General features: G+C 65.5%; 48 protein-coding genes. 22 read left to right on the top strand and 26 right to left on the bottom strand.

The features are described 5' to 3' along the window. Nucleotides 1-63 precede the first annotated feature (63 nt). On the bottom strand, nucleotides 64-483 hold the full coding sequence (locus tag RX330_RS13480; RefSeq protein WP_317243308.1) for a CHRD domain-containing protein: 420 nt from the start codon (nucleotides 481-483) through the stop codon (nucleotides 64-66). A 148-nt stretch (nucleotides 484-631) separates the two neighbouring features. Here RX330_RS13480 and RX330_RS13485 point away from each other — a divergent pair, with 148 nt between their 5' ends. Beyond that, entirely contained in the window at nucleotides 632-1555 is a 924-nt protein-coding gene (locus RX330_RS13485) for a c-type cytochrome (protein WP_317243309.1), read from the top strand. Between the two features lie 119 nt (nucleotides 1556-1674). On the opposite strand, the gene RX330_RS13490 is transcribed toward RX330_RS13485, so the two are convergent. Together RX330_RS13490 and RX330_RS13495 are read right to left on the bottom strand one after the other, a co-directional pair. Next, a complete protein-coding gene (locus RX330_RS13490; RefSeq protein WP_018317369.1) occupies nucleotides 1675-1920 on the bottom strand; it encodes an Lrp/AsnC ligand binding domain-containing protein in 246 nt (81 codons plus the stop codon). Between the two features lie 95 nt (nucleotides 1921-2015). Further along, nucleotides 2016-3959: a PAS domain S-box protein gene (locus RX330_RS13495; RefSeq protein WP_317243310.1), complete on the bottom strand. Its 1944-nt coding sequence runs from the start codon at nucleotides 3957-3959 to the stop codon at nucleotides 2016-2018. Between the two features lie 344 nt (nucleotides 3960-4303). On the opposite strand from RX330_RS13495, the gene thiD reads away from it, so the two are divergent. The 4 genes from thiD to RX330_RS13515 all read left to right on the top strand — a co-directional run bounded on the left by thiD (nucleotide 4304) and on the right by RX330_RS13515 (nucleotide 8315). Beyond that, nucleotides 4304-5104, top strand: a complete 801-nt coding sequence (gene thiD, locus RX330_RS13500; RefSeq protein ID WP_317243311.1) for a bifunctional hydroxymethylpyrimidine kinase/phosphomethylpyrimidine kinase — start codon at nucleotides 4304-4306, stop codon at nucleotides 5102-5104. A 293-nt stretch (nucleotides 5105-5397) separates the two neighbouring features. Beyond that, complete coding sequence (locus RX330_RS13505; protein ID WP_212091505.1) at nucleotides 5398-6210, top strand: UDP-2,3-diacylglucosamine diphosphatase; 813 nt, start codon at nucleotides 5398-5400, stop codon at nucleotides 6208-6210. 13 nt (nucleotides 6211-6223) lie between these two features. Beyond that, the gene (locus tag RX330_RS13510; protein ID WP_317243312.1) at nucleotides 6224-7267 is read left to right on the top strand and encodes a glycosyltransferase family 4 protein; all 1044 of its coding nucleotides are present in this window, start codon (nucleotides 6224-6226) and stop codon (nucleotides 7265-7267) included. A gap of 64 nt (nucleotides 7268-7331) precedes the next feature. Beyond that, nucleotides 7332-8315, top strand: coding sequence for a threonine/serine dehydratase (locus RX330_RS13515; RefSeq protein WP_317243313.1), 984 nt, complete (start codon nucleotides 7332-7334; stop codon nucleotides 8313-8315). 182 nt (nucleotides 8316-8497) lie between these two features. On the opposite strand, the gene RX330_RS13520 is transcribed toward RX330_RS13515, so the two are convergent. Further along, nucleotides 8498-10285: a caspase family protein gene (locus tag RX330_RS13520; RefSeq protein ID WP_317243314.1), complete on the bottom strand. Its 1788-nt coding sequence runs from the start codon at nucleotides 10283-10285 to the stop codon at nucleotides 8498-8500. Between the two features lie 164 nt (nucleotides 10286-10449). Between RX330_RS13520 and RX330_RS13525 the strand changes: the two genes are divergently transcribed. After that, nucleotides 10450-10893 carry an RbsD/FucU family protein gene (locus tag RX330_RS13525; protein ID WP_317243315.1) on the top strand — a complete coding sequence of 148 codons (444 nt, stop codon included), beginning with the start codon at nucleotides 10450-10452 and terminating at the stop codon, nucleotides 10891-10893. Here the strand turns inward: RX330_RS13525 and RX330_RS13530 are convergent. After that, a complete protein-coding gene (locus RX330_RS13530; protein ID WP_317243316.1) occupies nucleotides 10890-11273 on the bottom strand; it encodes a VOC family protein in 384 nt (127 codons plus the stop codon). The genes RX330_RS13525 and RX330_RS13530 overlap by 4 nt on opposite strands. A 147-nt stretch (nucleotides 11274-11420) precedes the next feature. Between RX330_RS13530 and RX330_RS13535 the strand changes: the two genes are divergently transcribed. Continuing rightward, nucleotides 11421-11777 carry a hypothetical protein gene (locus RX330_RS13535; protein ID WP_317243317.1) on the top strand — a complete coding sequence of 119 codons (357 nt, stop codon included), beginning with the start codon at nucleotides 11421-11423 and terminating at the stop codon, nucleotides 11775-11777. A gap of 97 nt (nucleotides 11778-11874) precedes the next feature. Here RX330_RS13535 and RX330_RS13540 read toward each other — a convergent pair whose 3' ends face one another. Further along, complete coding sequence (locus RX330_RS13540) at nucleotides 11875-13326, bottom strand: hypothetical protein (RefSeq protein ID WP_317243318.1); 1452 nt, start codon at nucleotides 13324-13326, stop codon at nucleotides 11875-11877. 75 nt (nucleotides 13327-13401) lie between these two features. Here RX330_RS13540 and RX330_RS13545 point away from each other — a divergent pair, with 75 nt between their 5' ends. Next, on the top strand, nucleotides 13402-14598 hold the full coding sequence (locus RX330_RS13545; RefSeq protein WP_317243319.1) for an MFS transporter: 1197 nt from the start codon (nucleotides 13402-13404) through the stop codon (nucleotides 14596-14598). On the opposite strand, the gene dgcA is transcribed toward RX330_RS13545, so the two are convergent. Next, nucleotides 14568-15563 (bottom strand): N-acetyl-D-Glu racemase DgcA, encoded by a 996-nt coding sequence (dgcA, locus tag RX330_RS13550; RefSeq protein WP_317243320.1) that lies wholly within the window; start codon nucleotides 15561-15563, stop codon nucleotides 14568-14570. The two genes, RX330_RS13545 and dgcA, sit on opposite strands and share 31 nt — an antisense overlap. 134 nt (nucleotides 15564-15697) lie before the next feature. Here dgcA and RX330_RS13555 point away from each other — a divergent pair, with 134 nt between their 5' ends. Genes RX330_RS13555 through RX330_RS13565 form a run of 3 tightly spaced genes read left to right on the top strand, consistent with a single transcriptional unit; the run spans nucleotide 15698 to nucleotide 18532 of the window. Next, nucleotides 15698-16831, top strand: coding sequence for an MlaE family ABC transporter permease (locus RX330_RS13555; RefSeq protein WP_317243321.1), 1134 nt, complete (start codon nucleotides 15698-15700; stop codon nucleotides 16829-16831). A 2-nt stretch (nucleotides 16832-16833) separates the two neighbouring features. Further along, on the top strand, nucleotides 16834-17616 hold the full coding sequence (locus RX330_RS13560; protein WP_317243322.1) for an ABC transporter ATP-binding protein: 783 nt from the start codon (nucleotides 16834-16836) through the stop codon (nucleotides 17614-17616). A 40-nt stretch (nucleotides 17617-17656) separates the two neighbouring features. Then, nucleotides 17657-18532 carry an MlaD family protein gene (locus RX330_RS13565; protein WP_317243323.1) on the top strand — a complete coding sequence of 292 codons (876 nt, stop codon included), beginning with the start codon at nucleotides 17657-17659 and terminating at the stop codon, nucleotides 18530-18532. A 237-nt stretch (nucleotides 18533-18769) separates the two neighbouring features. Here RX330_RS13565 and RX330_RS13570 read toward each other — a convergent pair whose 3' ends face one another. Next, the gene (locus tag RX330_RS13570) at nucleotides 18770-24595 is read right to left on the bottom strand and encodes a negative regulator of septation ring formation (protein ID WP_317243324.1); all 5826 of its coding nucleotides are present in this window, start codon (nucleotides 24593-24595) and stop codon (nucleotides 18770-18772) included. Nucleotides 24596-24993: 398 nt separating this feature from the next. Between RX330_RS13570 and RX330_RS13575 the strand changes: the two genes are divergently transcribed. Together RX330_RS13575 and RX330_RS13580 are read left to right on the top strand one after the other, a co-directional pair. After that, entirely contained in the window at nucleotides 24994-25368 is a 375-nt protein-coding gene (locus RX330_RS13575) for an Hpt domain-containing protein (protein WP_317243325.1), read from the top strand. A gap of 162 nt (nucleotides 25369-25530) precedes the next feature. After that, nucleotides 25531-25851, top strand: a complete 321-nt coding sequence (locus RX330_RS13580; RefSeq protein ID WP_018317347.1) for a 2Fe-2S iron-sulfur cluster-binding protein — start codon at nucleotides 25531-25533, stop codon at nucleotides 25849-25851. 8 nt (nucleotides 25852-25859) lie between these two features. Here RX330_RS13580 and RX330_RS13585 read toward each other — a convergent pair whose 3' ends face one another. After that, nucleotides 25860-26336, bottom strand: a complete 477-nt coding sequence (locus RX330_RS13585) for an acyl-CoA thioesterase (protein ID WP_212091565.1) — start codon at nucleotides 26334-26336, stop codon at nucleotides 25860-25862. Nucleotides 26337-26517: 181 nt separating this feature from the next. Between RX330_RS13585 and RX330_RS13590 the strand changes: the two genes are divergently transcribed. Together RX330_RS13590 and RX330_RS13595 are read left to right on the top strand one after the other, a co-directional pair. Next, nucleotides 26518-27546, top strand: coding sequence for an NAD(P)/FAD-dependent oxidoreductase (locus tag RX330_RS13590; RefSeq protein WP_212091567.1), 1029 nt, complete (start codon nucleotides 26518-26520; stop codon nucleotides 27544-27546). Between the two features lie 107 nt (nucleotides 27547-27653). Continuing rightward, nucleotides 27654-28247, top strand: a complete 594-nt coding sequence (locus RX330_RS13595) for a DUF2147 domain-containing protein (protein WP_317243326.1) — start codon at nucleotides 27654-27656, stop codon at nucleotides 28245-28247. Nucleotides 28248-28520: 273 nt separating this feature from the next. Here the strand turns inward: RX330_RS13595 and RX330_RS13600 are convergent, their stop codons facing one another. The 3 genes from RX330_RS13600 to RX330_RS13610 all read right to left on the bottom strand — a co-directional run bounded on the left by RX330_RS13600 (nucleotide 28521) and on the right by RX330_RS13610 (nucleotide 31018). Further along, entirely contained in the window at nucleotides 28521-28790 is a 270-nt protein-coding gene (locus RX330_RS13600; protein ID WP_317243327.1) for a hypothetical protein, read from the bottom strand. Between the two features lie 186 nt (nucleotides 28791-28976). Beyond that, complete coding sequence (locus RX330_RS13605) at nucleotides 28977-30341, bottom strand: sensor histidine kinase (RefSeq protein WP_317243328.1); 1365 nt, start codon at nucleotides 30339-30341, stop codon at nucleotides 28977-28979. Next, nucleotides 30338-31018, bottom strand: a complete 681-nt coding sequence (locus RX330_RS13610; RefSeq protein WP_212091575.1) for a response regulator transcription factor — start codon at nucleotides 31016-31018, stop codon at nucleotides 30338-30340. The genes RX330_RS13605 and RX330_RS13610 overlap by 4 nt, the downstream gene beginning before the upstream one ends. 348 nt (nucleotides 31019-31366) lie before the next feature. Between RX330_RS13610 and RX330_RS13615 the strand changes: the two genes are divergently transcribed. Together RX330_RS13615 and RX330_RS13620 are read left to right on the top strand one after the other, a co-directional pair. Continuing rightward, complete coding sequence (locus RX330_RS13615; RefSeq protein WP_317243329.1) at nucleotides 31367-32254, top strand: MipA/OmpV family protein; 888 nt, start codon at nucleotides 31367-31369, stop codon at nucleotides 32252-32254. A gap of 6 nt (nucleotides 32255-32260) precedes the next feature. Beyond that, the gene (locus tag RX330_RS13620) at nucleotides 32261-33001 is read left to right on the top strand and encodes a hypothetical protein (protein WP_317243330.1); all 741 of its coding nucleotides are present in this window, start codon (nucleotides 32261-32263) and stop codon (nucleotides 32999-33001) included. 19 nt (nucleotides 33002-33020) lie between these two features. Here the strand turns inward: RX330_RS13620 and garD are convergent, their stop codons facing one another. From garD to RX330_RS13660, 8 genes are all read right to left on the bottom strand, one after another. After that, on the bottom strand, nucleotides 33021-34562 hold the full coding sequence (garD, locus tag RX330_RS13625) for a galactarate dehydratase (protein WP_212091581.1): 1542 nt from the start codon (nucleotides 34560-34562) through the stop codon (nucleotides 33021-33023). Nucleotides 34563-34683: 121 nt separating this feature from the next. Continuing rightward, the gene (locus RX330_RS13630) at nucleotides 34684-36132 is read right to left on the bottom strand and encodes an aldehyde dehydrogenase family protein (RefSeq protein ID WP_317243331.1); all 1449 of its coding nucleotides are present in this window, start codon (nucleotides 36130-36132) and stop codon (nucleotides 34684-34686) included. Nucleotides 36133-36149: 17 nt separating this feature from the next. After that, nucleotides 36150-37493: a glucarate dehydratase gene (gene gudD / locus RX330_RS13635; protein WP_317243332.1), complete on the bottom strand. Its 1344-nt coding sequence runs from the start codon at nucleotides 37491-37493 to the stop codon at nucleotides 36150-36152. 24 nt (nucleotides 37494-37517) lie between these two features. Continuing rightward, on the bottom strand, nucleotides 37518-38462 hold the full coding sequence (gene kdgD / locus RX330_RS13640) for a 5-dehydro-4-deoxyglucarate dehydratase (protein WP_317243333.1): 945 nt from the start codon (nucleotides 38460-38462) through the stop codon (nucleotides 37518-37520). Between the two features lie 131 nt (nucleotides 38463-38593). Beyond that, a complete protein-coding gene (locus RX330_RS13645; protein WP_212091598.1) occupies nucleotides 38594-39499 on the bottom strand; it encodes a LysR substrate-binding domain-containing protein in 906 nt (301 codons plus the stop codon). A gap of 124 nt (nucleotides 39500-39623) precedes the next feature. Next, the gene (locus RX330_RS13650) at nucleotides 39624-40976 is read right to left on the bottom strand and encodes an MFS transporter (protein ID WP_317243334.1); all 1353 of its coding nucleotides are present in this window, start codon (nucleotides 40974-40976) and stop codon (nucleotides 39624-39626) included. A 408-nt stretch (nucleotides 40977-41384) separates the two neighbouring features. Next, entirely contained in the window at nucleotides 41385-43337 is a 1953-nt protein-coding gene (locus tag RX330_RS13655; RefSeq protein WP_317243335.1) for a hypothetical protein, read from the bottom strand. A gap of 91 nt (nucleotides 43338-43428) precedes the next feature. Continuing rightward, nucleotides 43429-44511, bottom strand: coding sequence for a YbhN family protein (locus tag RX330_RS13660; protein ID WP_212091611.1), 1083 nt, complete (start codon nucleotides 44509-44511; stop codon nucleotides 43429-43431). A gap of 426 nt (nucleotides 44512-44937) precedes the next feature. On the opposite strand from RX330_RS13660, the gene RX330_RS13665 reads away from it, so the two are divergent. Then, a complete protein-coding gene (locus RX330_RS13665; RefSeq protein WP_317243336.1) occupies nucleotides 44938-45444 on the top strand; it encodes a ferritin-like domain-containing protein in 507 nt (168 codons plus the stop codon). Nucleotides 45445-45687: 243 nt separating this feature from the next. After that, nucleotides 45688-48087, top strand: coding sequence for an EAL domain-containing protein (locus RX330_RS13670; RefSeq protein ID WP_317243337.1), 2400 nt, complete (start codon nucleotides 45688-45690; stop codon nucleotides 48085-48087). Between the two features lie 3 nt (nucleotides 48088-48090). Here RX330_RS13670 and RX330_RS13675 read toward each other — a convergent pair whose 3' ends face one another. Continuing rightward, nucleotides 48091-48525, bottom strand: coding sequence for a hypothetical protein (locus tag RX330_RS13675; RefSeq protein WP_317243338.1), 435 nt, complete (start codon nucleotides 48523-48525; stop codon nucleotides 48091-48093). A 73-nt stretch (nucleotides 48526-48598) separates the two neighbouring features. Between RX330_RS13675 and RX330_RS13680 the strand changes: the two genes are divergently transcribed. Together RX330_RS13680 and RX330_RS13685 are read left to right on the top strand one after the other, a co-directional pair. Further along, a complete protein-coding gene (locus RX330_RS13680; protein WP_317243339.1) occupies nucleotides 48599-49186 on the top strand; it encodes a hypothetical protein in 588 nt (195 codons plus the stop codon). Between the two features lie 62 nt (nucleotides 49187-49248). Further along, complete coding sequence (locus RX330_RS13685) at nucleotides 49249-49848, top strand: YdcF family protein (RefSeq protein ID WP_317243340.1); 600 nt, start codon at nucleotides 49249-49251, stop codon at nucleotides 49846-49848. 1 nt (nucleotide 49849) lies between these two features. Here RX330_RS13685 and RX330_RS13690 read toward each other — a convergent pair whose 3' ends face one another. Continuing rightward, on the bottom strand, nucleotides 49850-51193 hold the full coding sequence (locus tag RX330_RS13690) for a PLP-dependent aminotransferase family protein (RefSeq protein WP_212091624.1): 1344 nt from the start codon (nucleotides 51191-51193) through the stop codon (nucleotides 49850-49852). A 184-nt stretch (nucleotides 51194-51377) separates the two neighbouring features. Between RX330_RS13690 and RX330_RS13695 the strand changes: the two genes are divergently transcribed. Then, nucleotides 51378-51614 (top strand): DUF1127 domain-containing protein, encoded by a 237-nt coding sequence (locus tag RX330_RS13695; RefSeq protein WP_317243341.1) that lies wholly within the window; start codon nucleotides 51378-51380, stop codon nucleotides 51612-51614. Between the two features lie 1065 nt (nucleotides 51615-52679). Here the strand turns inward: RX330_RS13695 and RX330_RS13700 are convergent. The 4 genes from RX330_RS13700 to RX330_RS13715 all read right to left on the bottom strand — a co-directional run bounded on the left by RX330_RS13700 (nucleotide 52680) and on the right by RX330_RS13715 (nucleotide 56266). Then, a complete protein-coding gene (locus RX330_RS13700) occupies nucleotides 52680-52832 on the bottom strand; it encodes a hypothetical protein (protein ID WP_249153617.1) in 153 nt (50 codons plus the stop codon). Between the two features lie 1342 nt (nucleotides 52833-54174). Next, complete coding sequence (locus RX330_RS13705; RefSeq protein WP_212091630.1) at nucleotides 54175-54981, bottom strand: transglutaminase-like domain-containing protein; 807 nt, start codon at nucleotides 54979-54981, stop codon at nucleotides 54175-54177. A gap of 272 nt (nucleotides 54982-55253) precedes the next feature. Further along, nucleotides 55254-55679 carry a universal stress protein gene (locus tag RX330_RS13710; RefSeq protein WP_212091632.1) on the bottom strand — a complete coding sequence of 142 codons (426 nt, stop codon included), beginning with the start codon at nucleotides 55677-55679 and terminating at the stop codon, nucleotides 55254-55256. Between the two features lie 50 nt (nucleotides 55680-55729). Further along, complete coding sequence (locus RX330_RS13715; protein ID WP_212091634.1) at nucleotides 55730-56266, bottom strand: SixA phosphatase family protein; 537 nt, start codon at nucleotides 56264-56266, stop codon at nucleotides 55730-55732. Nucleotides 56267-56319: the final 53 nt, after the last annotated feature.

Here is a 56319-nt window from a genome sequence, read left to right on the forward strand (position 1 = left end):
GAATCGAAAAGGCCGGACACCCCTCCGGCGTCCGGCCTTCGCGCGACGCAGCAGCGTTGAGGCCTACTTCATGACCTGACCGCGGATCTCGCCGCCCGGATTGGCCGCGGTGTGGATGTTGATGTAGAGCTTGCCGCCGAGCAGATCTGCGGCTTGCGCGTCGGTGAGCGTCGCTTCGCCCTTGACGGGGCTCGAAGCCGCGTTGGGGATGGGGACGGCAACGCCGGCGTTCTTGCCGGCTTCGGCGGGCCCATGGAAATGCGCGGCCGTGGCGGGGCCGGACAGTCCTGAATAGGTGACGGTCCAGGACAACTTCTTGCTGGCGGCGTCATAGTCCAGATCGGCGGTTCCGGTGGCGCTAGTGGTCGTTGCCGGCACCTCGGACTTGCCGTCGAGCGTTGCCTTCAGTTTCTCCGCGCTGGCCGGGACGGCGAACGCAACGGCAGCTCCAAGTGCCAGTGTGGCAAAAAAGGCTTTGGTCATGGGTCTCTCCCTGTTGAGGCCTGATTGCTCTTCAAACAGTGCGGCATGCGGTTTATTCCGGCATTACAGCCGGACCGCCTAAAATATTCGTGGTTGGATCGGGCGTGGCATGACCCTTAAGTTCGCGCTTTCACGATGGAATGATCGAATGCTGCGACGAACGCTTCTTGCCGCCCTGATCGCCGCTGCCGCGGCGTTCGCCCTCTATTGGTGGGCGACCGCCCCGGCCGCGCTGGCCTTGCCGGCGCCGACCCGTAGCCCCGATCTCGCCAACGGGCAGGAACTGTTCAACGCCGGCGGCTGCTCGTCCTGTCATGCCACCCCCAATCAGCCCGATCGCCTGCGGCTCGGCGGCGGGCTGGCGCTGGGTTCGCCGTTCGGAACGTTCTACGCCCCCAACATTTCCCCCGATCCGGCCGACGGAATCGGCCGCTGGAGCGAGGCCAATTTCGTCAACGCCGTGATGCGCGGCATCTCGCCCGCGGGCACGCACTATTTCCCCGCATTTCCCTACACGTCCTATCATCTCGCCAGCACCGACGACGTCCGCGATCTCTTTGCCTACCTGAAGACGCTTCCATCGGTGTCCGGCAGAGTTCACGACCACGCGCTGCCGTTTCCGTTCAACATCCGCCGCAATGTCGGCATCTGGAAGTTGCTGTTCATGGACACCGCGCCGTTCGTGGCCGACGCCGCGCGCTCGCCGCAATGGAATCGTGGCGCCTATCTGGTGAACGCTTTCGGCCATTGCGCCGAATGCCATAGCCCCCGCAATGCGCTCGGCGGAATCATCGCCGGCCAGCGCTTTGCCGGTGGTCCCAATCCGGAAGGGCAGGGCTGGGTGCCTAACATCACGCAGCAGGGCATCGGCAGCTGGAGCGAGAAGGATATCGCGGATTTTCTCGAGACCGGCGACATGCCCGAGGGCGACAGCGCTTCGGGTGCGATGCGGCCGGTGATCAAGAATCTGGCGCAACTGACCGCGGAAGACCGCGCCGCGATGGCCGCGTATCTGAAGTCGCTGCCGCCAGTGCAGGGACCGACACCGCCCAAGCGCAAGGAAGGCGGCTAAAGCATGATCCGGAAAAGTGCGAAGCGGTTTTCCGGAAAGATCATGCGTCAACAACAACCTCAAGCGCGATGAGATTTGGATTGATCGTCAACGCGCTTCGGCCGTCGTTCGGCGCATGATCAGCTGGCGCCGAACGCCTTGAAGGTGATGATGGTGAGGGTGTCCTGGATGCCCGGGAGCACCTGCACCTTCTCGTTCACGAAATGGCCGATGTCGGTATCCTTGTCGACGTAGAACTTCACGAGGAGGTCGTATTGGCCGGCCGTGGAGTAGATCTCGGACGCGATCTCGGCTTCGGCAAGCGCATTGGCGACCGTATAGGACTGGCCGAGCTTGCATTTGATCTGGACGAAAAAAGGAACCATCGCGGGCACTCCGAAAGCGTATCTGGCGGCTAATAGGCCAAAACCGGCATGATTTAGCAAGCGAACTTGCCGGCCGCCAGATTCCGCTCGGGCGTTCAGGGCGTCATGGCCGCCGCGGCGAACGCGTCCCTGAGCCGCTGGGCGAGCTCGATCTTGCGATAGGGCTTGGTCAGCACGATCGCCTGTGCGGGCGCGCGGCCCTGCTCCACCAGGGTCTCCAATGCGTAGCCCGAGGTGAACAGGACCGGCAGACCGGGACGAATCCGCCGCGCCTGATCGGAGAGCTCCCAGCCGTTCATGCCGCCCGGCATCACGATATCAGTGAACAGCATGTCGATGCTGGGATCGGTGTGCAACTGCTGCAAGGCCTCCTTGCCGTTGACTGCGGCAACGACACGATATCCGAGAGCTTCCACCCTGCGAACGACGGAGGAGCGGACGAACGGATCGTCTTCGGCGATCAGGATCGTCTCGTATCCTCGCGGCGCCGCGTCCTCGCCATCGGACGGGTCGGCCTGCGATTGTCCGGTGTCCGCGCGCGGCAGATAGATTCGGACCGTGGTCCCGAGGCCGATCTCGCTGTAGATCGAGATGTGGCCGCCCGATTGCTTGGCGAAGCCATAGACCATGCTGAGGCCGAGACCCGAGCCCTTGCCCACTTCCTTGGTGGTGAAGAACGGCTCGAAGGCGCGTGCCATGACGTCAGGGGTCATGCCTTCGCCGTCGTCGGTGACCGAGATCAACGCGTAAGCGCCGGCTGCGACTTCGGGGTGAAGGGCGCTATAGTCGTCGTCGATCTCGGTCAGCTCCGTGCTCAGCGTCAAATGTCCTCCTGCCGGCATGGCGTCCTGCGCGTTGAGCGCGAGGTTGAGCACGGCGGATTCGAGCTGGGCGCGATCGGCAAACGCCACGATCGTGCCGGGGCCGGTGCTCGTCCTGATCTCGATGTCTTCGCGCAAGGTGCGCTTGAGCAGCTTGAACATGGAATCGAGCAGGCCGCGGCAATCGATCAGCTGAGGCTGCAGCAACTGGCGGCGGCTGAATGCGAGCAGCCGCTGCGTCAGCTCGGCGCCCCGTTCGCCCGACTGGCAGATGTCGTCGGCAAAGCGCCGCAGATCCGGCCGAGCCTTGAGCTGCTCGCTCAAGTGCTCGGCATTGCCGATGATGACGGTGAGCAGATTGTTGAAGTCGTGCGCGATGCCTCCGGAGAGCTGGCCGACCGTCTCCATCTTCTGCGCCTGCTGGAGCTGCTGCTCGGTCAGCTTGCGCGCAGTCAGGTCGTGGACGATGCCGACGAAGATCAATTCGCCGTCCTGCTGCGCCTGACCCACCGACAGGTCCATCGGGAAGGTCGATCCATCCTTGCGCAGGCCGACAGATTCGCCGCCGGTGGCGAAATGCCGCGTGGCATTGTCGGACGACGCGTCCGCCTCGGGCATCAGCATGCTGACGTTCCAGCCCATCACCTCCTCGGCAGAGTAGCCGAACAGGCGCTCGCAGGCCGGATTGAACAGCAGGATGCGATCCTGCGCGTCGAAAAGGATGACGCCGTCGACTGCAGTCTCGACGATCGCGGTGAGTCGCGCCACGCTGTCGCGCATCGCGCGTTGGGCATCGCTGACCTGCTGCAGCAGAAGCGTCGCGTCCCGGCTCTTGATCTCCTCTTCCTCGAGCGCGGCCTGGACTTGCCGCAGTTCGAATGGAGAGGGAATTGTCAGGATCTTCGGAAGCAGCGGCCAAAGCGCGGCGGCGGTGAAGACGGACGCGACCGCCGTGGCCGCCTTGACGATGCCCTCGATGCCGTAGATCGGAACCCAGAGCGTGTAAATCGACAGCACATGGGTCAGGCCGCAGGCCATGATGAAGACCGCGAATGCCCAGTAGACCCAGCCGAATTTGAGGTCGCGCCGCTTGGTGACGAGAATCGCGAGGGCAAACGGGATCGAGAAATAGGCGGCGGCAATGCAGGCGTCGGCAACGACGTGGAGCCAGATCAGCTGAGGCTCCCATAACAGGCAGATGCCGTGCGGCGAAAGCATGGACGAGTCGAGGAGACGTTCGAAAAAGGCCCACATCGTTCCACCCCAAGATTCCGTTCCAGGCAGCTGCGGGCCGGGCCGGCCCGCAGCATCGGTGAATGGTTCCACCACCTGACGTCTCACTCATCGGCGAAGCAGGTTCGCGACTATACCAAGGGTCCGGCGCGGTTGCATTTTCAAGCCCGCGCCATTGCGGGGCGTGGCCCGCAACATCCGCCTGATTCGGCGTGCGTGCCACGATATCGCGAATCACGGTCGGCCGCGGCCCGGCGCGCTTGCCGGTACTCCGCGGTCGCGCTAGGACAGGCCATGGCGGTGTTCGTATCCAGCAGACGTGTCCGGCGATGACGACCCCGGTCGCACTCACCATCGCCGGCTCCGATTCGAGCGGCGGCGCCGGCATCCAGGCCGACCTGAAGACCTTTGCCGCCCTCGGTGTCTATGGCGCTTCCGCCATCACGGCACTGACGGCGCAGAACACGCGCGGCGTCACCGGCATTCACGCCGTGCCTGCCGACTTCGTCACCGCGCAGATCGACGCGGTGTTCGCCGATCTCGAGGTCGGTGCGGTGAAGATCGGCATGGTGGCCCAGGTCGCCAGCATCGATGCGATCGCGGCGGCGCTTTCGCGCTGGAAGCCGCGGCATGTGGTGCTCGACCCCGTGATGGTGGCGACATCGGGGGACCGCCTGCTCGCGTCCGAAGCCGTCGACGCTCTGCGCACCGGGCTGATGCCGCTGGCGTCCGTGATCACGCCCAATCTGCCGGAGGCCGCGGCTCTGCTCGATGAGCCGATCGCGGCCAGCGAGGCTGAGATCGAAAAGCAGGGGCGACGCCTGCTGGCGCTCGGCTCCCGTGCGGTCCTGATCAAGGGCGGGCACGGCGAGGGCGCGGAGAGCACCGACTATCTCATCGATGCCGACACCACGATCGCGCTCGCCGCGCCCCGCGTTGCGACCCGCAACACGCATGGCACCGGCTGCTCGCTGTCGTCGGCGGTCGCGGCGGGCCTTGCCAAGGGCGAAGATCTGGAAAGCGCGGTGCGCAACGCCAAGGCCTGGATCAGCGCCGCGATCGGCGCAGCCGACCGCTTCAGCGTCGGCCACGGCCACGGCCCGATCCATCATTTCCACAAGTTCTACTGACGCAGGGCAACGCGTGAGCGCACGCCTCGTCCTTCGAGACGACCGCTTCGCTGTCTCCTCAGGATGAGGCTAGCAGCGCCGCGCCCATCGAAACTGCTGCCGCGCATTCGGTCCTCGTCCTGAGGACCCCGCCCGCGCTCAAGGGCACCCCGCCTGCCGCGCCATGTCGCCAGATTGTCGCATGCGACTGATATTCGCGGGGAGGGCGAGGCAAGGCGTGATTCGTATTTGAAGGTGCCTCAAGGGTTCAATCAGTCATCCCCCTGTCACGGGACATTGTTACAGGCTGGCGCATGGGAAGTTACGATGTGAGTGACGAGAGCCCGGAGCGGCGCTTTCGCACGTTGTTCATCTCCGACGTTCATCTCGGAGCCCGCGGTTCTCAAGCCGATCTTCTGCTCGACTTCCTGCGCTACCACGATGCCGATACCATCTATCTCGTCGGCGACATCGTCGACGGTTGGGCGCTGAAATCGAGCTGGCACTGGCCGCAATCGCACAATGACCTCGTCCAGAAGCTGCTGCGCAAGGCGCGCAAGGGCGCCAAGGTCGTCTACATCCCCGGCAATCACGACGAGTTCCTGCGCAATTACTACGGCACGCATTTCGGCGGCATCGACGTGGTCGAGAACACCGTCCACACCGGCGCGGACGGCAAGCGTTATCTCGTCATCCACGGCGACATCTTCGATCTCGTGGTGCAGAACGCGCGCTGGCTCGCTCATCTGGGCGACAAGGCCTACGACTTCGCGATCCAGATGAATCGCTTCGTCAACTTCTTCCGCCGCCTGTTCGGCGTGCGCTATTGGTCGCTGTCGCAATGGGCCAAGCAGAAGGTCAAGAACGCCGTCAACTATATCGGGGCGTTCGAGCAGGCGCTGGCCGCAGAGGCGCGGCGTCACGACGCCGACGGCGTGATCTGCGGCCACATCCACTACGCCGTGATCCGCGACGAGGCCGGCATCCGCTACATGAACTGCGGCGACTGGGTCGAGAGCTGCACCGCGCTGGTCGAGCACGACGACGGCCATTTCGAGATCATCACCTGGGCGGATCATTTGCAGAAGCCGGCAGCCGTGCCGCAGGTCGCGGCAAGAGCCGCATGATAAGGGCAGCCTGATGCGCATCCTGGTCGCGACCGACGCCTGGCACCCGCAAGTCAACGGTGTGGTTCGGACGCTGACCAAGCTCGCCGACGCCGGCAAAAGCCTCGGCGTCGAGTTCGCGTTCCTGACGCCGCAATCCTTCCGCACCTTTGCGATGCCGAGCTATCGCGACGTGCGGCTGGCGATGCCGCGCCCGGCGCGGATCGCGGAGCTGATCGAGGAAGCGCGGCCCGACAGCATCCACATCGCGACGGAAGGGCCGATCGGCCTGATGGTCCGCCGCTATTGCCGCCAGCGCAGGCTGCCGTTCACGACCAGCTTCCACACCCGCTTTCCCGAATATGTCCGCGCCCGCGTGCCAGTTCCGGGCTCGCTGATCTGGCGAGCGCTGCGCCGTTTCCACAGCGCCAGCCGCGCCGTGATGGCAGCCACGCCTGCGCTCGCCCGCGAACTGACGGAGCGCGGCTTCGACAATGTCGTGCTTTGGCCCCGCGGGGTCGACACCGATGTGTTCCATCCCCGCGCCATCGACCTCTGCCTGCCGGCGCCGGTGTTCCTGTCGGTCGGGCGCGTGGCGGTGGAGAAGAATCTCGAGGCCTTTCTCGGGCTCGATCTGCCCGGCACCAAGGTGATCGTCGGCGACGGGCCGGCGCGCGTGGCCTTGGAAGAGGCCTATCCCGATGCGATCTTCCTCGGCGAGAAGCATGGCGAGGCGTTGGCGGAAATCTATGCTGCGGCTGACGTCTTCGTGTTTCCGAGCAAGACCGACACGTTCGGCCTGGTCCTGCTGGAGGCGCTGGCAAGCGGCCTGCCGGTTGCGGCCTTCCCGGTGAAGGGCCCGCGCGACGTGATCGGCGATGCCCCGGTCGGGGCCCTGGATCACGACCTGCGCAACGCCTGTTTCGCGGCGCTCGATGTCTCCCGGCAGGACTGTGTCGCGTTCGCTGCCAATTACACCTGGGAAGCCTCGGCGAGGGTTTTCGTCGACGGCATCAGGGCGGTGGGAGCCGTGCTGCCCGGCCGGAATGGTGCGGAACAGCCCCGCTTCGTCGCCTGACCGCTCAAAATCCTCTCGCGGAGGTGTCTTGCCCGGGCCTCATTGGCCGCGATAACATTCCGCCATGACCGAACAGCTGCTCCCGATCGGCCCCGCCGACATCGATGCCGCGGCGCGCGTGATCGCACCCTATGCCATCCGCACTCCGCTGTTGTCCTTTCCCGTGCTCAACGAGCGCGTCGGTGCGAAGGTGTTCCTGAAGCCGGAGATGCTCCAGCGCACCGGCTCCTTCAAGTTCCGCGGCGCCTTCAACAAGGTGTTCTCGATTCCGCAAGAGAAGCGCGCCGGCGGCGTCGTCGCGTTCTCCTCCGGCAACCACGCCCAGGGCGTGGCGGCGGCGGCCAAGATCCTCGATATGCAGGCGACCATCGTGATGCCTGCGGATGCCCCGTTGTCCAAGCGCGAGCGCACCAAATCCTATGGCGCCGAGGTCGTGCTGTACGACCGCGACCGCGACGACCGCGAAGCCATCTCGCGCGGTATCGCCGAGAAGCGCGGCGCGACGCTGGTCAGGCCTTACGACGATCCCTTCGTGATCGCGGGGCAGGGCACCGCGGGTCGCGAGATCGCGGAAGACATGGCAACGCTCGGTCTTAGTCCCGACATCGTGGTGGCGCCGGCCTCCGGCGGGGGCCTGATCGCGGGCGTTGCGACCGCGATCAAGGCGCGTTATCCGCTCGCGGAAATCGTGGTGGCCGAGCCTGAAGCCTTCGACGACCACGGCCTGTCATTGACCGCCGGCCATCGTGAGCCGCACGCGCCCGCGGGCCGCACCATCTGCGATGCGCTGATGGCGCTGATCCCCGGCGAGATGACCTTTGCGATCAACAGCAGGCTGCTCGCGCGCGGCGTCACTGCGTCGGACAAGGAAGTCGGTGCGGCCGTGGCGTTCGCCTATCGCGAGCTGAAGCTCGTGGTCGAGCCCGGCGGCGCGGTCGGTCTTGCCGCGCTGCTTGCGGGACGTCTCGACGTCGCCGGCAAGAACGTCGTCATCGTGCTCTCCGGCGGCAATGTCGATGCGGATTTGTTCGCGGAGCTGGTGGCTTAGCCGTCATTCCGGGGCTCGCGAAGCGAGAGCCCGGAATCCCTTTTTCGACCGACTCTGCCGCGCAATGGATTCCGGGCCTGCGCCTTTCGGCGCATCCCGGAATGACGACGTTGGGATCTGAGATCAAGAAGGGGGCAGAGCGTCGCTGCTCTGCCCCTCTGTTGTGTGCGCCGTTCGCACGATCAGCGCATGAAGCCGCCGCGACGGTTGCCGCCGCCCATGCTCGGCGCCTGGTTCATCGACTGCCGGAAGTTGTTGTTGCTGCTGCTGACCATGCGGCTCGGCATCGTGTTGATCTGCGGACGGTGGTTCTGCACGTTGTTCTGCCCCTGCACCTTGCTCACCGGATTGTTGGTGATCTTCACGCCATCGTTGATGCGGATCGGGCGGTTCTGCGTCTGAACGTTGACCGGCTTCGACTCGATGTTCGGGCCAGGCTTGCCGACGTTCACCGGCATTGTCACGATCTTGCCGGGCCTGCCGTTATTACCATTGGGCGTGGTGTTGGTCGCAGGCAAGGTCACGATCTTGCCGCCGTCCTTGGTGCTGGTCGTGTTGGCCGGCGCGGGCAGGGTGACGATCTTGCCCGGGGTCTGCGACGGTGTGCCGTTCGGCTGGTTCTGCTGGTTGTTGTTGCCCGCCGGCAAATTGACGATCGGGCCGCCATTGCCGAGTTTGCCGTCGATAGGCTTCTGCACGAGAGGCAGGTTGCCGCCCATTTGCGGTCCACCATTACCCTGCTGCATCGGCATGTATTTCGGCTGACCGAGATTGCCGATCTTGAAGGTCGGGGCAATGTTCTGCGGCGCCAGGAACTTGGTCGCCTGCATCAAGGGGATCTGCTTCGGCTGCGCCTGCAGCTTCAGCGCGATTTGCGCATAGGGGCTGTTGCCGTAGCTGTCGTAGAAGCTCTTGTACGCCACGGGCGAGTTCACGAGAACCGCCTTGTGCCAGGCCTGCGAGAGCAGGATGTTGTTGAGCAGCCAGCGGACGTGGTCACACAGCGGGTCGTGCGGATACATCCGGATGAACTCCTGATAGTATTCCGGCCGGCCCTCGGACACGACGTAGTCATAGGCCTGGCGCGTCGAGCGGCTCGGCAGGTTTGCCGCCATCTGCACCACGGGCGCTTTCACCGGCGCGCGGTTGGCGGCGACGGCGGTGTCACCGAAGAAAGTGAAGTCGCTCGTGAGCGAGGAGCTCTCCCACGGGATCTGCGCGCCGCTGGTGGTCTGGTTCACCTGCAGGCGTACGCGCTTGAACAGCTGCTCGATCGGCACGTTGGGCTCGCGCGCGACGTTCAGAAAGGCCTGCGTGTAGGGGCTGTGGCTGCCAGTGCCGTCGAGCGCCTCGGCGCCGGGCGCGGTCGAGTAGCCGACGATCGAGCCGTTCGGCGCATCGACGATGGCCAGGCCGCGGCCGGCGTCGTTGACCTCGGGGAACGGATTGTTGCGGCAGGCATCGAGGATGACGATGCGCATGCGGCTCGGGATCGTCTCGAGCGTCGACATCACGTCGACAAGGCGCACCGAGTTGTTGACCAGCTCGGTCGGGCTGGACACTTTCGCGTCGACCGGAACCAGGTAGTTCTCACCGGCAAGCTGCACACCGTGGCCGGCATAATAGACCATCGCCACCGTGTTCGGACCGCGCGAAGCGACTTTCGCGGAGAAGTCCTGGACGACGCGGAGCATGTCGTTCTGGGTCAAATCGGTTGCCGAGACCACCTCGAAGCCGGCAGAGTTCAGGAACTGCGCCATCGATTGCGCGTCATCGTCGGGGTTGGCAAGCTGCGGCGCGTTCTTGTAGTTCGCATTGCCGATCACCAGCGCCACCCGCTGCTCGGGGCCTTGCAGCGCGGTGGGGGCAGGCTGGACCGGGGCGACCTGCGCGGAAACGGGCCCGCAGCTGAAGCCAAACAGGCTTCCCAGCAGGCTGGCCGTCATCAAAAAAGGCTTTAGGCGGAACATGGCGTGCTCCTCTGGCACTGATCTCGATGCGAGATTGGTGGCGAGGAAGCTTGGCCCCGTTCGAGCATATGCTCCGTGATCCCTGTCACCATGACGGTGGACGTGATCTGAATCACGCTTGGAACCTGCTATGGTTAGCGATCGATAACAGGAACCGCCGTCACATGCTGAAATCGATCGATCCGATCCTGACGCCCGACCTGCTCTGGCTGCTGGCCGCCATGGGCCACGGCGACGACCTCGTGGTCGTCGACGCCAACCACCCGGCCACGCACATCGCCAGCAGCACATCGTCGCAGCGCCTGATCCAGTTGCCTGGCCTGCGCATGGAGACGGTCGTCCGCGCCATCATGACGCTCTATCCGCTCGACGATTTCGATCCTGATCCGGTGCGGGTGATGATGCCGGTCGACGATCCCGACCGCGTGCCCGACGTGCAGCGCGCGGTGCTGACCGAGATTGAACGCGCCAGCGGCAGCGCCATTGCTCCCGGCAGGCTCTCACGGGCGGATTTCTATCGGGCCGCAGCGGCGGGTTTCGGCGTCGTGCAGGTCGGCGACAGCCGAGGCTATGGTTGCTTCCTGATCAGGAAGGGTGTGATCGGTTAGCTGGACCGGCGCATCAACGCCGACGGCCAGCCGATCCGGACGAGGAGACCGTCAGGACCGTTGATGCCCACTTCATACATGCCCCATTCGCGGTGACGCAACACGCCGCCGGGGCGGATGATCAGATCGTCCACGCGCGCGGCGATGGCTTCGACCTCGGGCGTGCGAATGAAGATACCAAAGGGATTGTGCTCCGGCACACGCCAAGGACCATCGCCGGCTTGCGTGAGATGAACCTCGCATCCCCAACCGCTCATGATGACATAGCCGTCATCGCCGCCCGTGCGTGTAAATCCGAGACGTTCCCAGAACGGCGTGGCGGCGGGAAGATCGTTGCTCGGAATGATCGCGAAGGCGCCGACGCGCGGGGGCTCAGACATGGGTCCATTCCGGAACTTGCAAGACATCCGCAGCACTCATGCTGCACTTTGCAACCTATCGAGAGAAGCGGATGAGCAGAAGCGGCGAAACGCCTCGCACTCGAATTTGAGTGGTCTTCTCGCATCCGCCTGTCTATTGTTCGAACCATGTCCCGCCTTGTGTGTCTATCTGTTGCCATCATCCTGTCGCTGCTGCCCGCCACAGCGCCCGCTGCGTCAAACAAGCCGCCTAAGCCGGTCTGGAAAGGCTACGGCTTCCTGCCGGGTTATCGGCAGCCGCTGAGCAACAGCATTCCGCTCTACAAGCAGAAGGACGCGATGCGCCGAATGTCGCGCGCCGACCGGCGCCATTGGTACATCGACCCGGTTCCGCAATATTACCGATGGGACGGCGAGTGGCGCTATTTCGGCCGTCCCGGCTTCAACGGCGGCCGCTACAATGGCGGCAGCTTTGGCCCGTGCTGGACGCGGACCCCGATCGGGGCGGTGTGGAATTGCGGGTGATCGAGTTAGCGAACGGTAGTTAGTTCGTCATTGCGAGGAGAGAAGCGACGAAGCAATCCAGAGCCTTTCCGCGGAGGGATTCTGGATTGCTTCGCTGTTACGAGAAGAACGCGATCTTCTCGGCCTGTGTCATGCGGCGGATCGGCGCGAGCGGGTCATTTGCCGGCGCGCGGGGCTTTTGCAGGATGCCGCTGGCGAGGATGGTGGCGCCGAGCGAGGGCTCGGACGAGGACAGAGGCGAGGGCGCGGTCATCGTCGTGGCCGGCGCCGCGGCGAAGGTGGCACTGGCTGCCATCGCCGGGGCCTGCTGCTCCATCACTTCGGCGGCGGCCTCCGCAATGGCGTCGGTGAGGCGCGCAAGCGAGTCCATTGCGATCGGTGCGTCCGCCGGGTGCTCTTCCACGACTGGGGTGGCAACCGGCTCGGATGCGATCGGCTCGGCATGCTCGGCGGCGACGGGCGCTATGGCCTCCGCTGGCATCGGCTCCGGAACGGCCGCGTCCATCTCGATCGGCGCGATGATCTCGTCGAACTCCGGATCGGGCGCGGCCATCTCGAGCGCGATGGCATCGAGCACGGCGTCGTCCTCGGCCTGCGCCGCAGCGTCGAGCGCTGGTGCGTCAGCGGCATTGGAGTCGGCCTCTTCGGCGAAGGCTGCAGTGTCCGCGACCGGCTCTTCAAACGCGACGGCTTCAGGCGCGGTATCTTCCGGCGCGACATGATCGAGCGCGGCGTTTTCGACGGGGGTCTCGCTTTCAGCCGCAATCTCCGACGCGACGGCCGCTTCCATTGCCTGCTCGGCGGCGGCGAACGCTTCGGTGGCGATGGCCGCTTCAACGGCGGCCTCGGGCTCGGCCGCGACGTCCTGTGGGAGCTCCGTGAAAGCCACGGGGGCTTCGCTGGCCATCGCTGCGGCTGCGGTCGCGGCAGGCGCGGTCTCGGCAGGCGGAGCTTCAGCGGCGGATGAGGGCGCCTCCTGCACCGGAGCCGGGGCAGCCGCCTGTTTCGTTGCGCCGCCCTCGGTCTGGTCGACCCGATCCTTCAGCAGATCGAAGGCAATCCTGAGCTCGACACGGGGATCGATCGCCTGGACCTGTCCGCAGGCGGCCTCGATCGAGGCGAGCTGCGAATCAATGAGGTCGCAGATTCGGCCGTCGGCGCCGATCTCGCGCCAGCGCCAGGAGATCTCCTTGATGATGCGCACCCCGCGCGGGATCGCCGCAAGGCTGGCCTCGATCGCCGTGGGGTCGAACGCGGCGATCGCGATCGTCTCGGCTTCGCGGATCGCGCGGCGGATCTCGACCAACGCTTCCGGCAGGCGGTCTTCGACGACGGGTTGTCGCTGCGCCGCAAGGGTTTCCTCGATTCTGGCGACTGCGTCCAACACCATGCTCGTGTCGGCATTGCGGTTGCGCTTGGCGTATTCGCCGAGGAACCAGCGGCCGCGCGCGGTCTCCATGAAGGCTTCGCGGATCGCGTCGTAATCCTGCTCGTTCGGCTCGGCCGCGCGGGCAGACATGGGCGAGAGGGCGAATGCTTCGTTGGCCATGACAATCTCGTCGCGCAAATCAGTACGCGTTACTGTAACGATCACCACGATATCGGCCGAATCGCAATTGGTTTGATGGCAGGCGAATCACAAATCCCCATCGCAGCGGCACAAAAACGGCGATTCGCCGTGGGTCTTGCGGTGTTCTATTCGGCCGTCTTCGCGGTCTCGGGCACGCATCTGCCGTTCTTTCCGGTGTGGCTGAAGGCTATCGGCATCGACGCGGCCTGGATCGGCCTCATCAACGCGCTGCCGGCGATCACGCGCTTCACCACGCTGCCGCAAGTGACCGCCTTTGCCGAAAAGCGGCATGCCATCCGCGCCGCGATGATGGTGTCGGTGCTGGCGACGGCGATCGGATTTGCGGCCGTCGGCCTGCAGCAGCACCCGCTGGCGCTGTTCCTGATCTATGCGCTGACCTGCATGATGTGGACCCCGACGATGCCGCTGACCGATGCCTATGCACTGCGCGGCGTCGCCCATTACGGGCTCGATTACGGACCCCTGCGGCTGTGGGGCTCGGCGGCCTTCGCCGCCGGCTCGCTCGCCTGCGGCTATCTGATCGACAGCATCGCGGCGCGCGATCTGATCTGGATCATCGTTGCATGGGCGGTCGTTGCGGTCGCAGCCAGCCTGCTGCTTCAGCCGCTCGACGACATCAGGCGGAAGACCGCCGCGGCGCGTGCCGACACGGCATTGCTGCGCGATGCCGGCTTCTGGGCGATCATCGCCTCGGCCGCGCTGATCCAGGGCAGCCACGTCGCCTACTACACCTTCTCGGCCATCAACTGGCAGATCCATGGGATCAGCGGGCTGACGATCGCGGGGCTGTGGACGCTGGGCGTGATCGCCGAGATCGTCGTATTCGCGCTGTCGCCGCGCTTCTCGCTGCATCCGTCCACGATGATCGTGATCGGTGGTGTGAGCGCGGTGATGCGCTGGATCGTGACGGCGAACGAGCCGCCGCTGGCGCTGCTTGCGATCGTGCAACTCGGCCACGGCCTCACCTTCGGCATGACCATTCTCGGCACCATGAACCTCCTGGTGCAGCGTGTGCCCCCGCATCAGATCGCGCGGGGGCAGGGCTATTACGCCGCGTGCAACGGTCTGCTCGGCGCTGCGACCTCGATCGCGTCAGGCGTGATCTACGCCCGCATCGGCGACAGCCTGTATTACGTCATGGCCGCGATGGCCGCGGCGGGCGCGCTGGTGATCTGGTCGGCGCGGCACCGGCTCATGGCTCAGCCCCAGAGCGAGGCGTCCGGCGGATAGACCAGGCTGCCGTCATAACGCAGGGCGTGATCGCGGTCGCGCGCCAGCAGCAGCGGGCCGTCGAGATCGACGAAGCGCGCCTGCGGCGTCACCAGCATCGCCGGCGCCATCGACAACGAGGTCGCGACCATGCAGCCGACCATGATCTCGAAGCCGAGCGCCTGTGCCGCGTCGGCCATGGCGAGCGCCTCGGTGAGGCCGCCGGTCTTGTCGAGCTTGATGTTCACGGCGTCGTAGCGATCGCGCAAGGGCGCAAGCGAGGTGCGGTCATGCACGCTCTCGTCGGCGCAGACCACGAGCGGCCGCTTGATCCGCGCCAGCGCCTCGTCCTTCCCCGCCGGCAGCGGCTGCTCGACCAGCGTGACGCCGGTCGCCGCGCAGGCGGCGAGGTTGGCTTCCAGATTGGCCTCGGTCCAGGCCTCGTTGGCATCGACGATCAGCTCGGATTCGGGGGCGGCCTTGCGCACCGCTGCGATGCGCTCGGGATCGCCGTCGCCGCCGAGCTTGATCTTGAGAAGCGGCCGGTGCGCGGCCCTGGCGGTCGCCACGGCCATCGCCTCGGGCGTTCCTAACGAGATCGTGTAGGCCGTGATGCGCTCGCCCGGGACCGGGCGGTCGAGCAGGTTCCAGGCCCGCACGACTGCCGCCTTGGCCTCGAGGTCGATCAGGGCGCAGTCCAGCGCGTTACGGGCCGCGCCGGGCGCCATGGAGGCCTGGAGGGCCTGCCGCGTGAGCCCGTCGGCGACGGCCTGCTGCATGGCCTGGATGGCCGCGAGCGTCGCCTCGGGCGTCTCGCCATAGCGGGGATAGGGCACGCACTCGCCGCGGCCGGTCAGCCCGTCCCGGCTGACCTCCGCCACGACAGTCACGGCCTCGGTTTTGGCCCCCCGGCTGATGGTAAAGCTGCCCGCGATCGGGAAGCGCTCGATTCGCGCCGCCAGGGAAGCAAATTTCATGGAAGTCATTTTGAACTCTGGCGAAATCTGAACCTGCTAGTTACCTCTAGCAACTAACATTAACCACTTGGGGATACCTTCTCTGGGTAAGGGCGCGTGCGCAACTCTCTGATCTTCTCCGCCCCGGCACGGGAGCGGACATCTTGAACAGCGATCCGAAGCTGGAACGGATTGCCAAGGGCAACGCGCTGGCACTTTGCGCTACCGGGACCTGGACCGCGAGCTTCGCGCCGGTCCTGGAGCGGATGGTGGCCGACGCCGAAAAGCTCGCCGGCGGCCCCCAGAGCATCTTCATCGACGTCTCCGAGGTCGCCAAGCTCGATACCTTCGGCGCCTGGCTGATCGAGCGACTACGCCGCAGTCTGACCAGCGGCGCGGTCGAACCGCAGATCGCGGGGCTCTCCGCCAATTATTCGAGCCTCGTGGACGAGGTGCGGCGGGTGCGGGCGGCCCCCGTAACCGACCGCAGCCCGATCACCATCACCGGCATGCTGGAGCAGATCGGCCGGACCGTCGCCGGCGTTGCCGGCACGGTCGCAGGCCTCGTCGACATGCTCGGCGCGGTGCTCGCGGCGGGCTTTCGCGTCCTGATCCATCCGCGCTCGCTCCGCCTGACCTCGACCGTGCACCACATGGAGCAGGTCTGCTGGCGCGCGGTGCCGATCATCGTGCTGATCACCTTCCTGATCGGCTGCATCATCGCACAGCAGGGCATTTTTCATTTCCGCAGGTTCGGCGCCGACATCTTCGTCGTCGACATGCTGGGCGTGCTGGTGCTGCGCGAGATCGGCGTGCTCCTGGTCGCGATCATGGTCGCGGGCCGGTCGGGCAGCGCCTACACCGCCGAGCTCGGCTCGATGAAGATGCGCGAGGAGATCGACGCGCTGCGCACCATGGGCTTCGATCCCATCGAGGTCCTGGTGCTGCCGCGCATGCTGGCCCTCGTGCTCGCGCTGCCGATCCTCGCCTTTCTCGGCGCGATGGCCGCGCTCTATGGCGGCGGTCTCGTCGCCTTTCTCTATGGCGGCGTCCAGCCGGAGGCCTTTCTGTTGCGCCTGCGCGACGCCATCTCGATCGACCATTTCATCGTCGGCATCGTGAAGGCGCCGGTCATGGCCGCCGTGATCGGCATCGTCGCCTGCGTCGAGGGGCTCGCCGTGCAGGGCAGCGCGGAATCGCTCGGACAGCACACCACGGCCTCGGTGGTGAAGGGCATCTTCTTCGTCATCGTCATGGACGGCGTGTTCGCGATCTTCTTCGCCTCGATCGGGATGTGACGATGGCAGGATTAGCTCAAGGCGAGATGCAAAATCCCATCATCCGCGTCCGCGGCATCACGGTGCAGTTCGGCGCAACCCGCGTGCTCGACGGCCTCAACCTCGACGTCAAGCGCGGCGAGATTTTGGGATTCGTCGGCCCCTCAGGCGCGGGCAAGTCGGTGCTCACGCGCACCATCATCGGCCTGGTGCCGAAGGTCGCAGGCTCGATCGAGGTGTTCGGCGTCGATCTGGATTCCTCCAACATTTCGCAGCGGCGCAACGTCGAGCGGCGCTGGGGCGTTTTGTTCCAGCAGGGCGCGCTGTTCTCCTCGCTCACGGTGCGGCAGAACATCCAGTTTCCGATGCGCGAATACTTGCGGGTCTCGCAGCGGCTGATGGACGAGATCACCATGGCCAAGCTCACCATGGTCGGCCTCAAGCCCGAAGTCGCCGAGCGCTTCCCGTCCGAACTCTCGGGCGGCATGATCAAGCGCGTGGCGCTGGCGCGCGCGCTCTCGCTCGATCCGGACCTCGTCTTCCTGGACGAGCCGACCTCGGGCCTCGATCCGATCGGCGCCGGCGACTTCGACGAGCTGGTCCGGACGCTCCAGCGCACTTTGGGGCTGACGGTTTTCATGGTAACCCACGACCTCGACAGCCTTTACACAGCATGTGACCGCATCGCCGTTTTAGGGAACGGTAAGATCATTGCTGCAGGGTCGATCGCCGACATGCAGGCCTCGCAGCATCCCTGGCTGAGGCAGTATTTCCATGGCAAGCGCGCCCGCGCGGTCATGGGTTGAGAGCTGGTTGAGTAGCTGGGATGGGTAGCCGGAGCACCTGATGGAAACGCGGGCGAACTACGTCTTGATCGGGTCGTTCACGCTGGCGGTGATCGCCGCCGCGATCGGCTTCGTGCTGTGGTTTCAGTCGCTGCACACCACCAAGCAGCGCAGCCCCCTCCGCGTCGTGTTCGAGGGCCCGGCGGCAGGCCTGCGCAACGGCGGCAGCGTCAATTTCAACGGTATCAGGGTGGGCGAGGTGGTCTCGGTGAAGCTCGATAACCCGCGGCGGGTTGTCGCACTGGCCATGATCGAGAACAACGCCCCGATCCGCAAGGACACCCTGGTCGGCCTCGAATTCCAGGGCCTCACGGGCGTCGCCGCGATCTCGCTCAAGGGTGGCGACGAGGCCGCCCCTTCGGCGCCGCTCGACCAGGACGGCATCCCAACGCTCACCGCCGACCCCAACAAGCTCCAGGACGTCACCGAGGCGATCCGCGGCACGCTGCAGAACATCAACAAGATCGTCGCGGACAATCAGGAATCGGTGAAGAACTCGCTGAAGAATCTGGAGACCTTCACCAACTCGCTCGCGCGCAATTCGGAGAAGATCGACGGGGTGATGGCCAAGGTCGACGGCGTCATGCTCAAGGCCGACAATCTCATGCTCGGCCTCAACACGCTCGCCGGCGGCAAGGACGGGGGCGAGCTGTTCCAGGCGGTGAAGTCGATCCGCGAACTCGCCGACGATTTCGACAAGCGCTCCGGTGCGCTGATAGCCGACGGCCGCCGCACCCTCGGCGACATCAGCCGCGCCGTGAACAATTTCGACCGCAACCCGACGCGCGTCCTGTTCGGCGCCAGCAACAGCGCGCCGGCCGCCCCGCCGCCGCCGCCCGAGCCGCCGAGGCAGGCGCCTGCGCCGAGGCGGCAGTAGCGAGTGAGTTCGTGTCCCGGACAAGCGGCAACGCATAGCGTTGCCGCGCAGAGCCGGGACCTAGCAGGCAACACGGAACACGTTGCGAGATGGCCCCGGCTCTGCAGCGCACCGCTGAAGAAGCGCTGCATAGCGTCCGGCGCACGAGAGCGCGGATGACGCCCCCAAACAAAAACGGAGCCCGTGAGGGCTCCGTTTTCATTCGCTATTCGCCGCTCGCCACTCGCGAGCTTCGTCTCACCCCAGCCGTCCCGCCGCATGCGCCAGCAGCGTGTACACCAGGCCCGTCTCCGAGGTCAGGTGGGTGCGCAGCTCCTGCGGGCCGCGGCCGTCGCGGGCGACTTCGTCCAGCAGGCGCTCGAACTCGGCGACGTAGCGGTCGACCGTGCCCTTGAAGTTGCGGTCGGCGCGATACTTGCGGGCGACCTCGTCAAAGGCCTTCTGACCGGCGGGCGTGTAGAGGCGCTTGGTGAAGGCCTTGTTCTCGCCGCGCTGGTAGCGGTCCCACATCTCGGCGGCCAGGTTGCGGTCCATCAGCCGGCCGATGTCGAGCGACAGCGACTCCAGCGGATTGCTGCTGGCCTGCGGCTGCGGGCCGGGTGCGGCGCGGCCACGGGAAGCCTGACCCGTCGGGGCGCCCTGATTGGCGTCGGTCCGGTTGAGCAGGTCCGACAGCCAGCCGTCACGGCCCTGGTCGTTACCTGCGGGGGCAACCGGCGGCGCTTCGGTGCGGCGCGCTGCCGGCATGCCCAGGTCCGGCGGCGGCAGCGTCGAGGCGCTGCCGGTGTCCCGCATCCGGGTCTCGGTGGCGCGGACGCCGACCGCTGCCAGCACCGGCTCCTCCTGGCGCTGCACGCTGGCGCGGCTCGTCGTGGTGACGTCGAGGCCGCGGCCATGCTGGGCCACGATGCGGTTGAGCTCGGCGAGAGCCTCGATCTGGTCGACGATCACCTTGCGCATCTGCGCCGTGCTCTCGGCGGCTTCCTGCGGCATCTCGAGCACGCCGCGGCGCAGCTCGTTGCGGGTGGCTTCGAGCTCGTTGTGCATCTCGAGCGCCATCTGCTTCATGCTGGAGACGAGGTTGGTGAACTTCTCCGTCGACTGCTTGAACATCGCATCCGCCTCGTCCGTGGTCTGGCGGTAGATGTCGTGCATCGCCTCGATGGTCTGGCGGTGCTCTTCCTCGGACGCGACGCGCACCGCCTCGAACTGGCGGGTGATCGCGGCGGAGCCGGCGCCGGCGGTCTCGGCGACCACGCGGGCGATGTCGCGGGCGCGCTCCTCGGCCGCTGCCAGCGATTCATCGAGCAGGCCGGTGAAGCGCGACAGCCGCTGGTCGAGATCGGCCGTGCGCAGGTCGATCGTGGTGACGAGCGATTCCAGCGCCTGCTTGCGCTCGGCGAGCGAGGCGGTGGTGTTCTTGTTGCTCTGCTCGACGACCTGCGCGGCGTCGACCAGCGCCTTGCCGTGCGCGTCGAACTGGGTCGACAGCTCGCCGAGATCCTGGAGCGCCTTCGTGGTCTTGCTGTTGAAGACGTTGAGCTGCTCTTCCAGGTTCTGCGTCGCCGCACCGTTGCGCGAGGTGACGTCGTTCATCGCCGAGACGAAGTCGGCGACGCGCGTCACCAGCGCCCGCTCGAGCGAGTTGAGGTTGTCGTGCGCACCGGTCAGCACCTCCTGGAGCAGGATGTTGCCTTCGCGCAGACGTTCGAACAGCGCCACCGTGTCGGTGCGCAGGATCTTGCTGGTTTCCTGCATCTCGGTGACGGCCGCGATCGAGACCTGGCGGGACTGGTCGATCGCGGAACGCGAGGCCTGCTCGAGGTCCTTGAGCGACTTGCCCACCGCGCTGGTGGCGATCTCGCTCGCAGCGTTGATGGTGCGGGCGACTTCCGAGCCGTTGCCCATCATGGTCTGCGAGAAGGCCTGACCGCGCGTCTCGATCGACTTCAGCGCATCCGAGGTGACGCGGTCGATGTCGAGCGTGAGCTGGCTGGTCTTCGAGCCGATCGCGTCGACGAGGGCGCCGCGCTTGGCGTCGATCATGTTCGACAGGCGGTCGGCCTGCTGCGCGACATAGGTGACGATCTCGTCGGTCTTGCCGGTCATGGCCTGGCCGAAGCTGGAGCTGGCGGCGAGCACCGAACGCTCGACGTCGGACGAGCTCGACTTGACCCGCGAGCTCGCCTCGTTGGAGGCCGTGATCAACGCGTTCTGGGCATTGAGCGCGCTGGTCTGGATGTCGTTGGTCGCATTCGCGGTGGCCGCACTCAGCGTGCGCTCGATCTCGGTCGAGATCGTGCGGATCTGGCTCGCGGCGTCCGCCGAGGTCGAGGTCAGCGACGTCTGGGCCTCGCGTGCGCTGTTGAGGATGGTCGAGGCGGTGTCGGCGCCGACCGCGGTCAGCGTACGCTCGATGTCCGTGGTCAGCGACTTGATCTGGCTGGCCGCGTCGGTCGAGGCGGAGATCAGCGAGCCCTGGGCCTCGCGCACGCCGCTGGTGAGCGCCTCGATGGTGGCGCCGCCGGCGGTTGCCAGCGCGCGCTGCATCTCGGCCGCGAGTGAACGGACCTGGCTGGTCTGCTCGGCCGAGACCGTGAGCAGGGTGCTCTGGGCGTCGCGGGCGCTGGTGGTGATGGTCTCGGCGGTCGACTGGCCGACCTGCGAGAGCGAACGGTGAACTTCGGCCGCGAGCGACTTGACCTGGCTCGCCGCCTCGGAGGACGCCGTCACCAGCATGTTCTGCGCCTCGCGAGCGCCGGCGGTGATGGTTTCGGCGGTCGAGGTGCCGGCCATCGTGAGCGAGCGCTGCACGTCGGCCGTGAGCGACTTGACCTGCGCCGCCGCATCCGAGGATCCGGCAACGAGGGTGTTCTGGGCTTCGCGGGCGCCGCTGGTGAGGATCTCGGCGGTCGAGGTGCCGGCCATCGTCAACGAACGCTGTACGTCCGAGGACAGCGCCTTGATCTGGTTGGCGGTCTCGGTCGAAGCCGCGATCAGCGCGCTCTGCGCATCGCGGGCGCCGGCGGTGATCGATTCCGCCGTGGTGGAGCCGGCCAGCGACAGCGAGCGCTGCACGTCGGCGGTGAGCGTCTTGACGTGGTTGGCCGCATCCGAGGACGCGGTGACGAGGGTGGTCTGGACCTCGCGGGCGCCGGCCAGGATCGAGGCCGCGGTGGCCGAGCCTGCCGCCGAGAGCGTGCGTTCGACGTCGGCCGCGAGCCCCTTGATCTGGTTGGACGCATCGCCCGATGCCGCGACCAGCGTCGACTGCGCCTCGCGGGCGCTGCTCAGGATCGAGTTCGCAGCACCGGTGCCGACCGCGGTCAGCGCGCGCTCGACCTCGGCCGAGGTCATCGCGAGCTGGGCGTTGACGTCGGAGGAGACCGTCATCAGCGACTGCTGGGCGGTACGCGCACCGGTCTGGATCGTCTCGCTGGTGTTGACGACGAGGTTGGTGAGCGAGCGCTCGGCATCCTCGACATGCGAGCGGATCGCGGTCGAGATCATCTCGGCGCGGGACATCATGTCCTCGCTGGCCTGGCGGCCGCTGCTTTCGATGCGGCCGGCGACGGCCTCGACGCGCGAGCCGAGCAGGTCCTCGAACTGCGCCACGCGCACGTCGATGTCGCTCGCGACCGAGCCGACCTTGGTCTCGATGACTTGATGGATCTCCTGGAAGCGCGCCGTGACCGTGTCGGTGAGGTGCGTGCTGCGGCCGTCGATGATCTCGGTGACGCCGGTGATGCGGCGGTCGACCGCCTCGATCGCCTGCGCGGTCCCGTCCGTGAGGGTCGAGGTCAGGAGGGTCAGGCGCGTGTCGATCGACTGCACGGCCTGCGATGCGCCGTTGGTCACCGCGGTGGTGAGGTAGGTGAGGCGGGAGTCGATGGACTCGAGCGCCTGCGTCGCCCCGCCGGTGAGCGTCGTCGTGAGGTGGGTCAGCCTCGTGTCGATCGACTGGATGGTCTGGGACGCGCCATCGGTCAGTGAGGTCGTGAGGTGGTTGAGGCGCGCATCGATGGTTTCGATGGCCTGCGATGCGCCGCCGGTCAGCGACGTGGCGAGGTGGGTGAGGCGGGAGTCGACCGACTGGATCGCCTGCGCGGCACCGTCGGTGAGCGACGAGGCGAGCGTGTTGAGGCGTTGGTCGATGGTGTCGGTGACGGACTTGGCGCGGGTGTCGAACGACTGTTCGAGCGCGCTGACGCGGCCGCCGAGCTGCTCGTCGAAGGTCTTGATGTGGCCTTCGATCGTCGAGTCGAGGCTGGAGATCTTGCCGTTCAGCGAGAGGTCGAGATTGCTGACGCGTTCGCCGATCGTGGTTTCGAACTGCACCAGGCGCTTGTCGAGCACGGCCGTGATCTCGCCGCCGTTGGCGGTGAAGCGGGTGTCGAAATTGTCGACATAGGTCTTGAGCGACTCGTGGATGTCCTGCGTGCGCTGGCCCATGCGCTCGACGATCTCGCCGCCGAAGGTCTTCACGGTACGGTCGAACTCGGAGATGTGGCGTGTGATCAGGGCGCCCAGCGTGCCGGAGTCGCGGGCGAATTTCTCGACCAGCTCGGTGCCCTGGTTCCGCACCAGCTCGTCGAATGCGCTCATCTGCAGCGACAGCGAATCGTGCGCGGTCTCGGTCTGGCTGACGACCTTGGCGACGAGCGTGTTGACGGTGGCGTCGAGCGCCTCGCTCGCCTTGTCGCCGCTCGTCAGGATCTGGCCGGCGAGGCGGTTGCCGGCGTCGTCGATCTTGGCGGAGAGGTCGTTGGAGCGGAGCTCGAGCTCGAGCAGCAGCGAATCCGAGGAATTCTTCAGGCTGTCGTGCACCTGCTCGGTGCGCTCGGAGATGCCGTCGACGATCGCGGCGGAGCGCTGCTCGAATTCGCCTGTGATGCGGTCGATGCGCTCGTTCAGCATCTCGTGGACGCGGTCGGCGAGGTCGACGAACTCGTCGTGGACGTGGCCGGTCTTGAAGTTGAGGCTGGTGGTCAGCCGCTCGCTGGCGTCGAGCACGGCGCGCGTGGTCTCGTTGCTGGCCTCCTCGAGGCGGTCGAGCAGGTCGCCGCCGCGCTCGCCGAGCGCCAGGATCATGTTGTCGCCGGCATTGCTCAGCGCGCTGGTGATGTGGGCGCCGCGCTCTTCCAGAGCGCCGGTGATGGACTTGGCGACTTCGTCGACGCGCGAGGCGATCGCGTCCGAGATCAGCGCGATGTCGTGGCGCAGATCGATCTGCACGCCGGAGATGGCGCTGCGGACCTGCTCGGCCTGGCCGACCAGATTGTCGCGCTGATGCGCGATGTCCTGCAGCAGGGCGCGGATACGCACTTCGTTGTCGGAATAGGCGCGTTCGAGCGCCGCGACCTCGTTGGCGACCAGCGTCTCGAGCTCGCCGGCGCGCGCGATCGCGCGCTCGATGCCGTCGCCCATCGCCGCGACTTCGCGGCGGATGGCCTGGCCGACGGTGACCATGGAATCGGAGGCCGAGCCTTCCGGCTCGGAGAAGCGGATCGCGACCTGCGCCATCGCCTGCGCGATCATGCGCATTTCCTGGCCGCGCCAGACGAGGCTGGCGAGGAAGTAGAACAGCATGATCGGCGCGAAGAACATCGCGATCAGGCCGGCGATGACGAGCACGCCGCCGCTCTGGCCCATGGCGGCCTGGATCGAGGGCAGGAAGCCGAACGTCAGCGCGGCGCAGGCGGCGAGCCAGACGCCGGCGAAGATGGTGGCGAAGGTGTAGACGCTGCGGGCGGGGCGGCCCTTCTGCAGCGCCTGGAGCAGCTGGCCGATGGTCTCGCGGTCGTCGTTGGCGGCGCGGCGCGCGGTGCGCGGCTCCTCGATCGGGTCGAACACGTTCGCCCGCTCGTTGGCGGCGGGGCGCGGCTCGAAGCTCGGCTCATCGAAGATCGGAGGGGGCGGCGGCGCCGCCGAGGACGTCGTCTCGTTGCGCATCGCGGCGTTGCGGCTGGTGTCCGCAGCGGTGTCGCTGATGTTGAGGGCTTCCTGGATCGCAGAAAGCGCAACTTCTGTGGGGTCTTTGACCTTTTTCGGAGTGTTCGCCATGTTCAGTCCGAGCCCTCGTTACTTGTACGCGTCCCCCCGCGAGCCCTGCGCGCTGCGCAAGCCCACAGACCGGATCATGCCGCTTGCGCGGATCTCCGAGCCGTCCCCACCCGGACGGCTTGTCCGCCAATTTCTGCAACATCCTATTGGCAGAGCGTCGCGAATGAAATGCCCGCGATTAAGACATTCTTAATCATCGTTAACAGGATCGCCCCGTAACGCCTTAGCAACAAATGCAATTCTCCACCGGTCTCGGCGGATTGCGGCAACTTTTCGTCAATAAACGGGCAGATCTGCGTCAAACGGGCCAAACATTTCGTTAACCATTTCCATGCTTGGGTGAGGTGAAATCCACCGCCGGACCGGCGGAACCGTCGCGCGATGCCGGGGCCTGCGCCATGACGCCTGAACTGCAACGGATGGACTGGATGCCCTCGCCCCCGCTTGCACCCATCGACAGCCCTCTCGACCTCGACCATCTCTCCCGGATGACGCTCGGCGATGCGGAGCTGGAACAGGAAGTGCTGGCCATGTTCGCCGAGCAGACGGTCCGCCTGATGGCGGCGATGACGGCGCAGCCGGCGGAGGCCGGTGCACTTGCCCACAAGCTCAAGGGCTCGGCCTGCGGGATCGGCGCTTTCGCGGTGGCTGATGCCGCAGCGAGCCTGGAGACCGCGATTCAGACCGGCCATAGCCAGCACCACGCCTTCGCCGCGCTGAAGGAGGCCGTGATCGAGGCCCGTGCTGCCATCGAGGCGATCCTGAAGCCCTAGGGCCAGCCGGCCGAGCCGGCTCTAGTCGCTTGTTTTGATGCATTTTCTTGCCGCAAAGCGGGATTCACTTCGCGTCAAAACCCTATGGCGCCGGGCTGGTCGACCCGTTATAGGACAGCCCGGACCCTCCTTCATTCCAGCACCGCGGCAGCACGAGCACACATGGCCAAGATTCACTTTGTCGACCACAAGGGCGAAACCCGCACGGTGGAAATCGAGAACGGCGCAACCGTGATGGAAGCCGCGATCCGCAACAGCATTCCCGGCGTCGAGGCCGAATGCGGTGGCGCCTGCGCGTGCGCAACCTGCCATGTGTATGTCGACGAAGCCTGGCGCGAGAAGGTCGGCAGCCCGACTCCGATGGAGGAGGACATGCTCGATTTCGGTTTCGACGTGCGCCCGAATTCACGTCTGTCCTGCCAGATCAAGGTCTCCGACGACCTCGATGGTCTCGTCGTGACGACGCCGGAACGGCAAGCCTGATCGATCCCTCAAACAGACTGACTGCTCGGCGGCACGACCTCGATGCCGCGCTTGTGCCAGGGTCTGAGCTTCTCGACGATCTCCGCGCTGAGCGGCGCAGGCCGCCGCGTCGCCTCGTCGAGCATGACGCCGACCGACATCGCCGAGGCAATGCACTTTCCTTCCGAGAACACGACCTGCTCGAAGGTCACTGACGTTCGCCCTAACTTCACCACGCCAAGGCCGAGCTCGATCGTGCCCGGCCAGTGCAGTTCGGCGCGAAAATGCATGTCGAGCCGCACCATGATCCAGGCGAGGCCCGGCGGGGTCAGGCCGTACTGAGGCAGCTTCATCAGCGTGACACGGCCGGTCTCGAAATAGGTGGCGTAGACCGCGTTGTTGACGTGCTGGTTGGGATCGAGATCGCCGAAGCGGACATTGTCGCTGAGGCGGAAGGGGAAGTCCTCCAGGCGCGGCGTGGTGTCGAGGCGGCTTGGTGCGTTCACCGATTGATCTCCGTCATATCCTTGCTCGTTACAGCCCACTTATCCTGTCCCGGCAAGTGGGCGCGGCGGCGGGGCCTCCCGCTTTTATGCCTTCCCTGATCCATCCCCGTTGGCTAGACAGGCAGGGTCACTTCGGCCCGAAGGGCGCCGTCCAACCGATAACGATCGATAAAGAGACGACATGAGCGACGTGATCAAAACCGACGTGCTGATTATTGGCGCCGGCCCCTGCGGTCTGTTCGCCGCCTTCGAGCTCGGCCTTCTCGACATGAAGGCGCATTTCGTCGACATCCTCGACAAGGTCGGCGGCCAATGCGCCGAGCTCTATCCGGAAAAGCCGATCTACGACATTCCCGGCATTCCGCAGGTTTCGGGGCAGGGCCTTACCGACGCGCTGATGGAGCAGATCAAGCCGTTCCATCCAACCTTCCATCTCGGCGAGATGGTAGAGACCGTGGAGAAGATCGGCGATCCCCTGTTTCGCTGCACCACGGATGCGGGCAAGGTGTTCGAATGCAAGGTGCTGGTGATCGCGGCCGGTGGCGGCTCGTTCCAGCCCAAGCGTCCGCCGGTGCCGGGCATCGAGGCCTATGAAGGCACGTCAGTCCATTACGCCGTGCGCAAGATGGAAACGTTCCGCGACAAGAACGTGCTGATCGTCGGCGGCGGCGATTCCGCGCTCGACTGGACGCTCAATCTGCATCCGATCGCCAAGCGCATCACGCTGTTGCATCGACGCGACGAGTTTCGCGCCGCGCCCCACAGCGTCGAGCAGATGCGCGCGCTGGTTGCCGCCGGCAAGATGGATCTGCGGCTCGGCCAGGTCACGGCGCTCTCGGGCGCCGAGGGCAAGCTCGCCGGCGCCACCATCAAGGGCAACGACAACAATGTGAGCGACATTTCCTGCGACACCATGCTGCCGTTCTTCGGACTGACCATGAAGCTCGGCCCGGTCGCGAACTGGGGCATCGCGCTGGAGAACAATCTGGTGCCGGTCGAGACCTCCGCGTTCGAGACCAACGTGCCGGGCATCTTCGCGATCGGCGACATCAACACCTATCCCGGCAAGATCAAGCTGATCCTGTGCGGCTTCCACGAGGGTGCGCTGATGTCGCAAAAAGCCCATCGCTACGTCTTTCCGGATAAGCGGCTCGTGTTCCAGTACACGACGTCATCCTCCAGCCTGCAAAAGAAGCTGGGTGTCAACTGACGGCAGCGGAGCGGGGGAGGCGATGCCCCATGTTTCTGGTGCTGGAGCTGTTCGCGAAATCGCCGTAGTCTGCGGCCATTCCGGTCATGGAATAGTAAGGTGAACTAATGCGGAATTCTCCCAGCTTTCGGCTGCCCTTCCTCGCGCTGGCATTGTCGCTCGCGGCGGTGACGCCGTCTGCGGCGCAGACCGCCGAGCCCACGGCGGCGGGCCTCTGGCAGAAGGTCGAAGACGGCAAGACGGTCGGATGGTTCCTGTTCGTCGACCGCAGCGGCGTCTTCGAAGGCGTGATCGCGAAGACCTTCCCGCGGCCCGGCGACGATCCGAACGAGGTGTGCTCCAAGTGCACGGACGACCGCAAGAACGCGCCGGTGCTCGGCATCTCCTTCGTCCGCAACATGAAGCGCGAAGGCCTGAAGTACGAAGGCGGCAACGTGCTCAATCCGCGTGACGGCCAGATCTGGAAGGCCAACATGAAGGTCAGTCCCGATGGCCAGACCCTGACGTTGCGCGGCTATCTCGGATTCTCGCTGCTCGGCAAGGACGAGACCTGGACGCGCCTGCCTGACGCCAACATCGCCCAGGTCGATCCCGCCATCGTGGCAAAATATCTGCCCGCGCAGGCTGCGGCCACCAAGCCGCCGGCACCCGCGCCGAAGAAGAGCGGCGGCGGGATGATGGCGCCGGCGCCCAAGCAATAGAGGCGTCTGCCCGCGCGTCCTGCCCCGACCGGCTGTCGCGCCACGCGTCGCCGTCGCCCCTTGCGAGGAATTCGACGGCGTTTGCGGATGCGCTGTTTCGTTCGGGCAGCATCTGAACGCGCGTGCCATTCCGATTGGTGCGGGGAGAGGCCGTCACGCCGGGCGTGCCCCGTGCATCCACATCGGCGGAGCAAGACGTGGATGGGCCGGGACAAGCCCGGCCATGACGTTTCAGCACAAAAAGAGTGATTGTTGTTGGATGACGAGAAAGGCTTAGCGCGCCTGGCTCTCCGAACCCGCGCTCGCAAGCTGCTTGACGCGCGGCGACAGCACCGAGACCTGCGCGGGCGAGGCCGGCATGCCGGCGACGATCATCGCGGGCGCAGCCGACTGCTCCTCGACGCCGCCGCCGCCGAGCACCTGCACTTGCGTCGCCGAGATCGGAAACGACGTCACTTCGTAAGAGGGAAGCTCGCTGCCGAAGGCACTGGTCGAGCTCGCAATCACAGCGGCGGCGACGGCAATCATTGTGAAAACACGCATTGGAAATCTCCGTTGAAGATGTCAATCGGAGGTTTGGTCGTGACGGTGCAGGAACAGGTTCGCGCGTGTGCGAACATTCGATTGGCCTTGGGCGCAATATTGGTTGCCTGATGCGAAAGGACGAAACGATGAAGAAGCTTTTCGCGCCAGTGTTTCCGGACGGTTTCGCGGATCGGTACGCCTCGCTTAGTGCTCTTGCAGATCGGGCTGCGGGGCTTTGACCGGCGCGATGGCCGCGGGAAAGCGTAGGCTCATGGTCGTGCCGCGGCCGGGCGTGGAAGCAATGACCAGCTCGCCGCCATGAGCGGCCATGATCTCGCGGACGATCGACAGGCCGAGGCCCGCGCCGTCGCCGGCCGCGTTGCCGGTCTGAAACGGCTCGGTCAGCCCGAGTTCGGCGCCATCGGGCAGGCCCGCGCCGTCGTCGTGAATGGAGATGCCATCGCGGCTGAGCGTGGCGACGATGCGTTGCGCGCCATGGGCGTGGATGAGCGCGTTTCCGACGAGATTGGCGAGCGCGCTGCGAATCGCGGCGTCCACGCCTTGCACCAGGAGCGGACCTTTCCCGTCCTGCTCCAGCGCGAGCTCGATGCCGGCGTCCAGTGCCGAGGGACCGAAATCGGCCAGCACGTCGAGTGTGATCTGGGCGAGATCGATCGGCCGCTTCTCGATCGCATGATTTTGCAGCCGGGCCAGGTCGAGCATGGCGGAGACCAGTGACGTCAGGCGCCTGACGTCGCGCACCAATTCGGCCTTCAGCGCCGGCTCGGGCACGTCCTCGATCTTCGCACGCAGCAGCGTGAGCGGCGTGCGGAGTTGATGGGCAGCGTTGCCGAGAAAGCGGCGTTGCATCCTGATGTAGGCGTCGATCTCGCCGAAGGCACGGTTCAACGCCTCGACCAGCGGCTTCAGCTCGTAAGGAACCTCCGACAAGGATATCGAGCCTTGCGGCGCCGACGGATCGATCGCGAGGGCGCGCTTCGCGACCCGTTCGATTCCCCGTGAGACGAAACGAGCGGCCAGGGCCGAACCGATCGCGACGGTCGCAGCAAAGGCCAGTGCCACCAGGATGATCGAATAGATCCTGCGGAGGAGAAAAGTCCTTGCAATCCGGCCAAAGCGGACCTGAGGCTCGCCGACCATCATCGCGAGCCGCAACGAGCCCCGTTGCACGGCGGAGAGACAGAAGGTGCTGTTCTGGTCGAGCGTGCTGAAGACGGACGAGCCGACTGGCCCGTGGTAGGGAAACACGAAGGGAAGGGCGGGTCGATGTTCGCTGCCGTACTCGCTGAGCAGGTCGCCCGAGGATACGACGTACCAGAGGTTTGGACTGTCCGCCTTCAGTTCCTCGAGGGCAGGAGTCGAACGTACCGTCAGCTTTTGCCCTTCGATCACCGTCGCGCGATCGAGAATGGCGGCCACGACCTGGCAGGACCTGAATTCGCGTTCCTCGGTCGGGTAGCGCCAGATGAAGATGCTGAGCATGATCAGGAAGATCGCCGTGGCGGCGATGCCGAGCGACAGTGCAAACGTCCGGGCGATCGACCTCATCGAGGTGTTGCCAGCCGCAGGATATATCCGATGCCCCGCATGCTGCGGATTTCGACGTCGCCGCCGAGTTCAGCCAGTTTCTTGCGCAGGCGTGAGACCTGCGATTCGAGTGTGTTGGACTCGATCTCGTCGTCGAAGCCGTAGATCTCCTCGATCAGGGCGGCGCGGGTGATGACGCGGTCGCGCCGCATCAGCAGCGCTCCCAGGATCAGGGCCTCACGCCGCCGCAGCAGAATTTTGGTGTCGGCGACGACGGCCTCGTTGCTGCCGAGATGCAGCTCGACATTGCCGAGCGACAGCACCGAGGGCGCGAGCAGCCGGGGCCGCCGCAGCACCGCGCGTACCCGCGCGAGCAGCTCCTGCGGCTCGAACGGCTTGCCGAGATAATCGTCAGCGCCGCCGTTGAGACCATCGACGACATCCTCCGTGGCGTCCCTGGACGTCAGCATGATGATCGCGGGGCGGTCGGGCGATTGGCTCAGCGCCGTGACCACCTGGAGCGCATCGCCGTCGGGCAGCATCCGGTCGATGATCGCGAGATCATATTTGAAGTTGCTCAGCGCCTGGCGGGCATCGGCAATCGAGCTGACGAGATCGACGATCCCGTGCAATTGCCCGAGCAGGCGGCTGACATAAGCGCCGATCTGCGGTTCGTCTTCGATCACAAGGGAGCGCACGCGGGTCGTCCTTGACTGTGCTGGCAACAGAACCCGAGCGTGACGCTCCCTGGCCGAAGTCTGGCGTTTCGGCTCGTGCGCAGGGTTCCCATAAAGGCAGCGAGCTTGGCGAATAAAAGGCAGACGCAAGCGGGCTGATCGGCACTGCCGGCCAAAGTTTGGGCGCATGGGCGCCTCTCGGCAATGTTCGGGCAATATTGGTTCGGCGAGCCATGCGCAGCACACGCCGGGAGCGGATTGTCTCAGCGGCTCTCGCCTTGCAATCTTGGGGCAATTTTGCCGGACCACATGCTGAGGCTCCGAACCACATCAGTCGACCAGGCCAGCAAGGCCGGTCCGGGGCCCGTAATGAAGCATCTTGACGAAGCCGCCTTCCGCCTCACGGTGAATGCGCGGCTGACCATCGCCCTCCTTGCCGCACTCGGTGCGATCGTGACCATTCCACAACCGGCATCGGCGCAGACCCCGGTCACGCTGCCCGCGCCGCCGTTCGAGCTGCCGATGCTGCCTTCGCCCTCGGGCAACTGGACCGTCATGGTCGGCATCGGCGGACAGTACATGCCCAATTTCGTCGGGTCGAACGACGGGAAATTCCTCCCGATTCCGATCTTCACCATCCGTCGTGCCGGATCAGTCGACCAGTTTCGCGGGCCGCGCGACAGCGCCAGCATCGCGCTTCTCGACGTCGGCAATTTTCGCGCCGGCCCTGCGTTCAAATACATCGCCTCGCGCAAGGCTGACAAATATGCGGAGCTGACAGGTCTCGGCAATGTCGACGCCGCCTACGAGCTCGGCGGCTTCGTCGAATACTATCCCGTGGACTGGCTGCGCCTGCGCAGCGAATTGCGCCAGGGTATCGGCGGCCACACCGGCACGGTCGCCGACGTCTCCGCCGACGTCATCGTTCCGCTGATTCAAAGGCTCACGATCTCGGCCGGTCCGCGCTTCACCTGGAAGAGCACCAAGGCGACCGCGCCCTATTTCGGCGTGGATGCCGCGCAGGCGCTGGCGTCGGGGTTGGCGAGATACGATGCCAGGGGCGGCGCACACTCGGTCGGCTTCGGCAGCCAGATCTCCTACCGCATCAATCCGCAGTGGGAGGTCCACGCCTATGTCGAGTACGAGAAGCTGCTCGGCGACGCCGCGGACAGCCCGCTGGTCAAGCTGCGGGGATCGTCGAACCAGACCACCGTTGGACTCGGCGCGTCCTATTCGTTCGACTTCAGGATTCGGTAGCTCGCCATGCGCCGCACTGCTTTCCTATGGATCGGCCTCGCGGCCGCTTGCGTCGCTCTCGGCGCGGCCGCGGCCTTCGAGACGCGCGCGAGCCGTCTCCAGGCAATCAAGACCGTCGGCATCGTCTCGGCCATCGGCGAGGAAATGAGCCTGATGCAAGCCGGATTGACCGGCCTTGGCAACAGCGCGCAAAGCGTGTCGATCAGCGCATGGGGTCTGGACGAGCTGATCGTCCAGCAGGCAACGAAGCTGCTCGGCGGACGTTTTCGCGTGCAGCCGGTGACGTACAGGCGCGCGGCATTCGCTGCGATCCGGGATTCGGCGGTTGCGCCCGTCAATCTGCTGCGGAGCGATCCGTTCAAGGAGCTGGTTCGCACCGACATTACCCCGCAGGGACTGGATGCCTATATCGTCATCACCCGGGCAAGATCGAAACTCGGAAATGGACGCAGCGTCGAGGGCGTCGGCTTCGCCGAATACCGGACGCTGCTTGCAAACTACGGCCTGATCCACGCGTTGTACGAAGTGCGCGTCATCGAGGGCAAATCGTTCGACGTGATCGAGAAGCGGGCGGCCGCGCCGCTCGACAACACCGGGACCGTCAGCGTCGCAGGCCCGAGCGGCCAGGTCGACGACATGTTCGACGGACCGGCTGCAAGCGAACGGCTGCGCGCGGCGATTGCGGACCTGATCACGCGCAGCCTGCCCGTCACGCTGGGCGACATGCATCTGATCGACAGGCAGTGATCGACCGACTCCGCGGCGCTCAGGTCACCGGCGCCGGATTGAACAGCGTGAGATCGTTGTGGATGCCCCAGCGATCCGACCATGGTTTGGTGCGGCCAGAGGCGACGTCGAGGATCAGGCGGAACAGGTCCCAGCCGGTTTCCTCGATGGTCTTCTCGCCGGTGGCGATGCGGCCGGCGTCGAAGTCGATCAGGTCCTTCCAGCGCCGGGCGAGCTCGCTGCGGGTCGCGACCTTGATCACGGGCGCTGCCGCGAGCCCGTAGGGCGTCCCGCGGCCGGTGGTGAACACTTGCAGCGTCATGCCCGAGGCGAGCTGCAGCGTGCCGCAGATGAAGTCGGAGGCGGGCGTCGCCGCGAACAGCATGCCCTTCTGCGTCGCCTTTTCGCCGGGCGAGAGCACGCCGGTGATTGCGGAGGAGCCGGACTTGACGATCGAGCCCAATGACTTCTCGACGATGTTGGCGAGGCCGCCCTTCTTGTTGCCGGGCGTGGTGTTGGCGCTGCGGTCGGCGCCGCCACGGGCGAGATAGGAATCGTACCAGGCCATTTCGCGCACCAGCGCGCGGCCGACGTCCTCGTTGATGGCGCGCCGCGTCAGCAGCTGGATGGCATCGCGCACTTCGGTCACTTCCGAGAACATCACGGTAGCGCCCGCGCGCACCAGGAGGTCCGCGGCGAAGCCGACGGCGGGGTTGGCGGTGACGCCGGAGAAGGCGTCGCTGCCGCCGCATTGCAGGCCGATGACGAGATCGGAGGCCGGGCAGGTCTCGCGCTGGCGGGCGTTGAGCACCTTCAGCCGGGATTCGGCCTGGGACATGATCGCATCGACGATCGCGCCGAAGCCGTCGAAGGCTTCGTCCTGCATCCGCACGATGGCATCGCTGACGCCTTCGGGCACCAACCGCTCCGGCGCGAGCTTCTCGCAGCCGAGACCGATGACCAGGATCTCGCCGCCGAAATTCGGGTTCAGCGCGATGTTCTGCAGCGTTCGGATCGGCACCACCGCGTCGGGCGCGGTGATGGCGACGCCGCAGCCATAGGCATGCGTCAGCGGCACGACATCGTCGACGTTGGGGTACTTGGGCAGCAGTTCGGCGCGGATGCGCTTCACCGCATATTCCATCGTGCCCTTGACGCATTGCACGGAGGAGGAGATGCCCAGAATATTTTTCGTGCCGACCGAGCCGTCCCGATTGCGATAGCCCTCGAAGGTGAAGCCCTCGAGCGGCGGCAGCGGCGCCGGCACGGCGGTGGAGATTTCGAGCTTGTCGAGGTCGGGAGCCTCCGGCATGCGGATGCGCGCCTCGTCCACCCATTCGCCGGCCGAGATCGGCGACAGCGCATAGCCGATGATTTCGCCATAGCGGATGATCGGCGCGCCTTCGGCGATATCGACAAGCGCCGTTTTGTGCCCCTGCGGCACGAAGGCGCGCAACGTCAGCCCGCAGGCAAAGCGGGAGCCGGCGGGAAGCCCGAAATCATTGACCACGATCGCGACATTGTCGCGCTCGTTGAGCTTGATATAGCGGGGCTGCTCTTTCGCTGCGACGTCCTGGTCCATCTGGGCTTGCCTCCGAAGCCGTAGGGTGGGCTAACGCGCATCGCGCCGTGCCCACCACGCTTCACATCAGACGTAAGCGGTGGGCACGCTTGGCTTTGCCCACCCTACGAGATCTTCCCGGTCAGCCCGGGAACGTATAAGCCGTCTTCACCGTGGTATAGAACTCGCGCGCATACGAGCCCTGTTCGCGGGCGCCGTAGCTCGAGCCCTTTCGGCCGCCGAACGGCACGTGGTAGTCTACGCCGGCGGTCGGCAGATTGACCATCACCATGCCGGACTCGCTGTTGCGCTTGTAGTGCGAGGCGTATTTCAGGCTGGTGGTGCAGATGCCCGAGGCGAGGCCGAACTCGGTGTCGTTGGAGATCGCCAGCGCCTCTTCGTAGTTCTTCGCACGAATCACGGCGGCGACGGGTCCGAAGATTTCCTCGCGCGCGATGCGCATGTTGTTGTTGGCTTCGGTGAACAGCGCCGGCTGGAGGTAATGGCCGGGGCTCTCGCGCTTGAGCAGCTCGCCGCCGAAGGCGAGCTTGGCACCCTCGTCCTGGCCGATCTTGATGTAGCGCAGGTCCTGGTCGAGCTGGCTCTGGTCGACCACGGGGCCGATATGCACGCCGGTCTTGAGCGCGTCGTCGACCGACAGGCTGTTGAGGCGCTCGGCCACCGCCGCGACGAAGCGATCGTGGATGCCTTCGGTGACGATCAGGCGGGAGGAGGCCGTGCAGCGCTGGCCGGTGGAGAAATAGGCGCCGTTGACGGCGACTTCGACGGCGGTCTTGAGATCGGCGTCATCGAGCACGACCAGCGGGTTCTTGCCGCCCATTTCGAGCTGGAATTTCTTCATCGGGTTCGAGAGCACGCAGGCCTGCGCGATCTTGCGCCCGGTTTGCACCGAGCCCGTGAAGGAGATCGCGGCGACGTCCGGGTGATCGAGCAGGGTCTGCCCGACCACCGAGCCCGAGCCGACCACGAGGTTGAACACGCCGGCGGGAATGCCGGAGCGGGTGATGATCTCGGACAGCGCATGCGCCGAGCCCGGCACCAGTTCGGCCGGCTTGAACACCACGGTGTTGCCGTAGCACAGCGCCGGCGCGATCTTCCAGGCAGGGATGGCGATCGGGAAATTCCAGGGCGTGATCATGCCGACGACGCCCATCGGCTCACGGGTGAGCTCGACGTCGAGGCCGGGACGCACCGAGGCGCCCTTCTCACCGATCAGGCGCAGCGCCTCGCCGGCGAAGAACGCGAAGATCTGGCCGGCGCGGGCGACCTCGCCGATACCCTCGGGGAGGGTCTTGCCCTCCTCACGGGCGAGCAGGCGGCCGAGCTCTTCCTTGCGGGCGAGGATTTCGAGCGAAATCTTGTTCAGCGCGTCGAAGCGCGCCTGCGGCGTCGACTGCGCCCAGGCGGGGAAGGCGGCCTTGGCGGCGGCGATCGCCTTCTCGGTCTGCGCCTTGTCGGCCTTGGCGTATTCGCCGACGACGTCGTTGGTGTTGGAGGGATTGATGTTCCTGGTGACGCCCGAGCCGTCGACCCATTCGCCACCGATGAAGTTTTTAAGGATCGCAGTCATCGTTTCCTCCAGAGTGTTTACCGCACGAGGCAGGGACGCTTGTCGTCGAAGGTCCAGCCTGGGATCAGGTCCTGCATGGCAATAGCGTCATCACGGGCGCCAAGTCCATGCCGCTTGTAGAGGTCATGCGCCGCGTCGATAGCGGCCCTGTCGATTTCGATACCCAGCCCCGGCCTGTCGGGGACGGCAATCTTGCCGCCCTTGATCTGGAGCGGCTCTTTGGTCAGCGCCTGGCCGTCCTGCCAGATCCAGTGGGTGTCGATCGCGGTGACCTTGCCGGGCGCGGCGGCGCCGACATGGGTGAACATGGCCAGCGAAATGTCGAAATGGTTGTTGGAATGCGAGCCCCAGGTCAGGCCGTTGTCCCGGCAGGTCTGGGCGACGCGCACCGAGCCCTGCATGGTCCAAAAATGGGGATCGGCCAGCGGAATGTCCACTGCGCCGAGGCGCAGCGCATGGGAGAGCTGGCGCCAGTCGGTCGCGATCATGTTGGTTGCGGTGGGCAGCCCCGTGGCGCGGCGGAACTCGGCCATGATTTCGCGGCCGGAGAAGCCGGCCTCGGCGCCGCAGGGGTCCTCGGCATAGGCGAGGACACCGTGCATGCCCTTGCAGAGCCTGATCGCCTCGTCCAGCGACCAGGCGCCGTTGGGGTCTAGCGTGACGCGCGCGTTCGGGTAGCGCTTGGCGATGGCGGTGACGGCCTCGATCTCCTGCTCTCCGCGCAGCACGCCGCCCTTCAGCTTGAAGTCGGCGAAGCCGTAATGGTCGTGGGTGGCTTCCGCGAGCCGCACCACGGTCTCGGGCGTCACCGCCTCCTGATGGCGGAGATTGAACCACTCTGGCTTGCCGGTCTCGCCCGCAACGTAGTCCAGCCTGCTCTTGCGGCGATCGCCGACGAAGAAGAGATAGCCCAGCGTCTCCACGCTGCTGCGCTGCAGGCCTTCGCCGAGCAGCGCCGCGACCGGCAGGTTGAGGTGCTGCCCGAGCAAATCGAGCAGCGCAGATTCGATCGCGGTCACGGCGTGGATCATGACGCGGAGGTCGAACGTCTGCTTGCCGCGGCCGCCGGCATCGCGGTCGGCGAAGGCCGTGCGGATTTCGGCGAGGATGTTGTTCATCGCGCCGACGGTCTTGCCGATGACGAGATCGCGCGCGTCCTGCAGCGTCTGCCAGATCTTCTGCCCGCCCGGCACCTCACCGAGGCCGGTGTGACCGGCATTGTCGGTGAGGATGACGATGTTGCGGGTGAAGAACGGCGCGTGCGCACCGCTGAGGTTGAGGAGCATGCTGTCGCGGCCCGCGACCGGGATCACCTGCATCGCCGTGATAACAGGTGCGCCGGAAATATTGGTCTGGGCCATCGAATGCTCCTCGCTGTCGGCGTCCTATTCTGCAGCCTGTTGTGACGTTCGGATGGCGGGCAGATTCTTCACCAGCGCGGTCACCTCCGCGATCTCCTGCTCGGTGAGGTCGGTCAGCGGCGGGCGGACCGGGCCGGAATCACGGCCGATCACCTTCATGCCGGCCTTGATGATCGAGACCGCATAGCCCTTCTTGCGGTTGCGGATCGCGATCAGAGGCAGGATGAAATCCTTCAGCCCGGCCTGGATCGTGGCGTGGTCGCGCTTGCGCACGGCCGTGTAGAAATTGGTGGCGAATTCCGGCACAAAGTTGAACACGGCGGAGGAATAGGTCGTCACGCCCATGTCGAGATAGGGCAGGGCGAAGGTCTCGGCCGTCGGCAGGCCGCCGACATAGGTCAGGCGGTCGCCGAGCTTGGTGTAGACGCGGGTCATCAGCTCGATGTCGCCGATGCCGTCCTTGTAGCCGACGAGGTTCGGGCAGCGCTCGGCGAGACGCGCGAGCGTGTCGGGCTGGAGGATGGCGTTGTCGCGGTTGTAGACGATGACGCCGATCTTCACGGCGGCGCAGACTGCCTCGACATGGGCGGCAAGCCCGTCCTGCTCGGCGTGAGTGAGATAGGGTGGCAGCAGCAGCAGGCCGTCGGCGCCGGCCTTTTCCGCGCCGATCGCGATCTCTCGGGCGATCGCGGTGCCATAGCCGGTGCCGGCGAGCACGGGCACGCGGCCCTTGGTCTCGTCGACGGCAATCTTGACGACTTCGGGAACCTCGGTCGGCGTCAGCGAGAAGAACTCGCCGGTGCCGCCGGCGGCGAACAGGCCGGCGACGTCATAGCCGCACAGCCAGTCCATGTTGGAGCGGTAGGTCGCCTCGTCGAAGGAGTAGTCCGCCCTGAACGGCGTGACGGGAAAGGACAGGAGGCCGGATCCGATCTTCTGGGCCATTTCCTGCGGGGTCATCTTGCTCACGGGCGCTGTTCCCTTCGTGCGTGTTGTGGAGGACGCGGTCCTCGATGCCTGCGCGTCCATGCGCCGTGATTTAGGAGACCGTTCGATGCGGGTCCAAGCCAAAGCCTATATCGACCGATGCGGATTGAGCATCAATCTTCCGCCACCTCCGCGGAGGACAGTTCACCGGCGATCTTGACCAGTGCCGAGAGCAGCGGATTCTCGTCGTCGCGGCGCCAGACCATGAACAGCTCGACCGGCACGCGGCCCCGCAGCTTCAGCGGCCGCAGCCGGACGTCGGAGATCTTCAGGCCCGCAGCCGCGGCCGGCACGATGGCAAGGCCGAGGCCGGCGCGGACCATCGCCAGGATCGAGTGGATCTGGCTGAGATGCTGGACGTAGCGCGGCAGCACGTCGGCGCGGGTGAATTGCGCCACCAGGAGATCGTGGAAGTAGCGGCTCTCATAGGGCGAATACATCACGAAGGGCTGGTCGTCGAAATCCTTGATGGTGATGCTCTCGGCATTCGCGAGCGGATGCTTCTTCGGGATCGCGGCGAGCAGGGGCTCGGCGACGACGCGGCGGCTGGCGAGTTCGGGCCGCGCGATCGGCGGCCTGAGCAGGCCGGCGTCGATCTGGCCCGAGGTCAACGCCTCGAACTGGTCGCCCGACACCATCTCCTTCAGCGAGAAGTCGACCTCGGGCAGCTTGGCGCGGCACGCCGCGACGAGCTCGGGCAGGAAGCCATAGGCGGCGGCCGCGGTGAAGCCGATCTTCACCGACCCCGTCTTGCCGAGCGCGATGCGGCGAGCGACTTGCGAAGCGCTTTCCGCGAGCTTGAGGATGCGGCGCGCCTCCGGCAGGAAGCTTCGTCCCGCAGGGGTGAGACGGACCGAGCGGCTGGTGCGCTCCAGCAGCGGCGCATCGATGATGTGCTCGAGCACCTGGATCTGCCGGGACAGCGGCGGCTGGGTCATGTTCAGCCGCGCGGCGGCGCGGCCGAAATGCAGTTCTTCCGCCACCGTGACGAAACAGCGGAGCTGGTTGAGGTCGAACATCGATACATGCCTTAGATGGATAAGGCGTTTCCCTGGCACTTCTAGCATCGATCACCCCCAAAAACAAAGACGGCGGCTTTGAGGGCCGCCGTTGAGTTGCCTGGTCGAGCTCCCATGGGAGCCCTCAGGAGGAACGTTTGAGCGTCACCCGCTCGATCTTGCCGACGATGACGAGATAGGCGAAGGCGGCCACCAGCGCGTTGAGGCCGACGAACACCAGTGCGCCGTTGAACGAGCCGGTCGCGGCCAGGATGTAGCCGATCACGATCGGCGTGGTGATCGAGGACAAATTGCCGAAGGTGTTGAACAGGCCGCCGGAGACGCCGCCGGCTTCCTTCGGCGAGGTGTCGGACACGACCGCCCAGCCGAGCGCACCGATGCCCTTGCCGAAGAAGGCCAGCGCCATGAAGCCGACCACCAGCGCCTGTCCGTCGACATAGTTGCAGGCGACGATCGACATCGACAGCAGCATGCCGCCGACGATCGGAATCTTGCGCGCCATGGTCAGCGAGCCGGTCCTGCGCAGAATCGCATCGGAGATGATGCCGCCGAGCACGCCGCCGATGAAGCCGCACAGCGCCGGCAGCGTCGCGACGAAGCCGGCCTGCAGGATCGACAGGCCGCGCTCCTTGACGAGATAGACCGGGAACCAGGTCAGGAAGAAATAGGTCAGCGTGTTGATGCAGTATTGGCCAAGATAGACGCCAAGCATCATGCGGTTGGAGAGCAGCTGGCGGATGTGGTGCCGGCCGGAGCCGGCCTCGGGCGAACGCGCGCGCGGCAGATCGTCCTTGGGCGCGTCGAGATCGACCAGCGCGCCGCCTTCCCTGATGTAATCGAACTCGGCCTCGTTGATCGAGGGATGCTCCTTCGGTCCGTAAATGGTCTTGAGCCAGACCAAGCCCATGACGATGCCGAGCGCGCCCATCACGAAGAACACGAAGCGCCAGCCATAGGCGTGCGCGATCCAGCCCATCAGCGGCGCGAAGATCACGGTGGCGAAATACTGTCCCGAGTTGAAGAAGGCCGATGCCGTGCCGCGTTCGTTGCTTGGAAACCAGGCCGCGACGATGCGGGCATTGGCGGGGAAGGAGGGCGCTTCCGCGACGCCGACAAGGAGGCGGAGAGCGAACAGCACGACGACGGCCGCGCCGGCGCTGAGGAAGCCGATCCAGCCCTGCATCAGCGTGAACAGCGACCAGATGATGATGCTGAAGGCATAGACGATGCGCGAGCCGTAGCGGTCGAGCAGCCAGCCGCCCGGCACCTGCGCCACGACATAGGACCAGCCGAAGGCCGAGAAGATCCAGCCCATGGCGACGGGATCGAGATGCAGCTCCTTGGAGAGCGCGGGGCCTGCGATCGACAGCGTGGCGCGGTCGGCATAATTCACGGTGGTGACCAGGAACAACATGGTCACGATGAACAGCCTGACGCGAGATCTCCTCGCTTCCGCTGTGGACACCACTGCGCTCATCAGGCGCCTCCTTGAACTCGACCCGTTTCCCCGAGACGAGTCCTAGAGGCGCGCGCGGCAAAGTGTCCAAGCTCAAGGCAGTATCGATCGATGCCGTTTTTGGATTGATGAAAGGCAGGTCGGGGGGAACGTTACGCGGTGATCGCGAACCTGCTCACCACGCGCTCCGCTGTCATTCCCCGCGAAGGCGGGGAATCCAGTACGCCGAGGCTTCTCGGTTCAATCACAGCTGCCGCGGAGTACTGGATCGCCCGGTCAAGGCCGGGCGATGACACTGAAAGTGTGGACGATGCTAGCCAAACTCGTCATTGCGAGCGCAGCGAAGCAATCCAGGAATCTTTCCGCGGAGGGATTCTGGATTGCTTCGCTGCGCTCGCAATGACGGTGTGGGGAGAGCTCGCGTCTGCGCTACTGCCTTGCGCTCGGCAACAGCTGCGGCAGGGATCCGCGCGTCACGCCCGGCGGCACGGCGTCGAGCCCGAGCACGGCGCTTGCGGCGGGCAGCGCTGCATCCGCCATCGCGGCATGACCTTCTGCGCTCGGATGCACGGCGCCGCCATAGACGGCGGAGAGCACGCCCCAGGTCGCGTCGTGGATGTCGGTCGGCTGGCTTGCGGCCGGCAGTCCTTGCGGATAGGTCATCGCCGCAAAATAGCTGTCATTGGCATCGCGGATCCAGCGCGCGCGGGGCAGGTAGGCGCGGTATTCCGAGGCGCCGCGGCCGCACAGCATCGGCTGGTTCGCTCCGCTCACGATGTCGGGATTGAAGCTCTGGCCGTTCTCGGCGAAGCAGCTGCGGTCGAATTCGGGATCGTTGCCGGAATGGGCGCAAAAGCCGTGATCGGCGAACGCGGCCTGGTGCGCATCGACGAACGTCATGCGATCGGCTTCGGGATCGCGGCACAGCGCGCCGCGCGTGCAGGTGGCGAGGCCCTTCAGCTGCGGCAGAAATTCAGTGTCGACGAAGGTCGAGACGCGGGCAAGGCGCTGTGGGTCGGCGTTGAACGACGGATGGATGTCGAAGCCGGCCCGACCGCCGCGGCAGGGCACGCCGCCGTCGGCGAGCGCTGGGTTGGCATAGGAGACATAGACCACGTGCGAGAGGTCGCCGTCGACCAGGGGCTTCAGCGCCTCGCGCAGCTTGACGAAATTCTGCGGCAGCTCGCGCGCCAGCGCATCACGGGAATCGTCGACGCTCGCCATTACCCCGGAGCGGCGGAACAGCGTGCGCTCGGTCGGGGTCTCGACGATCACGTCGGCGACGAGACCGGAGAAATAGACGTCGTTGGCACCCACCGAGAGCAGCACCAGGTCGAGTGTGCGGTCGGGCTGGCGCTTCTTCGCCGCGGTGAGCGCTTCGCGCAGCTCGGCGACCTGGGCGTTCACGCTGGTGTTGCAGACGCCGGTCTTGCCGGGCGGGCACTCGCGGGCTCGCTGCGAGCCTAGCAGCCCGTCGCCGATGCTGGCGCCGGTGCAGGCGAGCGGCAGGTAGGTCACGGCGATATGGGTGTAACGCACGGCGAGCGCCAGCGCGGTGCGCGTCTGGTAGCTGTACAGCGAGCGGTGGCAGGGCGCGTTGAACCAGAGCGCGCTGTAGCGTTGCCAGTTGGCAAGCGTATCCGGCGCCTCGCAGGCGCGGCCGCCCTTGAAGCCCTGGCGGCTCGGCCGGTAATATTGCGCACCGGCGGTGCCGAGGTAGGAGCGGAAGCAGAAGCCTTCGTCGGACAGCGCCAGCGGACGGTCCGGATTGCCTTCGCCCGAGGCGATGCTGTCCCCGAGGCCGGCGACGAAAATGTCGCGGACCTGGATCTCGGTCTGGACGCGCTGGGTCGGATCGGAGCCGGAGGAGACGTCGACGGTTGCGACCGTCTGCTTGCCGTAGCGGACGCGCAGGTTGATCGGCTCGGCGCAGTCGAAGGTCGATTGTTGCGGGCCGTCGCCGTCGTCGAACGACCAGGCGCAGGTGGCGCCGACCGGCACCGCGCCAACGAGGCGCACGGTGACCGGGTGGTCGATCGGGGTGAGGTAGTTTTCCTTGGTGTTGTCGCGGGTGCAGGGCTGGTTGACCCGGCCCTGGAGGTCGATGCAGAGGCGGTTGACCATGTTGCGGGCCCAGCCGCGGCCTTCGCTCTGGAGCTCCAGCGATTGTTCGGCGGCCAGGATGTTGCGGTTGCGCGCGTTCTCGACATGGAGCAGGAAGTCGCGCTCCTCGCGGAACAGCCGGAAACGGTTGCGCACCTCCCAGCTGATCTGCAGGGCGCCGGCGTCCTGAGCGACGGCGCGCTCGGGCAGCAGGGCGACCAGAATCGCCGCAAGCAGCAGGGCGCCTGCGGAAAGGGAACGAAGGGGGCGAGGGATCATGGCCCGCGTGTTCAACGGCAAAGTTGAGGCGGAAATAAGAGAGGATCGCTCCCCCGCCTGCAACCTTTGTCTCACGGGTTCGAGGATCCGCCTACCGCTTGCCGGCCTGCCGCAGCGCCCGTTCACGCTCCATCCCGGCCACCTGCTTGGGCAGATTGGCCTGGGCGCAGGCCTCCGCCAGCCGCCGCCGCTCCTGCCAGGGGGCGACCACGTTCATCCAGAGCTCGCGCGTGCCCATGATGGAGATGGCGAGGCCGAACGGGATCACGAAATAGAGGATGCGGAACACCAGCAGCGTCGCCAGAAGCTCCTCGCGGCCGAACTGGGGCAGCGCCACCAGCATGGCGGCATCGAACACGCCGATCGACCCGGGCGCATGGCTGGCAAAGCCGATCAGCGTCGCCAGGATGAACACCACGGCAAGCGACATGAAGTCGATCGGCGGATTGGCAGGCATCAGCAGATACATTGCCAGCGCGCAGAAGCCGAGATCGACCACGCCGATCAGGATCTGCACCAGGGTCAGCGGCGCCGAGGGCAGCACCACCTTCCAGCCCTTCTGGCCGAGCTCCCGCCGCTTCTCGCCCATGCACAGCCAGACCAGATATGCGCCGATCGAGGCAAGGCCGCCGAGGGCGATCAGCCGGTTGATCGACGGGGGAAGCTGATCCATCGAGGACGCCGCATCCGGATGGATGGCCAGGCCGATCGAGAGCACGAAGATGTTACCGAGCCAGAAGGTCAGGCCCGACAGGAAACAGATCTTGGCGACGTCGATCGCGTTCAGCCCGTAATCCGAATAGATCCGGAAACGGATCGCGCCGCCGGTGAAGACGGTGGCGCCGATATTGTGACCGATCGAATAGGACGTGAAGCTGGAGAGCGCCGCGATGCGATAGGGCACGTGCTTCTTGCCGATCGTTCGCAGTGCGAAATAGTCGTAGAAGGTCAGCGTGCAGAACGCGAAGAAAACGCAGACTGCCGCGAGCCCGATGCTCCCGCGGGGAATCTCGGTCAACGCGGTCAGGATGACCCCGGTATCGATGCCCTTGAGGGTCCGCACCAGCGTGGTGATCGCGAAGGCGATGATGAAGATGCTCGCGGCGACTCCGAGCCGTCGCCAGCCGATCCATCTCTTGAAGCCGCGCTTCAGCGCGGTCAGCAGTCCGTGCATTCATCCTCCCGGCGGGGGGCAAGACCGACCGGGCCAGGCATTGGCCAATCGGGTGCGATGATGGCCATAGGCAGGCATCGATCGCTAGGCATGATCCGGCTCATTTAAGGCAAAAACACCGGCTTGTGCAGCCCTTGACAACAATAGGTTCTGCGCAGGACCGGCCATTTTGTCATACGCGGTTCACATCGGAAGGCGCGTTAAGCATATGAGTCGTGAAACCGCCCGGCTCGTGCGTTTCGAATGTTGAGATGATCTCAGATCCCGGCTTGGTCCGCATTGCTTCAGCGCAAGCCATACGGGCTTTTTTGGAACGTCGCTGCCGCGCGCTCGTTGTGCCTCATCAGCAACCGAACATGGCGGAATAAGCGGCTTTTCGTGCAGGCCGCTGCCGTGTTGTTCCAGAGAAACCGAGAGGACGGAACGATGGGACTGTTCACAAAAGACATCAAGACCATGAACGACCTGTTCGTGCACCAGCTCCAGGACATCTATTATGCCGAGCAGCAACTGACCAAGGCGCTGCCGAAAATGGCAAGCAAGGCCACCGATCCGCAGCTAAAACAGGGCTTTTTGACGCACCTCGAGGAAACCAAGCAGCACGTCGCTCGGCTCGAGGAGGTCTTCAAGATGCATGGCGTTCCCGTGAAGGCGGTCGACTGCCCGGCGATCGACGGCATCATCGAGGAAGCCGACGAGACCGCCGGCGAGGTCGCGGACAAGGCGGTGCTCGATGCCGCGCTGATCAACGCGGCGCAGGCCGCCGAACATTATGAGATCGTACGCTACGGCAGCCTGATCGCATGGGCCAGGCAGCTCGGCCGCAACGACTGCGCCAGTGTGCTCGCCAAGACGCTCGAGGAAGAGAAGGCGACCGACATGAAGCTGACGAAACTCGCCGAGAGCAAGGTGAACCTGCGTGCGGCGAGCTAAGCTGGCTTGACGGGAATGGCGCCGCGCGGTCATCCGCGCGGCGCTTGCATGCCTGCACCGCATTCCGTCGTCCCCGAAGCGCGGCGTCGGGCCGTATGGCTGGCGCCTGTGCGCGCACACGCGGGGATGAACAATCCGAGTGAATGGACACATCTTCCGTTCACCATTGCCGCAACAGGCGCTTAGCCGGTTACCGACTGTCCACTTCTGTTGGTTGAAGTGCGGGTCCATAGGGGCCCGTGGATGTACCAAGTTCTCTACTGTCTTACCGAAGAGCACGATTTGCGGCTCGTCGCGCTTGGCGGCGCGGTGTGTCTGCTCGCCAGCGCGGCGGCGATCAGCCTGTTCCACCGGGCGCGCGCGACGCAGGGCACCGGGCGTCTGGCCTGGCTCGGCCTCGATGCCGCCGTCAGCGGATGCGGCATCTGGGCGACGCATTTCATCGCGATGCTCGCCTACGGGCCCGGAGGCGCGGGCGCCTACAACATTCCGGTGACGATCCTGTCGTTGATCTTCGCGATCTCCGTGACCTTCGTGGGGCTGAGCATCGCCGTATCGTCCTCGCGCGCCGTGTGGATCGTCCTCGGCGGCGCCATCGTCGGCGCCGGTGTTGCGGCGATGCATTACACCGGCATGGCGGCGCTGGAGATGCCTGCGCGGGTGGACTGGATCGGAAGCACGGTCGCCGTCTCGGTGCTTTCAGGAATCTTCTTTGCGGCACTTGCGCTGTTCGTGGCGGCGCGCCGCGACGACCTCGTCCACGCGCTGGCGGCGACGGCCCTGCTGACGGTCGCCATCGTCGCGCATCATTTCACGGCCATGGGCGCGGTGCTGCTGACGCCGGATCCGACGCTCGCGATCGGCGGCCTGTCGATCCCGCCGGCCTCGCTGTCCTTCCTCACCGCCAGCGCTGCGGTCGCGATCATTGCGATCGCGCTCGTGGCCGCGCTGCTCGACCGTCGTGCCAGGGGCCAATTGGGCGCCCAGCAAATGGTGTTGGATACGGCACTCGAGAACATGTCGCAGGGGCTCTGCATGTTCGACGCCGACGGCAAGATCATCCTGTTCAACGAGCGCTATGCGGCGATGCTTCGCCGCACCGACATCGCGCTCACCGGCCGCCGGCTGGTCGACATCTTGCGGGACGAGCAGGCCAGGGGCCAGTGGCAGGGCGACGCGGACGAATTCTTCGCCCGCCTCGTCGCCGATGCGCGCGAGGGCCGCACCACGACCGACGTCGTCAGCCGGTTCGGCCGCTCCATCCGGGTGGTCAACCAGCCGATGCAGGGTGGCGGCTGGGTCGCGACCTTCGAGGACATCACCGAATGGCTGGAAGCGCAGGCCAAGATCTCGCACATGGCGCGCCATGACGCGCTGACCAGCCTGCCGAACCGCGTGCTGTTCCACGAGCAGCTCGAGCAGGGACTGCGCCGGACCAGGTCGGGCGATCAGCTCGCGGTGCTCTGTCTCGATCTCGATCGCTTCAAGGACATCAACGACTCGCTCGGCCATCCCATCGGCGATGCCCTGCTGAGGGAAGTCGGCCGCAGGCTGTCCCTCGCGGTCGGCGAAAGCGACACCGTGGCGCGGCTCGGCGGCGACGAGTTCGCCGTGGTCCAGATCGGACGCTCCGAGGAAGCCGCTGCGAGATCGCTTGCCGGCCGCCTCGTCGAGGTGATCTCGGCACCTTACGAGATCGACGACCATCAGATCGTGATCGGCGTCTCGATCGGCATCTCGCTGTCGCCGCAGGACGGCAACAATCCCGACGAGCTATTGAAGAACGCCGACCTCGCGCTGTACCGCGCCAAGGCCGACGGCCGCAGCACCTATCGCTTCTTCGAGACCGGCATGGACGCCCGCGCGCAGGCGCGTCGTCTCCTTGAAATGGATCTGCGCGCGGCGCTGCAGCGCGACGAATTCGAGGCTTATTATCAGCCGATCCGCGACGTCGCCAGCGGCCGCGTCGTCGCCTTCGAGGCGCTGCTGCGCTGGAACCATCCGCAGCGCGGCCTGATTGCTCCCATCGACTTCATTCCGCTGGCCGAGGAGACCGGACTGATCGTCCAGCTCGGCGAATTCGTGCTGCGCTCGGCCTGCATCGACGCGGCGACCTGGCCTGATGATGTCGACCTCGCCGTCAATTTGTCGCCGGTCCAGTTCAAGAATCCGAACCTGATCACATCCGTGATCGCGGCGCTGGCCGCCTCGGGACTGCCGGCGCGGCGCCTCGAGCTCGAGATCACCGAATCCGTGCTGCTGCAGAACAGCGAGGCGACGCTGACCACGCTGCACGAGCTGCGCGCCCTGGGCGTACGGATCTCGCTCGACGATTTCGGCACCGGTTATTCGTCGCTGAGCTATCTGCGCAGCTTCCCGTTCGACAAGATCAAGATCGACCGCTCCTTCGTGTCGGAGCTGACGACGCGCGAGGATTCCATGGCGATCATCCGCGCCGTGACGGGCCTTGGCCGCAGTCTCGGGATCGTCACCACCGCGGAAGGCGTCGAGAACGATGCGCAGCTCGAGCTGCTCCGGCGCGAGGGCTGCACCCAGGCGCAGGGCTATCTGTTCAGCAAGCCGCGGCCCGCTTCCGATGTGGCGATGATGCTGGACCGCCCGCGGCTGCGCGTGTCTGCCTGATATTCAGCCGCGGCGCAGCGCGAAATGGGCCCCGCAGAACGCCATCACGGCGCCGAGGCATAGCGCGGCAAGTCCGGCCAGCACGCCCGAGACGGTCGGGATCGGGCTCGGTGCCGAAGCCGCCTGGCCCGCGCCAGCAAGCAGGAGCACGCCGACAGCGATCAGGAATTGCCGCATCCGCTGCGGGATCTGGCCGGAGACGGCGCTCTGCATCAACGTCGCCGTGAAATAGCCGCCGGAGAAGCCGACGGTCGCGATCAGCCACCACGCGATCGCCGCGCCGGCGGGAATGAACTCATGCGAGTCGGAGCGCCAGAGCCCGCCGAGGTCGAGCCCGTAGCGCGCGCCCAGCATGTGCACCGCGAGAGCGAGCAGCACGCCTGAGGTCATTGCGGCGCCGAGAATCAGGCGGCGCGGAAAAGAAATCGTCTCAGCCATGTCCCGCTTGTAGGATGGGCCAGGGCGGTCACGCAAGCGGGTCGCGGAGCGCGGGATTGGATTGATTGTGAGGATGCAGGATTCGGGAGCCGAGGCGGCGTCGGTCACGAGCTACGCCTACAAGGCGTCGCTGATCGGCTCGGCGCATCGCTTCGAGCTGACGGAGGAGGGGCTTTCCTGGCACATCGGCGGCCGCGCCGCGCTGTGGCCCTATGCCGAGATCGGCGCGATCCGGCTGTCGTTCCGCCCGGTCTCGATGCAGCAGCATCGCTTCCGCGCCGATGTCACCCACAGCAGTGGCCGCCGTATCACGATCCTGTCGACGAGCTGGCAGACCGCGGCGCTGATGGCGCCGCAGGACAACGGCTTTCGCGCCTTCATCGTCGAATTGCATGCGCGCATGGCCAAGGCCGGCAGCCGCGCGGTGCTGACCGCCGGGCTTGGCCGTGCGGCCTATGCGGCAGTGCTGGCGTTGCTCGCAATGCTGACGGTGGCGATGGCCGGCCTGTTGATCCGTGCCCTCGTGATCGGCGAGTTCGCCGGCGTGCTGTTCATCCTCGGCTTTGCCGCGCTGTTCGCCTGGCAGGTCGGCGGCTTCGTGCGGCGCAACCAGCCGCAGAGCTACAGTTTCGATCAGGTGCCGAAGGCGCTGCTGCCTTGAGTGCAATCGGCAGCAATCAAACGTGACTTCGCGTCGCGGCGCCGACGTCGCATCTTGCGTTCATGTCAGTCGTGGACCGCAGCACCCGTCTGCCGACGGCAGATGAGATCGCCAGAATCAACCGCACCCATCTGATCGACACGCCGCTGCGGCCAGCCGACCTGCTGTTCATGTTCGGCACCCGCGAAGATGTGGGCTTACGTGCCGGCACTGCCGTAAGGCTCTGGCGCGAGGGTCTATTCCGCTGGTCGATTGTCAGCGGCGGTATGACGCCGGGCTCGGAGCAAACCGAGTGCACGATCATCAAGTCGGCGATGATCGCGGCGGGCATTCCGGCGGACGTTATCCTTGAGGAGCATCGCGCGATGAACACCGGCGAGAACGTGATCTTCTCGCTTCCGGTGATCGATGCGGCGCTCGGACTGCGGAACATCCGCAGCGTGATCTGCCTCGGCAACACCTGGACCGCGCGGCGTTACCCGATGACGCTGCAGAGGCATTGGCCGGAGGTCGAGAAGATGCTGCTCACTGTCGACAGCTTCGCGACGCCGCGTTCGCTCTGGCATACCGATGCCGAATTTCGCCGCCGCATGCTGCACGAATGGGACAAGATCGAGCCCTACAAAGCGAGTGGCTTCATCGCGGATTGGCCGGAGATCTGAGCTACTCCGTCGAGTCGAAATCCTCTTCCTTGGTGCCGAGCAGCGACACGATGGTGCGCAGGCCGGAATCGAGCTGCTCGAAGGTGGGTGGGGCGAGTGCGAGGCGCACCGCGTTCGGTGCGTGGCCGTGGGCGATGGCGAAGGTGGAGGACGGCGTCAGCGCGATGCCGCGCCTCGCCGCCGCCGCCACGAAGGTCTGCGAGCGCCAGTGCGGCGGCAGCGTCAGCCACAGATGGTAGGAGCGCGGGTCGGCGGCGAGCTGGTAGCCGGCCAGCAGCCGTGCAGCGGTCTGCTGGCGCCGGGCGGCATCGATCCGCTTCAGCCGCGTCAGCTCGGCGACGGTGCCGTCGGCCATCAGCCGCTGCCCGGATGCGAGCGCGTAGCCCGAGGCGATCCAGCCGCCGGTCCGCACCGCGCTCATCACGCTTTCGCGCAAGCGAGGCGGCGCCACGAGGATCCCGAGCGCAAGGCCCGGCGCGACCTTCTTGGACAGACTGTCGATCACGATACAGCGGTCCGGCCCGAGGGCGGCCAGCGGCGTGTCGTCGGCGAGGAAGCCGTAGACGGCGTCCTCGATGATGGTGAGGTCGAGCTTCTCGGCGACGCGTATGATGTCGGCGCGCCGCGTTGCGGTCATGGTGACGCCGAGGGGGTTCTGGATGATGGGCTGGAGATACAGCGCCGACAGATGCGCCTCGCGATGCGCCTTCTGGATGGCGTCGGGCCGCGCGCCATGCTCGTCCATGGGAATCGGGACCAGCGTCACGCCAAGCCGCGCGGCGATGCTCTTGACGTAAGGATAGGTCAGCGCCTCGACGCCGCAGCGGCCGCCGGTCGGGACGAGTGCCGCGAGCGCGGCCGCGAGCGATTGCTTGCCGTTGGCGGTGAAGACGATCTGCTCGGCCTGCGGGGCGAAATCCTTCCGCGCGAGATAGGCGGCGGCGGCATTGCGCGCGCTCCTGGTGCCGGTACTGGTCGAGACGCGCAGCGCGGATTCAAGTGCGTCGACGCGCTCGAGGCCTGCAAGGCTCTTGGCGATCATCGCCCATTGCTGCGGCAGCAGCGGATAATTGACCTCGAAATCGATCCGCGCATCGCGCGGCTCGCTCAAGGCCTCGACCTCGCGCCTGATGTCGCCGGAGATGAACGTGCCGCGGCCGACTTCGCCGACGACGAGCCCACGGCGGAGCAACTCCGTATAAACCCGGCTCGCGGTCGAGACCGCGATGCCACGGTCATAGGCAAAATTACGCTGCGGCGGCAGACGGTCGCCGGGCCTTAACGTGCCGTTAGCGATATCGACGGCAATGGCATCGGCAAGCTTCACGTACTCGAACTTGGACATTATTGCACCGAGAGCAATGTTTTACTTGCTCCGAGCAGTGTACTGGAGCATTTAAGTTCCATCAAGTTCCGCGATTGAGCCGAGGAGAGCGAGAGCAATCCGACGGCAATGAGGTGCAAGCGCTCGTAGCGTCTGCGCCAACGGCATCGGCTTCGCCGCGTGGGACGACTGCCGGAGAAGAAAAATGACCCTGATCTCACAAACTGCCGGGCGGAGCATACGCCCATCCTCAGCGAGCGGATTTTTTGCAACGCTCGCCAGTGTTGTTTACGCGCTGTTCGATCGCCTGGAGCACCGCTCCGCCGTCAAGACCCTGAACGAACTCGACGACCGCGCCCTGCGCGACATCGGGATTACGCGCAGCCAGATCGAGGACGCCGTCTACGGACAGGTCAAGACCGAGCTGACGCGATACCTGTGAGGCACGTGCGACGCTGATCCCTGCGTGTCCCGGAAGCGCCGCAACGCGCAAGCGTTGCTGCGCAGAGCCGGGACCCAGAAGGCCACGCACTCGCTGATGCATGGGCCCCGGCTTCTGCAGCGCATCGTCGAAAGGACGCTGCGCTGCGTCCGGGGCACGAGACCTTTGTTCAACGACACACATGGTTGATCATCCTCGCGGCGCATTTCGCCCGAGCTTTGCTTCGTCGCTTGCCCTCAATTGAAAGAGGGCGCAGGGAAGACCGGGTGCCGGCCGGGCACCCACGGTCCACTGTGCGAAGGGTAGAGCAAGACTCTGCACAGCGGCATACAGGTGAAGCCAAACAACCGGCCTTCCCTGCGCAGTGGTTTTACGGCTTATGTCGTACTCTCCCCGGGGAGCGTTGCACTATTGCCCCCGTCGCCTTGCGGATGGCTGACGCGTACGTCCGGTTGGACGAGACACATCACCACAAGACTTGACGCACAGACCCCGGGCGTCAGGACCACACGATTTTGCCGTACGCTGATTACACCGGTCGTGTGCGCGACGCTCTCGCTCACGGTTGCCCGCCCTGCGAAGCTCTTCGCGCCGATGCAATCAGCGTCCACCGCCGCCCGGCCCGCTTCGTGACGATCGCGATACGCCCCTCTTCCTTGGGCCAGGTTGCCGCGACACATACGCCCTTTCCGAATTTCGGTAAAGTAGAATGTTTTTCGCGGCGTGCGTTGACCTAGGGCTTGCGTGTTTTGCCCGTCGGGCAACGCAAGGGATTGTACTTTTTGCCGAGCGGAAGGAGCGCAATCCGGGGCGACGAGAAGCGTTCAGCTCAACGCAAAAGGCGTCATGGTCAAAGCGGCTCTTTCAGCGACGCGCTGGGAGGCACTCAGCTTCACTCTTGATTGCGGGATGCAGTCCCGGCGAAAGGCTTTACACAAGCAAACGCCGCCCGCTTGAAATACCGCGCAGGCGGCGCCTGATCAACTCGGGAGGGTGAGAGTAAAATCCCGATACCTGTTGGTCTCCACGCGGAGGCCGTAAGTTCAGCCTGTTGGAGATGAAGCCCTAAAGCGGCGCAAACAGTCCCGGTGAGGTCAGCCACTTGTTGACCTCTCCGGCCACATCGATCTGCCGGGCTTTGCTCAAAAGCTCCGTGCGGCGGATGCCAGCGGGCATCCCTTCGGCCTGCTGACGAAGGTTGAGTGCCTCTTGCGCCATGCGGTATTCGAATGTCGATGATGGTTCTGGGGATCGTCGAGCCGGCATTTTGATGCTCCGCTTCGAGGTTGAGCGGGAGCGCAACTCGCGTCCACACCACCGATAAATGCTAAGGGCCGCTCGGCGGTAACGAGACAATGCGCCCTTATCTCCCGAATAGCGAGGGCTTTGTTCCGTTCGCGCAGGAACTATCGGAAAACAGCCCAGGGCTCGCCGCTGGCTGGATTACTGGTCATCGCTCGAAGGGCGGTTTGAACGATCAACGCGAACAGTTCTGAATTCCATAGGCCCATCAAGCAGGCGCTGCTTTCTCTTCGATTGGTCGTTGGAACTGGCGGAACTGTCGGCCCTGTCATCCAGTACCGCACCGGCCAGATGAAGAGCACGCTTTCGTTGGCGGACCACTCGGCCACCTTTCGCAGTTTCTTTCGTCATTCATCCGACCTTCCGAATTGGAGTGCGACGTTCGGCACACGTCCGAGGTCGGTGAAACCTCAGCAGCCGCGGCATATATTCTTCAGCTTCGCGGCAGTTCGGGCTTCTTCCGCAAGAAACGGGTCCTTGTAGCCTGACGATGGGTCGACGCCCGGTTTCGGCGGATTTGCTTGCTTCGGGGGAAATGCCGCATCGTAACAGGAGAGGCGCGCGCCGGTGCTTTCGATCGCTCGGCAGTTCGGCTCCGCGGCGAAAGCTGCCGGCGTGAAGGTGCCCAGTGCCGATGCCAGCAGAAGCGCCGCGGTCCTTGTTCGGGCCGTCTTCATGTTCGACACCCCATCGGTACTTGGCTCTATTCGCCCAAGTCGCAGGCTCGCCGGTCCAGGCCGGAAGAGCATCCCATTCGGACCAGCGCATCCTGCGCTCCTCGTCTCCGACCCTCACGAAGACAAAGGGAGCATCGTCCCGACCCGTCTTCGAACCGACGAAAACCGCCGGAACGCCGTAGGCATCCCTGATGATTGCCGTGTTTGCCATTCCGCCTCCTGTCTCTGCTCACGCCTTGGCTTGAGTTTTGGTTTTGAGTCGTGGCTTTGGCTCAGGGGGCTGCGCCTGCCAGTTGGCGCAGGGTAATTGAACGGACCTGCCGCTAAAGAACGGCTGAGATCGCGATCACCAGCACCAGGAAGACAGGCACCAATATCGGTGGAACGAGCCACTCACGAATGTCGAATTTGATCAGATCGGACATATGACCGCCTTCTTTCGTTTGAGGCGGGAGCGCGATGCTCTCAGTCACCGATAACAGCCAGGAAGCGCGCGGTGATGCCAACCCTGTAGCACCCATCTTGTCAATTAGCGAGGTCAATCTCGTCCGGCTTGCGCGAAACTGACCACGACGAGCGGCTCACACCAGCTCATCGGTCCACACCTTGAAGCTGATGAGCTCGCCTGGTCCGAAAATATGAACAATCGGAACATCCGCCGCATCGCGGCCTTGGGCGATCAGGACACGGCCGATGCGCGGAGTGTTGTTGCGTGCATCGAAGGTGTACCAGCGACCGCCAAGGTAGGCATCGAACCAACCTGCAAAGTCGCCGGCGGCGTGGGGCGGCGGAATGCCGATATCGCCGAGATAGCCGGTGCAGTAGCGCGCTGGAATGTTCATGCAGCGGCAGAACGCGATGGCGAGATGCGCATAGTCGCGGCATACGCCCTTTCGCTCGTTGAAGACCTCCCATGCCGTCATGGTCGCCCGCGCGTGCTCGTATCCGAACGCGATGTGATGGTGAACAAAATCGCAGATCGCCTGGACGCGAGGCCAGCCGGGCGCCGTCTTCTCGAACAACTTCCAAGCAATGTCGGAAAGCCGATCCGTCTCGCAATACCGGCTGCCGAGCAGATAGAGCAGGGTGTCCGATGGAAGATCCTCGACTGCGTGTTGCGCGGCTGAAGGCACGATTACATCGGGCAAGCCGCTGTCGCGCACCGTTCCGTCGGCAGTAAGGCGCATGCGGCCGCGGGGCGCAACCAGCCGGCTGCACCAGTTCCCGAAGCTGTCGCGGTAGGGCGTGATCGGAACAGAAGGCGAGGTGACGAGGTGATCCGGCACAATAACATCGGATGCCCGCGTAAAATGCGTCCCGACCATCGCGATCAATGGCGTGACTTGCGGGAAGTCGTAGACCATTTCGAAGCCGACCCGGATCTGCATGCTTAGGCCTCGGCTCCAACTGCGCTTACTGGAATCGGCCGCCGGTCGAGCCGTGTTGGCTCGAACTCAGGTCGGCATCGCTGCGACAGTCCGGTCTGCGTCGTCGCTGAAGAGCAAATGGCTACGCAACCGGCCGAATGCAATGACCAGTGCCGCTATGCCTGCCTGTTTTGCCAAGCCAATTGTAACTGCTTCCACATTGTGGCCTGGACGCGCAAAGCGACGTCCGGGATGGGCGATAGGAGTGGTCTCGGGTATCGCCTCCGCCTTCCTCAATGCCTCACCACCAGCACGGAACACTTCGCGTAGCGCACGACGTGGCCGGCGTTGGAGCCGAGGAAATAGGTGCGCATCGCCGGCCGGTGTGAGGTCATCACGATCAGATCGGCCTTCATGTGCACCGCTTCCTCCAGAATTTCGTGATAGATGCCGCCCTGGCGCACCACGCTGGAGATCCGCGCCTGCTCGATGCCGGATTCGCGCGCGACGATGGCGAGCGCCTCTTCCGAGGTCTGGCGCTGCTGCTCGTCGAAATCGGCCGGTACGTATTCGGCCAGCATCACCGGCGTCATCGGCAGCACGTTGAGCAGGCGCACCTGGCCGTTCCAGGTCTGCGACAGGGTTGCCGCGGTCGCGATCGCCGGCTTGGCCAGATCGGTGTCGGCGAGGTCGATGGGCACGAGGATGGACTTGAACATCTGCGCCTCCAAATCTTCCAGTCAGCACGTCTTGTCGGCACGTCGCGCGGTCACCCCGATCGAAGCAGCCTGGGACTGGTGAACAGCACCAGCTTGCCGCGGCGGTAGGCGACGTCACCCCAATCCTTGACGTCAAAGTCCAAGATCGCAAGCCCTGCAGTGGGAAGATTGTCGGCGAGCGCCCTGGCGCCATCAGGATCGCCGCCACCCATCAGCATCAGCGCGGCTTCGTGCATGCCGGGGTTATGCGCGACCAGGAGCAATTGCTTGGGGTCGGCAGGCGCCGTTGCGGTGCGAATTGATTCCAGGATCTGCGCGGGATCGGCGCCGTAGAGTTCCGGCAAAATCTCGACCTGCGGCGTCGGGACGCGGTCCTTCATCGCCTCCCATGCGATGTCCCAGGTCTGCCGGGCCCGGACCGCGTGCGACACCAGCACGGTGTCGGGGAAGGGCGGATGGGTGGCCATCCAGTCGCCGATCCGGGCGGCGTCCTTGTGGCCGCGATCGTCGAGCCGGCGGTCCTGGTCACGGCCGCTCGGCGCGTCGGTCTCGGTCTTGGCGTGACGCAGCAGCATCAAACGGCGCATGGCATTCCCGAATCGTTATCCGTCCAGAATAATCTACAGGCGCCGGTCGAGGA

The organism is Bradyrhizobium sp. NDS-1, assembly GCF_032918005.1.
Classification (GTDB): Bacteria; Pseudomonadota; Alphaproteobacteria; order Rhizobiales; family Xanthobacteraceae; genus Bradyrhizobium; species Bradyrhizobium tunisiense.

What these genes read in the sequence shown, in the direction of transcription:
- RX330_RS13670 (WP_317243337.1), top strand. Translation starts at nt 45,688, where the DNA reads ATGTACCAAGTTCTCTACTGTCTTACCGAAGAGCACGATTTGCGGCTC.
- RX330_RS13600 (WP_317243327.1), bottom strand. Translation starts at nt 28,790, where the DNA reads ATGCGTGTTTTCACAATGATTGCCGTCGCCGCCGCTGTGATTGCGAGC.
- dgcA (WP_317243320.1), bottom strand. Translation starts at nt 15,563, where the DNA reads ATGACTTCCATGAAATTTGCTTCCCTGGCGGCGCGAATCGAGCGCTTC.
- RX330_RS13605 (WP_317243328.1), bottom strand. Translation starts at nt 30,341, where the DNA reads ATGAGGTCGATCGCCCGGACGTTTGCACTGTCGCTCGGCATCGCCGCC.
- RX330_RS13480 (WP_317243308.1), bottom strand. Translation starts at nt 483, where the DNA reads ATGACCAAAGCCTTTTTTGCCACACTGGCACTTGGAGCTGCCGTTGCG.
- RX330_RS13690 (WP_212091624.1), bottom strand. Translation starts at nt 51,193, where the DNA reads ATGTCCAAGTTCGAGTACGTGAAGCTTGCCGATGCCATTGCCGTCGAT.
- RX330_RS13705 (WP_212091630.1), bottom strand. Translation starts at nt 54,981, where the DNA reads ATGCAGATCCGGGTCGGCTTCGAAATGGTCTACGACTTCCCGCAAGTC.
- RX330_RS13505 (WP_212091505.1), top strand. Translation starts at nt 5,398, where the DNA reads ATGGGAAGTTACGATGTGAGTGACGAGAGCCCGGAGCGGCGCTTTCGC.
- RX330_RS13580 (WP_018317347.1), top strand. Translation starts at nt 25,531, where the DNA reads ATGGCCAAGATTCACTTTGTCGACCACAAGGGCGAAACCCGCACGGTG.
- RX330_RS13485 (WP_317243309.1), top strand. Translation starts at nt 632, where the DNA reads ATGCTGCGACGAACGCTTCTTGCCGCCCTGATCGCCGCTGCCGCGGCG.
- RX330_RS13655 (WP_317243335.1), bottom strand. Translation starts at nt 43,337, where the DNA reads ATGATCCCTCGCCCCCTTCGTTCCCTTTCCGCAGGCGCCCTGCTGCTT.
- RX330_RS13665 (WP_317243336.1), top strand. Translation starts at nt 44,938, where the DNA reads ATGGGACTGTTCACAAAAGACATCAAGACCATGAACGACCTGTTCGTG.
- RX330_RS13620 (WP_317243330.1), top strand. Translation starts at nt 32,261, where the DNA reads ATGCGCCGCACTGCTTTCCTATGGATCGGCCTCGCGGCCGCTTGCGTC.
- RX330_RS13680 (WP_317243339.1), top strand. Translation starts at nt 48,599, where the DNA reads ATGCAGGATTCGGGAGCCGAGGCGGCGTCGGTCACGAGCTACGCCTAC.
- RX330_RS13495 (WP_317243310.1), bottom strand. Translation starts at nt 3,959, where the DNA reads ATGCTTTCGCCGCACGGCATCTGCCTGTTATGGGAGCCTCAGCTGATC.
- RX330_RS13520 (WP_317243314.1), bottom strand. Translation starts at nt 10,285, where the DNA reads ATGTTCCGCCTAAAGCCTTTTTTGATGACGGCCAGCCTGCTGGGAAGC.
- RX330_RS13615 (WP_317243329.1), top strand. Translation starts at nt 31,367, where the DNA reads ATGAAGCATCTTGACGAAGCCGCCTTCCGCCTCACGGTGAATGCGCGG.
- RX330_RS13545 (WP_317243319.1), top strand. Translation starts at nt 13,402, where the DNA reads ATGGCAGGCGAATCACAAATCCCCATCGCAGCGGCACAAAAACGGCGA.
- RX330_RS13630 (WP_317243331.1), bottom strand. Translation starts at nt 36,132, where the DNA reads ATGACTGCGATCCTTAAAAACTTCATCGGTGGCGAATGGGTCGACGGC.
- RX330_RS13525 (WP_317243315.1), top strand. Translation starts at nt 10,450, where the DNA reads ATGCTGAAATCGATCGATCCGATCCTGACGCCCGACCTGCTCTGGCTG.
- RX330_RS13675 (WP_317243338.1), bottom strand. Translation starts at nt 48,525, where the DNA reads ATGGCTGAGACGATTTCTTTTCCGCGCCGCCTGATTCTCGGCGCCGCA.
- RX330_RS13565 (WP_317243323.1), top strand. Translation starts at nt 17,657, where the DNA reads ATGGAAACGCGGGCGAACTACGTCTTGATCGGGTCGTTCACGCTGGCG.
- RX330_RS13685 (WP_317243340.1), top strand. Translation starts at nt 49,249, where the DNA reads ATGTCAGTCGTGGACCGCAGCACCCGTCTGCCGACGGCAGATGAGATC.
- RX330_RS13575 (WP_317243325.1), top strand. Translation starts at nt 24,994, where the DNA reads ATGACGCCTGAACTGCAACGGATGGACTGGATGCCCTCGCCCCCGCTT.
- RX330_RS13530 (WP_317243316.1), bottom strand. Translation starts at nt 11,273, where the DNA reads ATGTCTGAGCCCCCGCGCGTCGGCGCCTTCGCGATCATTCCGAGCAAC.
- RX330_RS13715 (WP_212091634.1), bottom strand. Translation starts at nt 56,266, where the DNA reads ATGCGCCGTTTGATGCTGCTGCGTCACGCCAAGACCGAGACCGACGCG.
- gudD (WP_317243332.1), bottom strand. Translation starts at nt 37,493, where the DNA reads ATGGCCCAGACCAATATTTCCGGCGCACCTGTTATCACGGCGATGCAG.
- garD (WP_212091581.1), bottom strand. Translation starts at nt 34,562, where the DNA reads ATGGACCAGGACGTCGCAGCGAAAGAGCAGCCCCGCTATATCAAGCTC.
- RX330_RS13650 (WP_317243334.1), bottom strand. Translation starts at nt 40,976, where the DNA reads ATGAGCGCAGTGGTGTCCACAGCGGAAGCGAGGAGATCTCGCGTCAGG.
- RX330_RS13490 (WP_018317369.1), bottom strand. Translation starts at nt 1,920, where the DNA reads ATGGTTCCTTTTTTCGTCCAGATCAAATGCAAGCTCGGCCAGTCCTAT.
- RX330_RS13590 (WP_212091567.1), top strand. Translation starts at nt 26,518, where the DNA reads ATGAGCGACGTGATCAAAACCGACGTGCTGATTATTGGCGCCGGCCCC.
- RX330_RS13695 (WP_317243341.1), top strand. Translation starts at nt 51,378, where the DNA reads ATGACCCTGATCTCACAAACTGCCGGGCGGAGCATACGCCCATCCTCA.
- RX330_RS13660 (WP_212091611.1), bottom strand. Translation starts at nt 44,511, where the DNA reads ATGCACGGACTGCTGACCGCGCTGAAGCGCGGCTTCAAGAGATGGATC.
- RX330_RS13515 (WP_317243313.1), top strand. Translation starts at nt 7,332, where the DNA reads ATGACCGAACAGCTGCTCCCGATCGGCCCCGCCGACATCGATGCCGCG.
- RX330_RS13535 (WP_317243317.1), top strand. Translation starts at nt 11,421, where the DNA reads ATGTCCCGCCTTGTGTGTCTATCTGTTGCCATCATCCTGTCGCTGCTG.
- RX330_RS13595 (WP_317243326.1), top strand. Translation starts at nt 27,654, where the DNA reads ATGCGGAATTCTCCCAGCTTTCGGCTGCCCTTCCTCGCGCTGGCATTG.
- thiD (WP_317243311.1), top strand. Translation starts at nt 4,304, where the DNA reads ATGACGACCCCGGTCGCACTCACCATCGCCGGCTCCGATTCGAGCGGC.
- RX330_RS13710 (WP_212091632.1), bottom strand. Translation starts at nt 55,679, where the DNA reads ATGTTCAAGTCCATCCTCGTGCCCATCGACCTCGCCGACACCGATCTG.
- RX330_RS13560 (WP_317243322.1), top strand. Translation starts at nt 16,834, where the DNA reads ATGGCAGGATTAGCTCAAGGCGAGATGCAAAATCCCATCATCCGCGTC.
- RX330_RS13510 (WP_317243312.1), top strand. Translation starts at nt 6,224, where the DNA reads ATGCGCATCCTGGTCGCGACCGACGCCTGGCACCCGCAAGTCAACGGT.
- RX330_RS13570 (WP_317243324.1), bottom strand. Translation starts at nt 24,595, where the DNA reads ATGGCGAACACTCCGAAAAAGGTCAAAGACCCCACAGAAGTTGCGCTT.
- RX330_RS13540 (WP_317243318.1), bottom strand. Translation starts at nt 13,326, where the DNA reads ATGGCCAACGAAGCATTCGCCCTCTCGCCCATGTCTGCCCGCGCGGCC.
- RX330_RS13700 (WP_249153617.1), bottom strand. Translation starts at nt 52,832, where the DNA reads ATGGCGCAAGAGGCACTCAACCTTCGTCAGCAGGCCGAAGGGATGCCC.
- RX330_RS13645 (WP_212091598.1), bottom strand. Translation starts at nt 39,499, where the DNA reads ATGTTCGACCTCAACCAGCTCCGCTGTTTCGTCACGGTGGCGGAAGAA.